General features: G+C 68.4%; 52 protein-coding genes and 1 riboswitch (2 of these 53 only partly in view). Of the genes, 23 read left to right on the top strand and 29 right to left on the bottom strand.

Annotated elements, in window-relative coordinates:
- Window positions 1-1,387, bottom strand: partial view of a methionine synthase gene (gene metH, locus ACYVKR_RS16705; RefSeq protein WP_460482068.1) — the 5' portion only. The gene continues 1,373 nt to the left of window position 1, outside the view; 1,387 of the gene's 2,760 nt are visible here — the first part of the coding sequence; it begins with the start codon at window positions 1,385-1,387; the stop codon falls past the left edge of the window.
- Between the two features lie 35 nt (window positions 1,388-1,422).
- A riboswitch (S-adenosyl-L-homocysteine riboswitch) is annotated at window positions 1,423-1,541 on the bottom strand.
- A 235-nt stretch (window positions 1,542-1,776) separates the two neighbouring features.
- Here metH and hydA point away from each other — a divergent pair.
- Genes hydA through ACYVKR_RS16690 form a run of 3 tightly spaced genes read left to right on the top strand, consistent with a single transcriptional unit; the run spans window position 1,777 to window position 5,409 of the window.
- Complete coding sequence (gene hydA, locus ACYVKR_RS16700; RefSeq protein WP_460482067.1) at window positions 1,777-3,270, top strand: dihydropyrimidinase; 1,494 nt, start codon at window positions 1,777-1,779, stop codon at window positions 3,268-3,270.
- Complete coding sequence (locus ACYVKR_RS16695; RefSeq protein WP_460482066.1) at window positions 3,263-4,645, top strand: amidase; 1,383 nt, start codon at window positions 3,263-3,265, stop codon at window positions 4,643-4,645. The genes hydA and ACYVKR_RS16695 overlap by 8 nt, the downstream gene beginning before the upstream one ends.
- A gap of 20 nt (window positions 4,646-4,665) precedes the next feature.
- On the top strand, window positions 4,666-5,409 hold the full coding sequence (locus ACYVKR_RS16690) for an aspartate/glutamate racemase family protein (RefSeq protein ID WP_460482065.1): 744 nt from the start codon (window positions 4,666-4,668) through the stop codon (window positions 5,407-5,409).
- A gap of 33 nt (window positions 5,410-5,442) precedes the next feature.
- On the opposite strand, the gene ACYVKR_RS16685 is transcribed toward ACYVKR_RS16690, so the two are convergent.
- Window positions 5,443-6,138, bottom strand: coding sequence for a GntR family transcriptional regulator (locus tag ACYVKR_RS16685; RefSeq protein ID WP_460482064.1), 696 nt, complete (start codon window positions 6,136-6,138; stop codon window positions 5,443-5,445).
- Between the two features lie 284 nt (window positions 6,139-6,422).
- On the opposite strand from ACYVKR_RS16685, the gene ACYVKR_RS16680 reads away from it, so the two are divergent.
- The gene (locus ACYVKR_RS16680) at window positions 6,423-7,751 is read left to right on the top strand and encodes an MFS transporter (protein WP_460482063.1); all 1,329 of its coding nucleotides are present in this window, start codon (window positions 6,423-6,425) and stop codon (window positions 7,749-7,751) included.
- 32 nt (window positions 7,752-7,783) lie between these two features.
- On the top strand, window positions 7,784-8,197 hold the full coding sequence (locus ACYVKR_RS16675) for a DUF3830 family protein (RefSeq protein WP_460482062.1): 414 nt from the start codon (window positions 7,784-7,786) through the stop codon (window positions 8,195-8,197).
- A 70-nt stretch (window positions 8,198-8,267) separates the two neighbouring features.
- Here the strand turns inward: ACYVKR_RS16675 and ACYVKR_RS16670 are convergent, their stop codons facing one another.
- Window positions 8,268-8,426, bottom strand: coding sequence for a hypothetical protein (locus ACYVKR_RS16670; protein ID WP_460482061.1), 159 nt, complete (start codon window positions 8,424-8,426; stop codon window positions 8,268-8,270).
- Window positions 8,427-8,521: 95 nt separating this feature from the next.
- Window positions 8,522-8,929, bottom strand: a complete 408-nt coding sequence (locus tag ACYVKR_RS16665; protein ID WP_460482060.1) for a PACE efflux transporter — start codon at window positions 8,927-8,929, stop codon at window positions 8,522-8,524.
- Between the two features lie 134 nt (window positions 8,930-9,063).
- On the opposite strand from ACYVKR_RS16665, the gene ACYVKR_RS16660 reads away from it, so the two are divergent.
- From ACYVKR_RS16660 to ACYVKR_RS16610, 11 genes are all read left to right on the top strand, one after another.
- Window positions 9,064-9,984, top strand: coding sequence for a LysR family transcriptional regulator (locus tag ACYVKR_RS16660; protein ID WP_460482059.1), 921 nt, complete (start codon window positions 9,064-9,066; stop codon window positions 9,982-9,984).
- Window positions 9,985-10,128: 144 nt separating this feature from the next.
- Complete coding sequence (locus ACYVKR_RS16655) at window positions 10,129-13,494, top strand: mechanosensitive ion channel domain-containing protein (protein ID WP_460482058.1); 3,366 nt, start codon at window positions 10,129-10,131, stop codon at window positions 13,492-13,494.
- A gap of 2 nt (window positions 13,495-13,496) precedes the next feature.
- On the top strand, window positions 13,497-14,477 hold the full coding sequence (locus ACYVKR_RS16650) for a Bug family tripartite tricarboxylate transporter substrate binding protein (RefSeq protein ID WP_460482057.1): 981 nt from the start codon (window positions 13,497-13,499) through the stop codon (window positions 14,475-14,477).
- Window positions 14,478-14,709: 232 nt separating this feature from the next.
- Entirely contained in the window at window positions 14,710-16,074 is a 1,365-nt protein-coding gene (locus ACYVKR_RS16645) for a glycosyltransferase family 2 protein (protein ID WP_460482056.1), read from the top strand.
- Window positions 16,071-17,024 (top strand): bactofilin family protein, encoded by a 954-nt coding sequence (locus ACYVKR_RS16640; protein ID WP_460482055.1) that lies wholly within the window; start codon window positions 16,071-16,073, stop codon window positions 17,022-17,024. Before ACYVKR_RS16645 ends, ACYVKR_RS16640 begins: the two co-directional genes overlap by 4 nt.
- Window positions 17,021-18,016 (top strand): hypothetical protein, encoded by a 996-nt coding sequence (locus ACYVKR_RS16635; RefSeq protein ID WP_460482054.1) that lies wholly within the window; start codon window positions 17,021-17,023, stop codon window positions 18,014-18,016. Before ACYVKR_RS16640 ends, ACYVKR_RS16635 begins: the two co-directional genes overlap by 4 nt.
- Window positions 18,013-19,902, top strand: coding sequence for a polysaccharide deacetylase family protein (locus tag ACYVKR_RS16630; protein ID WP_460482053.1), 1,890 nt, complete (start codon window positions 18,013-18,015; stop codon window positions 19,900-19,902). Before ACYVKR_RS16635 ends, ACYVKR_RS16630 begins: the two co-directional genes overlap by 4 nt.
- Window positions 19,899-21,077: a UDP-N-acetyl glucosamine 2-epimerase gene (wecB, locus tag ACYVKR_RS16625; protein ID WP_460482052.1), complete on the top strand. Its 1,179-nt coding sequence runs from the start codon at window positions 19,899-19,901 to the stop codon at window positions 21,075-21,077. The genes ACYVKR_RS16630 and wecB overlap by 4 nt, the downstream gene beginning before the upstream one ends.
- Window positions 21,074-21,883 carry a YaiO family outer membrane beta-barrel protein gene (locus ACYVKR_RS16620; RefSeq protein WP_460482051.1) on the top strand — a complete coding sequence of 270 codons (810 nt, stop codon included), beginning with the start codon at window positions 21,074-21,076 and terminating at the stop codon, window positions 21,881-21,883. The genes wecB and ACYVKR_RS16620 overlap by 4 nt, the downstream gene beginning before the upstream one ends.
- A gap of 12 nt (window positions 21,884-21,895) precedes the next feature.
- Window positions 21,896-22,669 (top strand): hypothetical protein, encoded by a 774-nt coding sequence (locus ACYVKR_RS16615; RefSeq protein ID WP_460482050.1) that lies wholly within the window; start codon window positions 21,896-21,898, stop codon window positions 22,667-22,669.
- A gap of 111 nt (window positions 22,670-22,780) precedes the next feature.
- On the top strand, window positions 22,781-24,091 hold the full coding sequence (locus ACYVKR_RS16610) for a Glu/Leu/Phe/Val family dehydrogenase (protein ID WP_460482049.1): 1,311 nt from the start codon (window positions 22,781-22,783) through the stop codon (window positions 24,089-24,091).
- 59 nt (window positions 24,092-24,150) lie between these two features.
- On the opposite strand, the gene uraD is transcribed toward ACYVKR_RS16610, so the two are convergent.
- A complete protein-coding gene (gene uraD, locus ACYVKR_RS16605; RefSeq protein ID WP_460482048.1) occupies window positions 24,151-24,684 on the bottom strand; it encodes a 2-oxo-4-hydroxy-4-carboxy-5-ureidoimidazoline decarboxylase in 534 nt (177 codons plus the stop codon).
- A gap of 117 nt (window positions 24,685-24,801) precedes the next feature.
- Window positions 24,802-25,731 carry a LysR family transcriptional regulator gene (locus ACYVKR_RS16600; protein ID WP_460482047.1) on the bottom strand — a complete coding sequence of 310 codons (930 nt, stop codon included), beginning with the start codon at window positions 25,729-25,731 and terminating at the stop codon, window positions 24,802-24,804.
- Between the two features lie 166 nt (window positions 25,732-25,897).
- On the opposite strand from ACYVKR_RS16600, the gene ACYVKR_RS16595 reads away from it, so the two are divergent.
- From ACYVKR_RS16595 to ACYVKR_RS16580, 4 genes are all read left to right on the top strand, one after another.
- Window positions 25,898-27,235 (top strand): MFS transporter, encoded by a 1,338-nt coding sequence (locus tag ACYVKR_RS16595; RefSeq protein ID WP_460482046.1) that lies wholly within the window; start codon window positions 25,898-25,900, stop codon window positions 27,233-27,235.
- Window positions 27,236-27,257: 22 nt separating this feature from the next.
- Entirely contained in the window at window positions 27,258-27,776 is a 519-nt protein-coding gene (locus ACYVKR_RS16590) for a hydroxyisourate hydrolase (RefSeq protein WP_460482045.1), read from the top strand.
- A 51-nt stretch (window positions 27,777-27,827) separates the two neighbouring features.
- Window positions 27,828-28,163 (top strand): hydroxyisourate hydrolase, encoded by a 336-nt coding sequence (gene uraH, locus ACYVKR_RS16585; protein WP_460482044.1) that lies wholly within the window; start codon window positions 27,828-27,830, stop codon window positions 28,161-28,163.
- Window positions 28,164-28,242: 79 nt separating this feature from the next.
- Entirely contained in the window at window positions 28,243-28,725 is a 483-nt protein-coding gene (locus ACYVKR_RS16580) for a nucleoside deaminase (protein ID WP_460482043.1), read from the top strand.
- Between the two features lie 60 nt (window positions 28,726-28,785).
- Here ACYVKR_RS16580 and ACYVKR_RS16575 read toward each other — a convergent pair whose 3' ends face one another.
- Window positions 28,786-31,854 carry an amidohydrolase family protein gene (locus tag ACYVKR_RS16575; RefSeq protein WP_460482042.1) on the bottom strand — a complete coding sequence of 1,023 codons (3,069 nt, stop codon included), beginning with the start codon at window positions 31,852-31,854 and terminating at the stop codon, window positions 28,786-28,788.
- A 286-nt stretch (window positions 31,855-32,140) separates the two neighbouring features.
- On the bottom strand, window positions 32,141-33,043 hold the full coding sequence (locus ACYVKR_RS16570; protein ID WP_460482041.1) for a hypothetical protein: 903 nt from the start codon (window positions 33,041-33,043) through the stop codon (window positions 32,141-32,143).
- Window positions 33,044-33,370: 327 nt separating this feature from the next.
- On the opposite strand from ACYVKR_RS16570, the gene ACYVKR_RS16565 reads away from it, so the two are divergent.
- Window positions 33,371-33,613, top strand: a complete 243-nt coding sequence (locus tag ACYVKR_RS16565) for a hypothetical protein (RefSeq protein WP_460482040.1) — start codon at window positions 33,371-33,373, stop codon at window positions 33,611-33,613.
- A gap of 4 nt (window positions 33,614-33,617) precedes the next feature.
- Here ACYVKR_RS16565 and ACYVKR_RS16560 read toward each other — a convergent pair whose 3' ends face one another.
- Entirely contained in the window at window positions 33,618-34,019 is a 402-nt protein-coding gene (locus ACYVKR_RS16560) for an OsmC family protein (RefSeq protein ID WP_460482039.1), read from the bottom strand.
- 138 nt (window positions 34,020-34,157) lie between these two features.
- Between ACYVKR_RS16560 and ACYVKR_RS16555 the strand changes: the two genes are divergently transcribed.
- Window positions 34,158-34,883 (top strand): DUF2076 family protein, encoded by a 726-nt coding sequence (locus tag ACYVKR_RS16555; RefSeq protein ID WP_460482038.1) that lies wholly within the window; start codon window positions 34,158-34,160, stop codon window positions 34,881-34,883.
- Between the two features lie 163 nt (window positions 34,884-35,046).
- Here ACYVKR_RS16555 and gap read toward each other — a convergent pair whose 3' ends face one another.
- From gap to ACYVKR_RS16485, 14 genes are all read right to left on the bottom strand, one after another.
- On the bottom strand, window positions 35,047-36,048 hold the full coding sequence (gene gap / locus ACYVKR_RS16550) for a type I glyceraldehyde-3-phosphate dehydrogenase (RefSeq protein ID WP_460482037.1): 1,002 nt from the start codon (window positions 36,046-36,048) through the stop codon (window positions 35,047-35,049).
- 33 nt (window positions 36,049-36,081) lie between these two features.
- The gene (gene tkt, locus ACYVKR_RS16545; protein WP_460482036.1) at window positions 36,082-38,121 is read right to left on the bottom strand and encodes a transketolase family protein; all 2,040 of its coding nucleotides are present in this window, start codon (window positions 38,119-38,121) and stop codon (window positions 36,082-36,084) included.
- A 114-nt stretch (window positions 38,122-38,235) separates the two neighbouring features.
- Window positions 38,236-38,724, bottom strand: a complete 489-nt coding sequence (locus tag ACYVKR_RS16540; RefSeq protein ID WP_460482035.1) for a GNAT family N-acetyltransferase — start codon at window positions 38,722-38,724, stop codon at window positions 38,236-38,238.
- Between the two features lie 17 nt (window positions 38,725-38,741).
- A complete protein-coding gene (locus ACYVKR_RS16535; protein WP_460482034.1) occupies window positions 38,742-39,926 on the bottom strand; it encodes an MFS transporter in 1,185 nt (394 codons plus the stop codon).
- An 83-nt stretch (window positions 39,927-40,009) separates the two neighbouring features.
- A complete protein-coding gene (locus tag ACYVKR_RS16530; protein ID WP_460482033.1) occupies window positions 40,010-40,765 on the bottom strand; it encodes an SDR family oxidoreductase in 756 nt (251 codons plus the stop codon).
- Window positions 40,766-40,779: 14 nt separating this feature from the next.
- The gene (locus ACYVKR_RS16525) at window positions 40,780-42,216 is read right to left on the bottom strand and encodes an aldehyde dehydrogenase family protein (protein WP_460482032.1); all 1,437 of its coding nucleotides are present in this window, start codon (window positions 42,214-42,216) and stop codon (window positions 40,780-40,782) included.
- Between the two features lie 80 nt (window positions 42,217-42,296).
- The gene (locus ACYVKR_RS16520) at window positions 42,297-43,388 is read right to left on the bottom strand and encodes an isopenicillin N synthase family dioxygenase (protein ID WP_460482031.1); all 1,092 of its coding nucleotides are present in this window, start codon (window positions 43,386-43,388) and stop codon (window positions 42,297-42,299) included.
- Between the two features lie 70 nt (window positions 43,389-43,458).
- Window positions 43,459-44,643 carry an ABC transporter substrate-binding protein gene (locus ACYVKR_RS16515; RefSeq protein ID WP_460482218.1) on the bottom strand — a complete coding sequence of 395 codons (1,185 nt, stop codon included), beginning with the start codon at window positions 44,641-44,643 and terminating at the stop codon, window positions 43,459-43,461.
- A gap of 114 nt (window positions 44,644-44,757) precedes the next feature.
- Entirely contained in the window at window positions 44,758-45,063 is a 306-nt protein-coding gene (locus tag ACYVKR_RS16510) for a hypothetical protein (protein WP_460482030.1), read from the bottom strand.
- A gap of 3 nt (window positions 45,064-45,066) precedes the next feature.
- A complete protein-coding gene (locus ACYVKR_RS16505; RefSeq protein ID WP_460482029.1) occupies window positions 45,067-45,963 on the bottom strand; it encodes an ArgK/MeaB family GTPase in 897 nt (298 codons plus the stop codon).
- Window positions 45,960-47,087, bottom strand: a complete 1,128-nt coding sequence (locus ACYVKR_RS16500) for a CaiB/BaiF CoA transferase family protein (protein ID WP_460482028.1) — start codon at window positions 47,085-47,087, stop codon at window positions 45,960-45,962. The genes ACYVKR_RS16505 and ACYVKR_RS16500 overlap by 4 nt, the downstream gene beginning before the upstream one ends.
- A complete protein-coding gene (locus ACYVKR_RS16495) occupies window positions 47,084-47,500 on the bottom strand; it encodes a cobalamin B12-binding domain-containing protein (RefSeq protein ID WP_460482027.1) in 417 nt (138 codons plus the stop codon). The genes ACYVKR_RS16500 and ACYVKR_RS16495 overlap by 4 nt, the downstream gene beginning before the upstream one ends.
- A complete protein-coding gene (locus ACYVKR_RS16490) occupies window positions 47,497-49,119 on the bottom strand; it encodes an acyl-CoA mutase large subunit family protein (RefSeq protein ID WP_460482026.1) in 1,623 nt (540 codons plus the stop codon). The genes ACYVKR_RS16495 and ACYVKR_RS16490 overlap by 4 nt, the downstream gene beginning before the upstream one ends.
- Entirely contained in the window at window positions 49,116-49,895 is a 780-nt protein-coding gene (locus tag ACYVKR_RS16485; RefSeq protein WP_460482025.1) for an enoyl-CoA hydratase/isomerase family protein, read from the bottom strand. Before ACYVKR_RS16485 ends, ACYVKR_RS16490 begins: the two co-directional genes overlap by 4 nt.
- Window positions 49,896-50,079: 184 nt before the next feature.
- Between ACYVKR_RS16485 and ACYVKR_RS16480 the strand changes: the two genes are divergently transcribed.
- A complete protein-coding gene (locus ACYVKR_RS16480) occupies window positions 50,080-50,832 on the top strand; it encodes an IclR family transcriptional regulator (protein ID WP_460482024.1) in 753 nt (250 codons plus the stop codon).
- A 4-nt stretch (window positions 50,833-50,836) separates the two neighbouring features.
- On the opposite strand, the gene hutG is transcribed toward ACYVKR_RS16480, so the two are convergent.
- The 6 genes in view from hutG to ACYVKR_RS16450 are tightly spaced (at most 35 nt apart) and all read right to left on the bottom strand, a layout consistent with a single transcriptional unit that may run on beyond the window.
- Window positions 50,837-51,670 carry an N-formylglutamate amidohydrolase gene (gene hutG / locus ACYVKR_RS16475; protein WP_460482023.1) on the bottom strand — a complete coding sequence of 278 codons (834 nt, stop codon included), beginning with the start codon at window positions 51,668-51,670 and terminating at the stop codon, window positions 50,837-50,839.
- Between the two features lie 3 nt (window positions 51,671-51,673).
- The gene (locus ACYVKR_RS16470) at window positions 51,674-53,077 is read right to left on the bottom strand and encodes a formimidoylglutamate deiminase (RefSeq protein ID WP_460482022.1); all 1,404 of its coding nucleotides are present in this window, start codon (window positions 53,075-53,077) and stop codon (window positions 51,674-51,676) included.
- Window positions 53,078-53,088: 11 nt separating this feature from the next.
- Entirely contained in the window at window positions 53,089-53,685 is a 597-nt protein-coding gene (locus ACYVKR_RS16465; protein WP_460482021.1) for a HutD/Ves family protein, read from the bottom strand.
- Between the two features lie 11 nt (window positions 53,686-53,696).
- Window positions 53,697-54,479 carry an amino acid ABC transporter ATP-binding protein gene (locus ACYVKR_RS16460; RefSeq protein WP_460482020.1) on the bottom strand — a complete coding sequence of 261 codons (783 nt, stop codon included), beginning with the start codon at window positions 54,477-54,479 and terminating at the stop codon, window positions 53,697-53,699.
- Window positions 54,476-55,144 carry an amino acid ABC transporter permease gene (locus tag ACYVKR_RS16455; protein WP_460482019.1) on the bottom strand — a complete coding sequence of 223 codons (669 nt, stop codon included), beginning with the start codon at window positions 55,142-55,144 and terminating at the stop codon, window positions 54,476-54,478. Before ACYVKR_RS16455 ends, ACYVKR_RS16460 begins: the two co-directional genes overlap by 4 nt.
- Before the next feature lie 35 nt (window positions 55,145-55,179).
- A protein-coding gene (locus ACYVKR_RS16450; RefSeq protein ID WP_460482018.1) for a type 2 periplasmic-binding domain-containing protein crosses the window boundary here: on the bottom strand, window positions 55,180-55,849 show its 3' portion. It continues 77 nt past the right edge of the window; 670 of the gene's 747 nt are visible here — the last part of the coding sequence; its start codon lies off the right edge, out of view; its stop codon occupies window positions 55,180-55,182.

The following is a 55,849-nucleotide window of genomic DNA, read 5'->3' as shown; positions in this document are numbered from 1 at the left end:
TGTTGCACTGCAGGACCACGGTGACGATGTTCTTGCCGATGTCGTGCACGTCGCCCTTGACGGTGGCGATGACGATCTTGCCCTTGCTCGATACGTCCAGGCCCGCGGCTTCCTGCTGGCGCTTTTCTTCCTCGATGTAGGGAATCAGGTGGGCCACGGCCTGCTTCATCACGCGCGCGGATTTCACCACCTGGGGCAGGAACATCTTGCCCGCGCCGAACAGGTCGCCGACGATGTTCATGCCGTCCATCAGCGGGCCTTCGATCACGTGCAGCGGGCGGCCGCCGCCCTGCACCACGATCTGCTGGTAGGCCTCTTCGGTGTCGGCGACGATGAAGTCGGTGATGCCGTGCACCAGCGCATGCGACAGGCGCTCGCCCACGGTCTTGGGGTGCTCGGGCGTGCCGCGCCATTCGAGCTTCTTGCTCTCGTCCTTGGCGCCGCTCTTGGCGGCCTCGGCGATCTCCAGCAGGCGCTCGGCGGCGTCGGGGCGGCGGTTGAGCACCACGTCCTCCACGCGCTCGCGCAGCTGCGGCTCCAGGTCGTCGTAGACGCCGACCATGCCGGCGTTGACGATGCCCATGTCCATGCCCGCCTGAATGGCGTGGTAGAGAAAGACGGTGTGGATGGCCTCGCGCACCGGGTCGTTGCCGCGGAAGGAGAAGCTCACGTTGGACACGCCGCCGCTGACCTTGGCGCCGGGCAGGTTCTGCTTGATCCAGCGCGTGGCCTCGATGAACTCGACCGCGTAGTTGTTGTGCTCCTCGATGCCGGTGGCCACGGCGAAGATGTTGGGGTCGAAGATGATGTCCTCGGGCGGGAAGCCCACCTCATCGACCAGCACGCGGTAGGCGCGCTCGCAGATCTCGATCTTGCGCTGGTAGGTGTCGGCCTGGCCCTTCTCGTCGAAGGCCATGACCACGGCGGCCGCGCCATAGCGGCGGATCAGCTTGGCCTCGTGCTTGAACTTGTCCACGCCCTCCTTCATGGAGATGGAGTTGACGATGCCCTTGCCCTGCAGGCAGCGCAGGCCGGCCTCGATGACCTCCCACTTGGACGAGTCCACCATCACCGGCACCTTGGCGATGTCGGGCTCGGAGGCGATGAGGTTCAGGAAGCGCACCATGGCGGCCTTGCTGTCGAGCATGGCCTCGTCCATGTTCACGTCGATGACCTGGGCGCCGTTCTCCACCTGCTGGCGCGCCACCGACAGCGCTTCCTCGTACTGCTCGTTGAGGATCATGCGCGCAAAGGCCTTGGAGCCGGTGACGTTGGTGCGCTCGCCCACGTTGACGAACAGCGTGCCCTCGCCGATGAAGACGGGCTCCAGGCCCGACAGGCGCATGGGAGGGACGGCAATGGAGGACGGGGACGCGGCAGCGGACATCAAGCTCACCTGTGAAAACCAGAAACAGAGGACAGAACAGGTGAGCGCCGTTGCCAAGAACGGGTTCAAAGCGCAGCGCGGGCACGCCCGGCCGCCTGCCCAAGCCTGACAGGTTCGCGGCTATCACCGGCCTGCTGCAGCGCTCCTTGGGACAAGGCTGGGTATTTTAAGCCAGGCGCCGCGCTCTGGTGCGGGCATGGGCTTGGCGGCCGGCGCAGGCACCGCCTCGGCGTGCGCTTCCCGCGAAGCGCACGTTTTTTATGGCCGTGCGGCCGATATCCGAAATACAAAACCAAAACATCCGACAAACAAACTACCGATTGATTGCATAACAGATGTCATTTACATTACCACCATCAGACCCTCCCCCCAGAAGAACAGGAAGACACATGCAACCCACCTATGACCTGGTGATCCGCCATGGCCTGGTCGCCACCGCCTGCGAAACCATGGAGACGGACATCGGCATCCAGGGCGGCCAGATCGTGGCGCTCGGCAAGGGGCTGGCGCCCGGCGCGGACGAAATCGACGCCCGCGGCAAGCTGGTGCTGCCGGGCGGCGTGGACGCCCACTGCCACTTCGACCAGCCCATGGGCGACGGGCTGAAGATGGCGGACGACTTCCTGTCCGGCACGCGCTCGGCGGCCTGCGGCGGCACCACCACCGTCATCCCCTTCGCCGCCCAGATCCAGGGCGAGTCGCTGCGCGCCGCCGTGGCCGACTACCACCGCCGCGCCGACGGCAAGGCGCTGGTGGACTATGCCTTCCACATGATCGTCACCGACCCCACGGCCGCGGTGCTGAACGAGGAGCTGCCCGGCCTGATCGCCCAGGGCTACACCTCGTTCAAGATCTACATGACCTACGACGACATGAAGCTCGACGACCGCCAGATCCTGCAGTGCCTGGCGGTCGCGCGCCGGCATGGCGCGCTGGCGATGGTGCATGCCGAGAACACCGACTGCATCGCCTGGCTGACCGAGGCGCTGGAGGCCGCCGGCCACACCGCGCCCAAGTACCACGCCGAGGCGCGCCCCATGGTGGTCGAGCGCGAGGCGACGCACCGGGCGATCGCGCTGTCCGAGCTGGTGGACGTGCCCATCCTGATCGTCCACGTCTCGGGGCGCGAGGCCATCGACCAGATCCGCTGGGCCCACGGCCACGGGCTGCGCATCTATGCCGAGACCTGCCCCCAGTACCTGTTCCTCACCGCCTCGCACCTGGACAACGGCTACGAGGGCGCCAAGTGCATCTGCAGCCCGCCGCCGCGCGACAAGGCCAACCAGCGCGTCGTCTGGAACGGCCTGTCGGACGGGCTGTTCACCATCGTCTCGTCGGACCACGCACCCTTCCGCTACGAGGGCAGCGACGGCAAGAAGCCGGGCGGCAAGGAAGTGGAGTTCCAGTATGTGCCCAACGGCATCCCCGGCGTGGAGACGCGCCTGCCCCTGCTCTTCTCGGAGGGCGTGCGCACCGGGCGCATCTCGCTGAACCAGTTCGTCGCGCTGACGGCCACCAACCCGGCCAAGCTCTACGGACTGAACCCGCGCAAGGGCACGATCGCCATCGGCTCGGACGCCGACATCGCGATCTGGGACCCGGAAAAGCAGGTCACCATCACCAACAGCATGCTGCACCACAACGTGGACTACACGCCCTACGAGGGTATGCAGGTCACCGGCTGGCCGGTCACCACACTGGTGCGCGGCCAGCGCGTGTGGGACGGCGGCGAGGTCGTGGGCAGCGCCGGCTACGGCCAGTTCCTGCCCTGCGGCCGGCCCGACATGGCACGGCCGAAGGTGTCCGACGAGGCCGCCGCCGGCCACTATGTGGGCCATGTGCCCGATGCGCTGCGCCAGCTGGCGAGGTCCACCCATGCATGAACTGTCCGCCACCGAGATCGCCGCCGGCTGCAACAGCGGCACGCTGGACCCCGGCGCGGTCGTCGCCGCCTTCCTGCAGCGCATCGCGGCGCTCAACCCCGGGCTGAACGCCGTCGTCGGCGCCGTGCCCGCGCGCCTGGCCGCCGACGTCGAGGCGCTGCGCCAGCGCCTGCGCCAGGGCGAGCACCTGCCGCTGGCCGGCGTGCCCGTGCTGGTCAAGGACGTGATCTGGGTCGAGGGGCAGAACGTCACCCAGGGCTCGAAGCTGTTCCAGGACTTCGTCGCGCCCGAGGATGCGCCGGCCGTCGCCCGGCTGCGCCAGGCCGGCGCGCTGATCCTGGGCATGGCCAACACCTCGGAGTTCGCCTGCAAGGGCCTGACCACCAACCGGGTCTACGGCCTGACCCGGCACCCGGCCGATCCCTCGCTCACGCCCGGCGGCTCCTCGGGCGGCTGCGCCGCCGCCGTGGCGGCGCGGCTCGCGCCGCTGGCCCTGGGCACCGACGGCGGCGGCTCCAGCCGGCGCCCGCCGGCCCATGTGGGCGTGGTCGGCTTCAAGCCCTCGCAGGGCGCCATCGCCGATCCGGTCGGCTTCCCGCATGCCTTCAACGGCCTGCAGGTGCTGGCCCCCATCGCCCGCGACGTGGCGGACACGCAGCTGATGTTCGGGGTGCTGGCGGGCGCCGAGCTGCGCGATCCGCAGTCCATCCCGCTGTCCGCCGAGCCGCTGCGGGGCGCGGCGGAGCTGCGCATCGCCTTCAGCCCGCGCTTCGGGCTCGACGTGCCGGTGGATGCCGATGTCGAGGCCTGCATCGCCCGCGCCATCGAGGCGCTGCGCCGCGCCGGGCTCGGCATCGCCGACGCCGATCCGGCCTGGCCGGCCGGCGCGGACGAAGACGCGCTCATGCCGCTGCAGCACGTGGGCCTGGCCAACCTCTTCGGGGACGCGTGGAAGCGTGATCCCACGCAGTTCGATCCCGACGTCGAGAAGCAGATCGCACGCGGCCTGCAATGGAGCGGCGCCGATGTGGCCCGCGCCCGCGAGGCCGGCTGGCGCATCGCCCTCACGCTGGGCGAGTTCCTGTCGCGCCACGACCTGCTGATCTGCCCGACGACACCCTGCGTCGCCTGGAGCGCCGACCGCCTGGGTCCCGAGACCATCGGCGGCGTGCCGGTGCAGCCCCGAGGGCATGCGGTCTTCACCCCCTTCGTGAACCACGCCATGGCGCCCGCGATCTCCATCCCCTGCGGAACGGGCCGGGCCGGCCTGCCGGTGGGCATGCAGGTGATCGCCGCCCGGGGCCGCGACCGGCAGCTGCTGGCCGCCGCCCGCGAGATCGAAGCCATCCTCGCCGCCGCGGCGGCGTCCGCATAACCCATCGGAAGGCAGCAGCCATGCGCATCCTCGTTCTGAATCCCAACACCAGCCAGGGCATCACCGACCGGCTGATGGCCGCCGCGCTGCCCGCGGCCGCGCCCGGCACCGAGCTGGCCAGCCTCACGGCGCCGCGCGGGTTTCCGTACATCTCCACCCGAGCCGAGGCCCAGATCGGCGGCGCCGTCGCATTGGAGATGCTGGCCGAGCACCACCAGGATTACGACGCGGCCATCATCGCCGCCTTCGGCGACCCCGGCCTCTTCGGCGCGCGGGAGCTGTTCGACATTCCGGTCGTCGGCATGGCCGAGGCCGCGATGCTGACCGCCTGCATGCTCGGCAAGCGCTTCGCCATCGTGACATTTGCCCGGTCGCTGGGCCTGTGGTACCAGGAGTGCGTGGAGGCGCACGGGCTCACCAGCCGCCTGGCCGGCATCCGCATGCTCGATGAGCAATTCGGCTCCGTCTCCGATGTGCAGGAAGAGAAGATGCAGTTGCTGGTGGACCTGGCCAACCAGGCCGTGGTGCAGGACGATGCCGATGTCGTCATCCTCGCCGGCGCACCGCTGGCGGGCCTGGCCGACAAAGTCCGCGACCAGGTGCCCGTGCCGCTGGTCGACCAGATGGCCGCCGCCGTCAAGCAGGCCGAGACGCTGGCCAGCCTGCGGCCGCGCAAGGCCACGGCTGGCAGCTTCCGCCGCCCGGCGGCCAAGCCCACGAGCGGGCTGCCGCCCGCGCTGCAGGCGCGCTTCGAGCACCGTTGAGGGATTCGGCCCCGTCGGAGCCGTCAGAAACGCTCAGGCGAAGATGGCCGCGAAGTCCACCTCGGGCTCCTCGGGCATCTCCAGCCGCAGGGCGTTCTCCACATGCGTCAGGTGCTCGACCATCAGGGCACAGGCGCGGTCCACCTCGCCCGCCTCCAGCGCGTCCAGGATTGCATCGTGCTCATGCTCGGGGCAGGAGGGCACGCCCGGCGCGTCGTACAGCGCAATCACCAGGCAGGTCAGCGAGCACAGCTCGCGCATGTACTTGGTGAGGTAGGTGTTCTCGGACATCTCCGCGATGAGGATGTGGAACTCGCCGGCATGGCGGATCGTCGCCCGGCGCTCGTTCTGCGAGCGGGCCTGCTTTTCCAGCGCGACATTCCTGCGCAGGCCCTCCAGGTGCTCGGGCCGCAGCCGGCTCGCCAGCTCGCGCAGCAGGCAGGGCTCGATCAGGCGCCGCGTGGCCAGTACCTGCCTGGCCTCTTCCACCGTCGGGCTGGAGACGAAGGTGCCGCGGTTGGGCTCCACGGTCAGGATGCCATCATGGGCGAGCCGCGCCAGCGCCAGCCTCACCTTGGTGCGGCTGACATGGAACACTGCCGCGAGCCTCTCCTCCACCAGCTTGGTGCCGGGCGGAAGCTGGTTCTCCCAGATGGCGCCCAGCACCCGCTCGGTGATCTCCTCCACGGACGCGGGCTCGCGCGACTTCGCACCCTTGGCGGAGGACAAGGCGGGTGATTCCTGGCCGGCAGTCGCTTTCTTCATCTCGTCGCAATTTTTGTATGGAACATGTGCAGAAATTGTACGCCAATCCACAAAACGACGCTTTTCCCCATATGGTTACAGCGTGTGGGCCTGCAGGCGCTGAGCACCAGGCACCTTCTGATGATATCCAGCATCCAAATTCAATAAAACCGACATACAAAATACGAATTGATTGAATTTCGGTATTGGTATATCTTGGCGACGGACTGTATGCTGCAGTCCGTAGACTAAAAAACAGGAGACATACCATGCAGGCAACCATCAGTGGCTCGGCGGCCACGCCGGCCGTACCCGCCAACTCCGTCAGAAAGGTGGCAGCGGCGAGCTTGGCGGGCACCACGCTCGAGTTCTATGACCACTTCATCTACGGCACGGCGGCCGCGCTGGTCTTTCCCAGGCTGTTCTTCCCGCAGAGCGACCCGCTGGTCTCGACCCTGCTCTCCTTCGCCAGCTATGGCGTGGCCTTCGTGGCCCGGCCCATGGGGGCTGCAATCTTCGGCCACTTCGGCGACAAGATCGGGCGCAAGTCCATCCTCTTCATCACGCTGATGATGATGGGCCTGGCCACCTTCGCCATCGGCCTGCTGCCCGGCTATGGCACGCTCGGCATCCTGGCGCCCATCCTGCTGGTGCTGCTGCGCATCATCCAGGGCACCGCGCTCGGCGGCGAATGGGGCGGCGCCACCATCATGGTCAACGAGCTCGACCCCAGCGGCAAGCGCCGCGGCCTGCTCGGCTCCGTGGTGCAGATGGCCGCGCCCATAGGGCTGCTGCTGGCCAACGGGGTGTTCGCGGTGGTGACCAAGCAGCTCAGCGACGAGCAGTTCCTCAGCTGGGGCTGGCGCATCCCGTTCCTGCTGAGTTCGGTGCTGGTCATCATCGGCCTGTACATCCGCGCCCAGGTCCATGAATCGGCCCTGTTCGAGAAGCTCGAATCCCAGGGCGAGGAGTCGCCCGCCCCGATCAAGGAGCTGCTGAGCCACTACAAGCGCAAGCTGATGATCGGCTTCGGCGCCCGGCTGGGCGGCGACATCTCGTTCTACGTGTTCACGCTGTTCCTGCTGTACTACGTGCCCACCAAGCTCGGCCTGCCCAAGGACATCGCGCTGTACGCCGTGCTCGCCGGCGCCGTGGCGCAGATCATGTTCATCCCCGTGGCCGGATGGCTGTGCGACAAGCTCGGGCGCCGCCCGGTGCTGATGTTCGGCGGCCTCGGCGGCGCAGCCTGGACCTTCGCGTTCTTCGCGCTGATCGAAACCCGCATTCCCGGCCTGATCGTGCTGGCCGCCTTCGTCGGCATGGGCTTCGTGTCCTTCATGTTCTCGCCGTTGGCGTCCTTCCTGCCGGAGCTGTTCGCCACGCGGGTCCGCGTCACCGGCGCGTCACTGGGCTTCCAGTTCGCCGGCGTCTTCGGCGGCGCACTCGCGCCCATCATCTGCACCAGCCTGCTGGCCGCCTATTCCACGACCCTGCCGGTCGCGCTGTACTGCGCCATCGCCTGCGCGCTGATCGCCGTCGCAGCCTGGTGCGCCCGCGAAACGGCGCGCGCCCACCTGAACGACATCGACTCCCGCTGAGCCGCCACGCTTTCTACCACCACGCAACCACCATGAACAAGATCCGCATCACCGCCGCCGAACACCAGTTCATCGCCGAGTTCCACCCCGACGCCCCGCTCACAGCAGCCGCCTTCCGCAAGCTGCTGCCCTACCAGGAGCGCATCATCCACGTGCGCTGGAGCGGCGAAGGCTGCTGGATTCCGCTGGGCGATTTCGACCTGGGCGTGGGCTACGAGAACGCCACCAGCCACCCCGCACCGGGGGAGATCATCTTCCACCCCGGCAGCGGCGCCAGCGAAACCGAGGTGCTGCTGGCCTACGGCGGCGTCGACTTCTCCAGCAAGGTGGGCCAGCTGGCGGGCAACCACTTCCTGACCATCGTCGAAGGCAAGGAGCATCTGCGCGCCCTGGGCACCAAGGTGCTGTGGGAAGGGGCGCAGGAGATTCTTTTCGAGGAGCTCTGATGGACTGCGCGGGCCACCAGGGCCCGCGCGCTTCATGCCAATCCGGACGGCATGCGCCCTGCCCGTCAGGCTACTTGCTGCCCAGCAGCATGATGGCTGCGATGGTGCCCGCGCCGAACACGACGGCCCACAGGGCCTGGGCAATCATCTCGGCGCGAAACAGCTGGTCCCAGGCCATGCCGCCGGACTCGCTGCCGGCGCCCGCCTGGTGGCTGTCTTTCTGGTCCATGAACACTCCTGTCTCGGTTTGACCGGAGCGCGAGTCTAAACACTGGGCGCCGCGCTGGGCGTGACAGAGGGTAACAAGCGTCGCAGCCGGGGCGGTCACTGCGCCGCCGCCGGCAGGCCGAAGACGCGGTCGAAGCTCCAGTTGAAGACGAAGGTGTAGACCAGGAAGAACAGCAGCAGGCCGATGTCCATCACCAACGCCTCCCACAGCGACACCTGGAACCACCACGCGAACAGCGGCACCAGCATGAAGACCAGGCCGCCCTCCATGCCGATGGCATGCGCAATGCGGCGGGCGATGCTGCGGCCGCGCACGCTCTGGCGCGCCTCCCAGCGCTCGAACAGCGAGTTCCACACCAGGTTCCAGACCACGGCGATGGCCGACGACACGGCCGAGATCACGCCCGAATGCATGGCCCCCTGGCCGGTGGCCGCCGCCAGGCCCGCCGTGGCGACCATGATGGCGAACACCTCGTACAGCCCCACGTAGGCCACGCGGCGCATGGGGCCCTGCAGGGGCCGGAGAATCGGTTTGGATAGTGCTTGCGTTGACATAGGGCGCATGGTATATCCGCAATACTGAAAGATAAAGTCAGAATCTTTCAGATATTTTGATAAATCAGGCGAAAACCGCTGCCATGGCATTTACTTCCGACAACATCCATGTCTTCCTCGCGGTGCTCGACCGGGGCTCGTTCTCGGCCGCGGCCCGGTCCCTGGGCCGCGTGCCCTCGGCGGTGAGCATGTGCATCGCCCAGCTCGAGGCCGAGCTGAACCTGCCGCTGTTCGAGCGCCGCGGCCGCGAGCCGGTGCCGCTGCCCGCGGCGCTCGCGCTGGAGCCCCAGGCCCGGCTGCTGGCCACGCAGTTGCAGCAGCTCAACACCCATGCGCTGGCGCTGGAGCAGGGCCTGGAGAGCCGGCTGACGCTGGCCATCGCGCCCGAGCTGCTGTCCGCGCCGTGGACGGTGCCGCTCGCCGCGCTCACCGGCGAGTTTCCCCAGCTCAACGTGGAGGTGCTGACCGCGCCGCAGGCCGATGCGCTGGCCATGCTGCACAGCGGCCGCGCGCAGCTGGCCATCGTCTTCGAGCGCCCCAGCATCGACGGGCGCGAGGGCTTCCAGGAGGTGGGCGAGGACACGCTGCTCGCCGTCATCGCCCCCGGCCACCCGGTGATGCAGGCGGCCCGCGCGGGCTTGGCCGACGGCGCCCCGGTGCTGCTGCGCGAGCACCACCTCACCAACACGCGCCAGATCGTAGTGGCCAGCCGCGACTGGAGCGTCACCGACGGCCGCCTCGCCTATGCCCGCGACATCTGGCGCACCGACAACCACTGGGCGGCGCTGAGCATGATCAGCGCCGCCATGGGCTGGGGCTGGCTGCCGCGCCAGCTGGTCCAGCCCTCGGTGCAGGCCGGTACGCTGGCGGCGATGGAGTTCGACAACCTGAGCAACGGCGTGACCCTGTATGTGGACGTGGTCTGGTCCAAGGAGCACCCGCAGGGCCTGGCCGCACGCCGCTACGTGCAGCTGGCGCGGCAGCTGATGGCCGGCAGCCCCTGACATTTCAAGCCAAATTGGCATCCAGCGCTTATGCAGTAAGCGCGAACAGCTATTCTTTTTAATATTGAACACCGGCAGCCCTGCTAGCGGTACAGTTGCACCGGTGTCTACCTTGCCCTGCTGCCGATGCACGCCTTCCGGACTTTGATTGCCGCCCTTGCGCGCCGCCTCGGGCCCGCGGCGCTGTGCCTGCTGTTGCCGCTGCTGGCAGCCGCGGCCGAGGCGCCCGCCGTGCCGACCTCGCCCGCGGGCGCCCTGGGCGTGCTGCGCGCCAACCTGGGCAGCAGCAAGCTCGACGACGACCGGCGCAACGCCGTCCAGGCCCAGGTGGACGCGGCCGAGACCGCCACCAAGGAGGCCGACGCGCTGGCGCAGGAGCTGGACCGCCTGCGCGCCCGGGCGCAATCGCCCGCCCCCGCGCTGCCCGCGCCGCTGAACGACGAAGAGGCCGGCAGCCTGCTGCAGCGCTGGCAGGAGCGCATCCCCGCCAGCGCCGGCATGGACGTGCTCGAACGCCTGCTGGCCGACGAGCGCGAGGCCATCGCGGCGCTGAAGACCAGCATCGAGAAGACCGCGGCCGACCAGGCCAACCTGGTGTCGCAACCCGGCCCGGGCCGCACCGACCTGGCCACGCTGCGCCTGCGCGTGCAGGAGAGCGCCGAGGCCGTGACCGCCGAGCCCGGCGAGCCCGCCGCGCTCACCCAGGCCCGCCAGCTGCGGCGCCGCGCCGAGCACCGCCGCGCCCAGCTCGAACTGGCCGTGCGCCAGGAAGAGCAATCCACCACCGAGGCCCGCCAGCGCCTGCTCGATGCCCAGCTGCAGGCGCAGCGCCGCGAGCTGCTGGAGCGCACGCCGCGCGTGGCCTGGCTGAACCAGCGCATCGCCGCGCGCAGCCGCCAGCAGCTGGAGCTGCAGGCGCGGCAGGCGGTTGACGCCGCCGCCCAGGCCGACCCGGCCAACCGTGACCTGGCGCAGCAGAACGCCCGCATCGCCGCCCAGATCCTGGACTACACCAACCGCCTGGCCCAGGAGCGCCAGAGCCTGGCCAGCGACGAGTACCGCCGCGACCAGCTCGCCTCGGCGCTGCGCGACACCCAGGCCCGCCTGCGCCTGGGCGGCACCGGCGCCACCGTCGGCCAGTGGCTGTGGAAGCAGCGCGTGGCCCTGCCCACGGACAACGCCGTCAAGGCCCGGCGCAAGGAGTTGCAGCGCCACCTGGCCGAGCTGCGCCTGGCGGTGTTCAACTCCAGCGAATCGCGCTTCGGCCTCAACGGCACGGCCGCGGCCGCTACAGATGGCGCCGTGCCGGTCCCCGCGGAGGCGGACAGCGCCGGCATCGCCGCCCAGCGGGCCGGGCTGATGAACCGGCAGCTCGCGCTGATCGACCAGCTGCAGCCGGTGCTGCTGCGCCGCATCGCGGTGCTGGAGCAGACCGACGACATGCTGCAGTCGGCGCTGCGCAGCAGCAGCGCGCTGCTGCAGGTGATGGACAAGGAGTTGCTGTGGTTCCCCAGCCACCGGGCCATGGACGGCACCTGGCTGCGCGAATGGCGCACCACGCTGCCAGGCGGGTCGGCCGCGACAGGCGCCTCGCCCTGGGCGACGGCCCGCGCGCTCGGCGCCAGCATGCAGCAGGACCCCTGGGCCTACAGCGCCATCGGCGCGGTCGTGGCCCTGCTGCTCGGCCTGCGCCGCTATGCCTCGCGCCAGCTGCACGCCATCGCGCTGCGCGTGGGCAATTTCGCGCAGGACCATTTCGGCCTGAGCCTGATCGCGCTAGGCTGGAGCCTGCTGTATGCCCTGCCCTGGAGCTTTGCCACGGCCGGCCTCGGCGGGCTGATGCAGGCCTCGGAAACCCACGGCGTGGCGCTGGAGCCACTGGGCCGCACGCTGGAGCAGCTGAGCGACTTCATCTTCGTCGCGACGCTGCTCAACGCGCTGTTCCGCCCCGGCGGGCTGGCGCTGGCCCACTTCGGCTGGGCGCCCGAGCGCGTGCAGGCGCTGCGCCAGCTGGTGCGCCGCGCCACCTTGCTGATCGTGCCCACCGAGCTGCTGGGCGGCCTGGCCTTCTTCAGCCATGACGACATCGCCATCAGCACCTGGGGTCGATTGTCCATCCTGGTGCTGTCGCTGGGCCTGGGCTGGATGGCCTGGAGCCATTTCCGGCGCAGCGCGGCGCAACGCCAGGGCTTCCACTGGGCCCATTTGCTGAACGGGCTGCTGGTGCTGCTGCTGGCCGGCGTGGCGGCCGGCATCGTGCTGGGCTATGTGTATACCGCCACCGAAGTCATCCAGGCGCTGCTGGGCAGCTTCGTGTTCCTCGCGGCCTCCGAGGTGGTGGTCAGCCTGCTGCGGCGCTGGCTGCTGCTGGGCGAGCGGCGCCTGGCGCTGAACCGGCTGCGCGAGGCGGCCACGCAGGCCCAGAGCATCGGCGCGGCGGACACGGGCAAGCCGCCGCCGGACGAGGCCAGCCAGATGGCCCTGGTCACGGTGAGCACGCAGGCGCACCGGCTGCTGGGCCTGCTCCAGCGGGTGCTGGTGGTGCTGAGCCTGGCCTATGCCTGGTCGCGGGTGCTGCCCGCGCTGCTGCGCTTCGAGGGCGTGGTGCTCTGGTACACGACCAATACCGGCGCCGACGGCGTGGGCCACACCGCGCCGGTGAGCCTGATGGACGTGCTGCTGGGCGTGCTGATCCTGCTGCTCACCTTCAGCCTGGCGCGCAACCTGCCCGGGCTGATGGAGGTGGCGCTGTCCGCGTCGCTGCGCTTCAGCCACTCCGCACGCTACACCGCCGCCACGCTGGCGCGCTACGTCATCACCATCGCCGGCACGATCAGCGCCTTTGCGCTGCTGGGCCTGCGCTGGGGCCAACTGCAGTGGATGGCCGCGGCGCTGACCGTGGGCCTGGGCTTCGGCCTGCAGGAGATCTTCGCCAACTTCGTCTCGGGGCTGATCCTGCTGGTGGAGCGGCCCTTCCGCGTGGGCGACGTCATCACCATCAACACGCTGGACGGCACGGTCACCCGCATCCGCACCCGCGCCACCACGGTGCTGGACTTCGACAACAAGGAAATCGTCATCCCCAACAAGACCTTCATCACCGGCCAGGTGACGAACTGGACGCTGAGCGACGACGTCACCCGCCTGGTGATCGAGGTGGGCGTAGCCCACGGCAGCGATTCGGAACAGGTGCGCGACCTGCTGCTGGCCGTGGCCCGCGAGCACCCGCGGGTGCTGCGCGAGCCCGAGGCGAACTGCTGGTTCATGGCGTTGGAAGGCAGCGGCCAGCGCTTCGAGCTGCGCGCCTACGTGGGCTCGGTGGCCGACCGGCTGCAGGTGCGCCATGACCTCAACCGCCGCATCAACGACAGGCTGGCGGCCGCCGGCATCGCCATCGCCTTCCCGCAGCTGGACCTGCATGTGCGCGACCTGCCGCCGGACGCGGCGCACCCCTCCACCCCATCCGACGCGGCGCCCAGGCACCGCGCCCTTCCCCCGAAAGCATCCTGACCATGCAACGACGCCACTTCCTCTCCCTCGGCGGCAGCGCCGCGCTCGCCGCCGCGCCCTGGCCGGCGCTGGCCCAGTCCGGCGGCCACTGGCCGGCCAAGCCGGTCCGCATCGTCATCCCGTATGTGGCGGGCGGCGTCACCGACAGCGTGGGCCGCCGGCTGTGCGACCAGCTGGCCAAGGCCCTGGGCCAGCCGCTGGTGGTGGACAACAAGGCCGGCGCCGGCGGCACGCTGGGCATGGCCGAGGTGGCGCGCGCCCAGCCCGACGGCTACACGCTGGCGCTCAGCGCCATCAGTCCGGTCACGCTGTCGCCGCACCTGATGAAGCTGCCCTACGACCCGCTCAAGGACATCGCCGCCGTCGCGCCGATGATGTACTCGCCGGTCTATGTGCTGGCCACGCCGGCCTTCACCGGCAAGAGCTGGGACGACCTGATCGCCCAGGCACGGGCCAAGCCGGACAGCATCCGCTTCGCCACCTCGGGCATAGGCTCGGTGGGGCACATCATGCTGGAGCAGATCCAGGCCAGGCTGGGGGTGCGGATGATCCACGTGCCCTACAAGGGCGTGGGCCAGACGGTGAACGACGCCGCGGGCGGGCATTTCGAGATCATGCTCGGCAACCCATTCGGCACCATCAACGGCCTGCTGCAGCAGGGTACGCTGCGCCTGCTGGCCACCACCGGGCCGCAGCGCGCGCCCAACCAGCCGCAGGCCGCCACGCTGGCCGAGCTGGGCGTGCCCGAGGCCAACCTGACCTCGCTGTTCGGCTTCATGGCGCCGGGCAAGACGCCGCCAGCCATCATCGGCCAGCTGGTCCAGGCCATCCATGCCCAGCTGCAGCAGGACGATATCCGGCAGCTGATGCGCAGCACCGACAACGTACCCCTGCAGCTGGGCGCGCAGGAATTCGCCCAGCTGCTGCGCGACGAAAGCCGCAACAACGCCGCCATCATCGAGAAGGCGAATATCCGACTCTGAGCCGCTGCAGGCGTCGCCCGGGAAAGCCCTGCGAGCGACGGGTTCACACTTTCAATATCTGTCAAACAATGTCTTGAGACTATCAAATTCACTGCATAGATTGATAAAATAAGTCTATCGATTACGCTTTTACGATTGCATTCGCCATCGGCAGCCTATCGATGCTCTCTGTCCTGCCGTGAATGCGATCCTGACCTCTGTCGCCCTGCGACACCGTGCCCTGGCTGCAGCCTTGTTCGCAGCTCCCGCCCTGGCCCAGGCTGCCGACGGGTCCAGCTCCAGGCTCTGGTCCTGGCTGCTGAGCGGCTGCATGGCCGGCCTGCTGCTCATCGTGGCGCTGGAAGCGCTGTACACGCTACGCCACTATGTCTTCACCTTCCACCGGCTGTTTGCCAGGCAGCGCCCCCTCTACGCCGGCATCGAGCAGGCCCATTGGCCCCACGTCACCGTCTTCATCGCCGCGCACAACGAAGAGGCCGTGATCGCCGGCTGCATCGAGGCCCTGCTGCAGGTGGACTACCCGCGGGACCGCCTGGTCATCATGCCGGTCAACGACCGCTCCAGCGACGGCACGCGCCAGATCATCGACCGCTACGCCAGCGCCCATCCCGGCCGGCTGCACCCGTTCCACCGCCAAGATGGCCCGCCCGGCAAGGCGGCGGCGCTGGCCGATGCCACCGCGCTGGCCCAGCGCCAGGGCCAGTCCGAGCTGATCATCATCTTCGATGCGGATTACCTGCCCGGAAAGCAACTCATCAAGCAGCTGGCGGCCCCGTTCCTGGACCCCGAGATCGGCGCCGTCATGGGCCGCGTGGTACCGCAGAACGCCGGCGTCAACCTGCTGACGCGGCTGCTGGACCTGGAGCGCGCCGGCGGCTACCAGGTGGACCAGCAGGCGCGCTACAACATGGGTGCGGTGGCCCAGTACGGCGGCACGGTGGGCGGCATACGGCTGAGCGCCCTGCAGGACGTGGGCGGCTGGACCCCCGAGGTGCTGGCCGAAGACACCGACCTGACCTACCGCCTGCTGCTGCAGGGCTGGCAGATGGCCTACCTGGGCTATGCCGAATGCTACGAAGAGGTGCCCGAGAGCTGGGCCGTGCGCTTTCGGCAGATCGGCCGCTGGGCCAAGGGCCACAACCAGGTGCTCACCAAGCTGGGGCACCGCATGGTGACCCGCCCGGGCCTGCGCTGGACGGCGCGCATCGATGGCATCGCGCTGCTGGGCGTGTTCCTGATGTCGCCGCTGCTGCTGCTGGGCTGGCTGCTGGCGCTGGTGCTGACCACCACCGGCTATGGCCTCAGCACCGATGTCAACATCGCGCTGCTGATGCTGCTGGTCACCGCCGGCTTTGCCTGCGTCGGCAATTTCGCGGCCTTCTTCGAGGTGGCGGCCGCCGTGCACCTGGACGGCCACCGGCGCAGGCTGCGCCTGCTGCCGCTGCTGCTGACCGGCTTCGTGGTCAGCATGATCGCCGTCTCCAAGGCCACCGTCGATGGCCTGGTGCTGGACCGGCTGCTGCGCCGCCAGTTCAAGTGGGACAAGACCGTGCGCTACCGCCAGGGCGCGCTCCCCGCCCTCCGCCCTGCGCCATGAACGCCTCCACCGATTCGCCGCTGTTCGGCGCCCTCTGGCTGCTGGCCACGGCCCTGGTCTTCCTGGCGCCGCTCATCCCCTCGCTGCGCGAGCTGTTCTCGCGCAGCGATGCGGGCGCGCTGGACATCGACCACCTGGACAATGGCCGCACCGACTATGCCGCGCAGTCCGTGCGGGAGCAGCTGCCGTCGCTGGAGGACCTGCCCCAGGCCGCCGGCTGGCCGCGCACGGCCACCGGCCTGCCCATCGTGCCGCCCGGGCACGAGCGCCTGATGGCCCAGGCCTCGCAGCCACTGGTGCTCGCACCCCATGCGGGCGCCCACACCCTGGTTTCCAGCGCCACGGTCTACCTGCGGGCCCACAGCCGGGTCGAACGCATCCTCCATGCCCGCAGCATCCGCAGCCGCGGCCCCGTGGACCTGGCCTCCCGGACCAGCGCCGACGGCCATGTCACGCTCTCGCCCGGCACGCGCTTCGAGCGCCTCTCCGCCGCCTGCATCTGCAGCCTACCGCTGCGGCGCGAAGGCCGCATGCGGGCCGCCGGCCCGGCCAGCGGCATCCCCCTCACGGTGGCGCACCGCCGCCACGACGGCGACCTGCGCATTCCCGCAGGGGCCACGGTGCAGGGCGGCCTGGTGGTGACTGGGGACCTGTACCTGGAAGACGGCGTCGTCGTCATCGGCCATGTCAAGGTGCATGGCAGCGCCACCCTGGGCCGGGAGGCCAGCGTGCGCGGCGCCCTGTTTGCGCTGCAGGCCATTCACACCGAGGGCGACAACCATATCGACGGGCCGCTGTGCGCCGGGCAGGCCCTGCGCCTGGGCACCGGCAGCCGCGTGGGCAGCCCGGCCATTCCCTGCAGCGTGTCCTCGTGGTCCATGGAGATGGGCGCCTCGGTACGCATCTACGGAAGCCTGTCGACAGTGCGTGGCGGCGAGGTGCTGCCATGAAGCTGCGCGCCCCCCGCCTCCGCGCCGTCGGCGCCGGTGTCGCCGCCATGGCCCTGCATGCCGCGGGCCAGGCCGCATCGCCGCCGCCCCTGCAGGATTTCGGCACCGGCGACGGCGCGTACTACACCACCGTCGGCGGCCAGCAGGTGGACCCGTACTTCGTCAACAAGGGCTTCATCATCGCGATGCAGGCCGGCGCCCCTTTGCAGGCGGAATTCCTGCTGTGGCTGCGCTGGCTGCTACCGCGCCAGCGCAGTGACGGCGGTTTCGACCGGTACTGCCGACGCGAAGGCCAGGGCTGGAACAGCTGCATGAAGGCCGATGCCGATGACTCCATGGCCGCGACCACGATGCAGATGCTGACGCTGGCGCTGCAAAAGCGCTGGGTGCCCGACGAGCAGCGCGCCGCCACGCGCCGGGCCATCGACAGGGCCTCTGGATTGCTGGCATCGCTGCTCAATACCCGCACCCAGATCTACCGGGTGTTTGCCGATGCCGAGGTGTACTACCTCATGGACAACGCCGAAGTCTATGAAGGCCTGCGCGCGGTCGGCGCCGCCGCCAGCGCCAACCAGCTGGCTGCCGCCATCCGCCGGCAGTTCCTGAATGGAACGCAGTGGAAGCCGGCCATCCCCGAATACACCGCGCCGCAGTTCTACCCCCACACGCTGGCCAGCACCTACCTGTGGAGCACCAGCGTGCTGCCGCGGGAGGAATCCGCTGCGATGGCGGCCCAGTGGCTGGCGCAGCACGGCAACACCTGGCTGAGCCGCAGCGGCGACCGGTTTGCCTGGGGCCTGGTGGCCTGGCAGATCCACCGCGACGCGCCCCTGCAGGCCGCCTGCTGGCGGGCATCGCTGCGCCCCTTCGACCCCGCCATCGGCTGGACCGTGCTCGATGCCCTGGTCGACCAGTCGCTGGCCTCCCGCCATATCAGCCGCCAGTGCGCACTGGCGGCCATGCCGGCGCCGCGGCCCACTGCCGCGCCATGAAAGCTTCCGCTGTGTTCCGGCCCTGGACCGTGGCCCTGGTCCTGGTGGCAACGGTGCTGGGGGCCACGGCATGGCACCAGGCGGCAAGCGTGCGGGCCAGCCAGGTCTATGCCGCAGTCACCCTGCTCATCCCCGACACCATGCGCGCCGATGCGCCGGAGGTACGCATCTGGACCGACGCGGCCAGCGAGCGCGGCGTGCGGCTGCATCCGCTGCGCGCCAGCGAGTGGATGCGGGGCGTCAACTATGGTGCCCCCGCCGCGCGACAGTCCGTCATCGTGCCGGACACCTTCCACCGGGAAATGCCCGACGCCCTGGTGCAGACCATCTACCGCGTCGTCGAATCGGGCGGCAACGCCATGGTGGTGCACGATGCGGGCCTGCTGACCGAGCGCGGCTTCTACCATGCCGGGTCGTCGCGCTTCTCGGACCTGCTGGGCGTGCGCTACGGCGACTTCGACCGCTGGAAGGAGCAGCTGTCGCACTACAGCGAGATCCGCGGCGCACCCGCCACGCTGGAACAACTGGGTATCCCGCCAGGGCGCTACCTCGACGCCGCTGCCGCGACCCGGCTCACCTCCATCGCCCGCACGGTCCTGCAGCAGCCGGACCCCTTGTTTCCCGCCTTCGTGGCCGGCTACAGCCACGACTCCCAGCGCTTCGCCGTGCTGCGGGCCGAGCCGGCCGGTGCACCCACGGTGCTGCTGTCGTCGGGCAGCGGCGACGTGGTGGCCAGCCTGCAGGTCCGCGGCCGGGGCAAGGCGGTGTTCGTGAACCTGCCGCTGACCTACTTGGTGGAGCGCACCGACGGCATCTTCCTGCATGGGTTCCTGCGCTATTTCGCCAGCGAGATCGCGGGCCAGCCCCTGCTGCTGGCGGCACCGAACGGGATCGGCGCACTGGCCCTGAACTGGCACAACGACGACGGGCAGGCCATACGCTTCCTGCACACGCTGCAGCAGGCAGGCATCTTCGACCACGGCCACCAGTCCATGCACTTCACCGCCGGCCCCGACGTGAACCGCCAGGGCGACGGCATGGGCATGGACCTGGATCGCAACCCCGATGCCCAGGCCATGATCGCCCGCCTGCGCGAGCAGGGCCACACCATCGGCAACCATGGCGGCTGGATGCACAACTACTTCGGCCATTCCGCCCATGACGGCAATGGCGAGGCATTCGCGCCGCTGCTGGACCTGAACAATGCCGCGGTCACCCGCGCCAACGGCGGCCAGCAGCCGCGGGAATATTCCGCGCCCATGGGCAACCAGCCGCTCTGGGTGTACGACTGGTTCTCGCGCAACGGCATCGAGGTCTACTACACCTCGGCCAACGTGGGCATGCCGCCCACCCGGCTGTGGATGGGCAAGCGCCGCATGGGCAGTGCCTGGTCCTTCCCGGTGCTGACCTACGGGCAGGTGGCCTCTGCGGAAGAAGCCTCGTTCCAGGACATGCCCATCGCCGAGTTCGATGCCTGGCTGCAGCAGATCGCCCGCTTCATCGAGCAGCAGCGCGCCGTGCGCCTGAGCTACTTCCACCCGATCGGCGCGGTGATGTACCTGCCCGCCATCAAGCACTACATCGACACGGTGCAGCGCTGCGCGGATCGCCGCCAGTGCCAGTTCATCTCCATGACCGAGGCGGCCGAATTCCTGAGCCGCCGCGAACAGGCGCAATGGTCCCTGCGTGCCGTCGGCGACAGCGATGAACTGTCGGCACACCACCCCACCTCGCTCGAGACCCTGACCTGGAGCATCCCCCGATCCCGCTATGCCGCCGTGCACGTGATCAGCGGCCAGGCCACCATCGAAGAAAGCCCCACATCCTGGCTGGTCCGCGTTCAGCGCGGCCGGGAACTCTCCCTGCAACTCCGTCGACCATCATGACTTCGTTTTCCTCACCCCTGGTGGTGGCCATCATGGGCACCCGCCCGGAAATCATCAAGATGGCGCCCGTCGTCCTGGCGCTGCGCGCTCAGGGCCTGAACACCCTGGTGCTGCACACCGGCCAGCACGAGGAGATGGCCTGGCCGCTGTATGCGTTCTTCGGCATCCCGCCGCAGGAAGTCATCCAGCTCCAGCGGGCCGTCAACACCCTGTCCGCGCTGGCCGGCGAACTGGTCTCCGAGATCGGCGCCGTGCTGTCGCGCCTGCAACCGTCGACCGTGCTGGTGCATGGCGACACCAGCAGCGCCGCGATGGGTGCGCTGGCGGCGGCGTTCCTGCGCATTCCCGTGGGCCATGTCGAGGCGGGGCTGCGCTCGGGCCGCATCGACGAGCCCTTCCCCGAGGAGATCAACCGCTCGCTGATCGGGCGGGTCGCGCAGTGGCATTTCGCCCCCACGGACCAGGCCAGGAACAACCTGCGCTGGGAAAACGTGCCCGGCAATATCTCGGTGGTGGGCAATACCGTGGTCGATGCGGTGCAGCATGCCTCTCGCCATGTGCGCCAGCAACGCCAGCAGGGCACCCCGATTGCCAACCCCGACTATCAGTGGTTCCTGGGCAGCGGCGCGGCCAGGCTGGTCCTGGTCACCGCGCACCGGCGCGAGAACTGGGGCCAGCCCATGGAACAGATCGCCGCCGCGGTGCGCGAGCTGCTGGCGCAATGCCCCGATGCCGCCGTGGTGTGGCCGGTGCATCTGAACCCTCTGGTTCAGCAGGCCGTGCGCGGCGCGCATGCCGCCAGCCCGCCGGACATCCAGCGCCGCTGGCGCCTGACCGCGCCGCTGGACTACCCGCCCATGGTGGAGCTGATGGATGCATGCCAGTTGCTGCTCACCGACTCGGGCGGCATCCAGGAAGAAGCGCTGTCGCTGGGCAAGCTCCTGCTGGTGATGCGGGATGTCACCGAGCGCCCGGAAGTCATCCACTGCGGCGGCGGCATGCTTGTGGGCGCCGATCCCCAGCGCATCGTGGCTGCGGCGAAGGCCGCCCTGGACACCGGCCGGCTGCCGCAGGCCAAGCCGCCCGCCGCCGAGAACCCGTTTGGCGACGGCACCAGCGGCACGCAGATCGCCATGGCCATCGCACGCCATGTGCAGGCCCCGCCCAACCCATGATCCATCGCCTCCTCCACCTTCCCGCCGTGGCCATGCTGCTCAGCGCCACGGCCGCAGCGGTAGCCGATCCGGCCGCCCCCGACAGCGCGGTGCATGGCCGCGTCGAGGCCGGCCTGGGCTACGCGGCGCTCAACGGCGGCAACCGCAACTGGAACGACGAGTATGTGCGCGGCCATGTCGGGCTGAAGCCCGGCACCACGCTGAACTGGGACCTGGCCAGCCAGAGCCACTTCGGGCAACGCGGCACCGTGGGCGCGCTGTCGCTCACCCAGGACCTTTCGCCCGTCTGGTACATGGGGGTGGGCGCGAGCAGCGGCAGCGCCGGCTTCCACAACAAGTACCGCGCGGACCTGTCCCTCTACCGCAAGTGGACCGATACGCAGCAGTGGGTCACCGGCCTGGCGCTGATGAAGTCCGCCAGCCGCGATGGCATCCACCGCGACACCGGACTCACCGCCTCGCTGGCGTATTACTCCACCCGGGCCTGGGTCGCCGAGGGCGGCGTGGTCTACAACCGCTCCAGCCCGGGATCGGTCGACGGCTTCCGCGGCTATGGCGCCATCACGCTGGGAACCGAGAAGCAGCACTACTTCGTCGCCCGCATCGACCACGGCAAGGAGGCCTATCTGCCGCTGGGTGCGATGGCCGGTGGCGGCAACCATGTCGGCTTCCAATCCACCGAGCTCACGCTGCAGTGGCGCCAGTGGCTCGCGCGGGACTGGGGCTACACCATCGGCGGCCAGCTGTATCGCAATCCGTACTACCGCCGCGTGGGTGTCACTGCCGCGGTCTTTCTCGACTTCTGAGCAGGCCGAGCCATGCATCCATTGCCCCTCACCCGCCAGCACCGCGGCCTGCGAAGCTACCAGTGGACCTGGCAGCATGCGATGCGCCTGGCATTGCTGCTGTGCCTCTTCTGGCTGCTGCTCTGGTGGGGCCTGCCCCACATCGTCCGGGGCTGGGCCGAACTGCTGGGCTGGGCCTGGCCCCGCCTCGGCCTGGGGCCAGCGGACGCGGTGCAACTCAAGACGCTGGTCTCGCTGGGCATTCCGGTCGAGGTGGTGCGCACCCGATTTTTCACGCCCGCGCCCAACCTGCTGCAATGGTGGCTGGGCGCCAGTGTCTCGGTGGCGCTGCTCGCGGCGTCGTGGCAACTCTCGCGCGAACGGCTGCCCTTGATCTACGGGCTGCGCATCGTCGGCTTTCTGGGCCTGTTCAGCCTGCTGGCCTATGAGTACCTGTCCGCCCAGGCCGTCAGCGATGCCAACCGGCTGCTGGCCGACAACATGCTGGACATCGGGCTGGCGATGCTGTGGCTGCTGCCTGCGGTGCACGCGTTCGTGCTCTATATCTTTCCCATGCCCATGCTCACCAAGGCCCTGGCTACCCTGAGCGGGCTGGTCTTCATCGCCGTCAGCATCCCGCTGCAGGCGGCTTCGCTGGCCTGGCTGGCCAGCGAGTGCAGCGTGGTGGTGGCCGTGCCGCTGTACATGCTGTGCACCTTCCTGCCCCAGGTGGTGAGCCAACTGGGCATCTACGGGTTCTTCATGAGCCTGGCCCCCGCTCCCCGCGGGAGCACATCCGTTATGTGAATATTGTATACACAACTATGCATTAAATGCATTACATGCAGATCATCCGGCCTTGGACAAGCGCAGGCGGCAGATTTAAGCTGTGCGTACCTCTTCAAACATGTGGATACCATGACGTCCTCTGCCACCCCCGGCGCCGCCGGCGCCCAGCATTCCCTGCCCTCGTACCTGCAGGCTGACCACCTCGGCCCCTGGGGCATCTACCTGCAGCAGGTGGATCGCGTGACGCCCTACCTGGGCCACCTGGCGCGCTGGGTCGAAACGCTCAAGCGCCCCAAGCGCATCCTGATCGTGGACGTGCCGATCGAAATGGACAACGGCACCATCGCCCACTATGAAGGCTACCGTGTGCAGCACAACCTGAGCCGCGGCCCCGGCAAGGGCGGCGTGCGCTTCCACCAGGACGTGACGCTGTCCGAAGTGATGGCCCTGTCGGCCTGGATGTCGGTGAAGAACGCCGCGGTCAACGTCCCCTACGGCGGCGCCAAGGGCGGTATCCGCGTCGACCCCAAGACCCTGTCGCGCAGCGAACTCGAGCGCCTGACGCGCCGCTACACCAGCGAGATCGGCCTGCTGATCGGCCCCTCCAAGGACATTCCCGCCCCCGACGTGAACACCAACGGCCAGATCATGGCCTGGATGATGGACACCTACTCGATGAACGTGGGCGCCACCGCCACCGGCGTCGTCACCGGCAAGCCGGTGGACCTGGGCGGCTCGCTGGGCCGCGTCGAGGCGACCGGCCGCGGCGTGTTCACCGTGGGCGTGGAAGCTGCCAAGCTCACCGGCCTGCCGGTGGAGGGCGCGCGAGTGGCCGTCCAGGGCTTTGGCAACGTGGGCGGTATCGCCGGCAAGCTGTTTGCCGAGGCCGGCGCCAAGGTGGTGGCCGTGCAGGACCACACCGGCACCATCTACAACGCCAAGGGCTTCGACGTGCCTGCCCTGCTGGCACATGTGGCGGCCAAGGGCGGCGTGGGCGGCTTTGCCGGCGGCGAGGCCATGGACGCCAAGGATTTCTGGGGCGTGGACTGCGAGATCCTGATCCCGGCCGCACTCGAAGGCCAGATCACCAAGGACAATGCCGGCCAGATCAAGGCCAAGCTGGTGATCGAGGGCGCCAACGGCCCCACGACCCCCGAGGCCGACGACATCCTCAGCGACAAGGGTGTGCTGGTGCTGCCCGACGTGATCGCCAACGCCGGCGGCGTGACGGTGAGCTACTTCGAATGGGTGCAGGACTTCTCCAGCTTCTTCTGGAGCGAGGACGAGATCAACGCCCGCCTGGTACGCATCATGCAAGAGGCCTTCGCGTCCATCTGGCAGGTGGCCCAGCAGCACGGCGTGACGCTGCGCACCGCGACCTTCATCGTGGCCTGCCAGCGCATGCTGCACGCCCGCGAGATGCGCGGCCTGTACCCATAAAGCGCAGCCTTCTTGCCTGCCCACAAAAAAAGCCGCGGATCGCGGCTTTTTTATTGGGTTCAGGCGGCTTGCACGCGTTGCTGCAGGCGCAGTCCGGTGATGAAGCCGATCTGGCGCAGCGCCTCGCCCAACTCGTTGTCGGTGTCGCGCTCCGAGCGCGAGGTCAGTTCAGCGAACAGGCCAATCCGCGTGTAGTGGCGCACGCAGGCGATGAACGGGAAGCCGTGCTTGCTGCGGTAGGCTTGGTTCAGCGTGGTCAGGCGGTCGGCCTGGTCGGCCGGGAGGTCGCCCAGGCCAGCGCCCTGCTGCTCCTGCTGCGAATCGCTCGTCAGGGTGCCTGCATGCACCGCATGCGCCGACAGCTCCGGGTGGCCGCACAGGAAGCGCACCACCTGCTCGCGCGGGCTGGCGTGCACCACGGCCATCATGCGGCGGTGCATGTCCTGCACGCTGGCGAAGGGACGCTGCTCCCAGGCGGCTTCGGCCACCCAGGGGGCGTACTCGAATACTTCGCCCAGGGCGGCGACAAAGTCCTCACGCTCCATGGCGTTGAGGGCGGTGAGGGTCAGGGGAGTGGTTGCAGTGGTCGTCATGCAGCCAGTGTAGGGAGCGGTCTCGCGCCTTTCCCAGTGGCGAATTGTTATAGCCCGTATAACAGGTCTGCAGGGCGCACCGGCCCTGCGGGTTAACCATGAATGCCCGGCACCCTCTCAGGCCGCGACGAGCGTCTGCGCCGCCGCCGTCAGCACGCTGCGCAGCCAGGTGTGCGATGCGGCCCGGTGCTGCGACGCATGCCACAGCAGGTAGAAGCGCATGGAGCGGGGGCCCATCGGCAGCGGCACGATGCGCAGCGGCAGCCGCCTCGCGTGGTAGGCCGCGAAATGGCGGCCCGTGGTCATCAGCAGGTCGGTGCCCATCAGCAGGTCGGGAGCCAGCCCAAAATACGAGCACTGCACCCGTCGGTCGCGGCTGACGCGCATGGTGCCCAGGCTGGACTCGACCACGCCACGCTGGGCGATGGAGTAGGGCGTGGGCACGATGTGCGCGCCCTGCAGGTAGCGCTCCGGCGTCAGCTCGCCGGGCTCGGCCCAGGGGTGGCTGGCGTCCATCAGGCAGACGATCTCGTCCTCCAGCAGCGTGGACATGTGCAGGTGCTCGGGCGGGTTGGGCCAGTTGCCGATCACGACGTCGATCTCGCCGCTTTGCAGCGCCTGCTCGTAGTCGAAGTGCGGCCCCAGCGGCAGCACCACCAGGCGGGCACCCGGGGCCTCGGTCCGCAAGGTCTGCGTCACCCGAGCCAGGAACGGCGGCGCCAGGTAGTCGGGCGTGGCAATGGTGAAGCGCAGCTGGGTGGTCTGCGGCGCAAACGACTTGCCGGCGTTGACCATGCCGTCGATCAGGTCCAGCGCCGCCCGGGCCTGGTCGGCCGCCAGCAGCGCGCGCGCGGTGGGCACCATGCGGTTCTTTTCGCGCACCAGCAGCGGGTCGCCAAACAGCAGCCGCAGGCGCCGGAGCGCCGCACTGATCGCCGGTTGCGACTGGTCCAATCGGATCGCCGCCCGCGATACGCTTTGCTCGCTGATCAGCGTGCACAGCACCCGCAGCAGGTAGGTATCGAACGCATCTTCGTTTCGTGACAAACGTATTCCTCCGCCGCCTTGCACGCCCACCCCGCAGCCTGCCTTCGGCGGGGTATATGCGCTTTGCTATTCAGTCTATAGATATTGCGCAGTTTCTTTCCGGGGGGCAAGCCGCGACCATGCCGGAGTGAAAACGCAGATAACCGTTGGAGACAAGGATCACATTATGAGTGCTCAAACCATGCAGACCGTCGGCACACCGGCGGCCGACGACCAGGTGAATGCCACCTATTCCAAGATTTCGTGGCGCCTGCTGCCATTCCTCGGCGTGCTGTGGGTGCTGGCCTGGCTGGACCGGGTGAACATCGGCTTCGCCAAGCTGCAGATGCTGGACGACCTGAAGTTCAGCGAGGCCGTCTACGGCCTGGGCGCCGGCATCTTCTTCCTGGGCTACTTCTTCTTCGAAGTGCCGTCGAACATGCTGCTGCAGAAAATCGGCGCCAAGAAGACGGTGATGCGCATCACCATCGGCTGGGGCCTCATCTGCATCCTGCAGGCCTGGGTCAGCACACCGACCCAGTTCTACATCCTGCGATTCCTGCTGGGTGCATTCGAAGCCGGCTTCTACCCCGGCATCATCCTGTACCTGACCTACTGGTACCCCTCCAAGCGCCGCGCCAAGGCCTTCGGCACCTTCATGTCGGCCTCGGCGATCGCCGGCGTTCTCGGCGGCCCGCTGGCCGGCGGCATCATGACCTGGACGGCAGGCCTGCATGGCATGCACGGCTGGCAGTGGCTGTTCATCATTGAGGGCATTCCCTCGGTGCTGGCCGGCATCTTCGCCTACTACTACATGACGGACCGCCCCGAGCAGGCCCACTGGCTCACCGATGCGGACCGCGCCATCGTGCGCCAGCAACTCGAGATCGACCAGAAGGCCCAGGGCGACCGCGACAGCGACTGGCGCACCCTGTTCAGCAACCCGATGGTGTGGCTGCTGATCGCCGTCTTCTTCTGCCTGCTGTGCGCCAACTCCACCCTGACCTTCTGGATCCCCACCGTGATCCGTGAAGCCGGCTTCACCTCCCCCATGCAAGTGGGCTGGATCGCCGGTGCTGCCTACCTGCTCGGCGCGGCCGGCATGATCATCAACGGCCGCCATTCGGACCACCGCGGCGAGGTGCGCTGGCACTTTGCGGGCTCGGCCTTGCTGGGTGCCGTGGGTATGCTGGCGCTGGCCATCACCATGGGCATGAGCAGCATTCCCGTGCTGTTCGCCCTGAGCGCCATGGTCCTGGCCCTGGTCGGCACGATGAGCGCCATTCCCGTGTTCTGGCAGATGCCCAACATGCTGCTGAGCGGCGGCGCTGCCGCGGTGGGCGTGGCGCTGATCAACTCGGTGGCCAACCTGGCAGGCTTCGGTGCCCCCTACCTGATGGGCGTGATCAAGGCCTCGACCGGCAAGGTCGCCCCGGGCCTGTACATGGTGGCGGTCGTGGAAGCGCTGGCGGCCGTCCTGGCCATCGCCTTCATCGCCCGCATCCAGCGCCGCAAGAGCAACTAAGAAGCAAGCAGGAGACATGAGCATGCAACCCACCAAACCGCTGGCGCCCTCGCGCAGGCAATTCGCCCTCTCCGGCATGGCGCTCGGCGCCTCGGCCCTGGCCGCCGCGCGCGGCGCGATGGCCGCTGACGCCCCGGCGCCGGCCGCACCGGCCCAGAGCAGCGGCCCCATCTCGCTGCATGGCGTGAGCCCGCGCCTGACGGTGCACACCATCGACACCTTCCACGGCATGGCCGCCACCGGCCTGCGCATCGACTTCTCCCGTTTCGACGGCGAGGCCTATGCACTGGTGCGCTCCTTCACCATCAACGCCAACGGCCGTGCCGACGAGCCGCTGCTGATCGACGACAGCTACCGCGCCGGCCGCTACGAGCTGCTGCTGCACGTGGACGACTATTTCGCCGCCAAGGGTGCCAAGCTGCCGCGCCCGCCGTTCCTCTCGAAGCTGCCGGTGCGCTTCCTGATCTCCAACGTCTCGGAGCGCATCCACCTGCCGATCCAGTTCGGCCCCTGGAGCTACACCTACTCGCGTGGCAGCTGATAGCAGCCCCGACCTAGACAGCTCTATCGCAACCCCATCGAAAGGCACGCCATGGCAGGCATCAGCACCCATGTACTCAACCTCACCAACGGCCGCCCCATCAGCGGCATGCGGGTGGAACTCTACGACGTCGCGCAGAAGCCCCCCGTGCGCATCAACGCCACGCGCACCAACGCCGATGGCCGCACCGACGCACCCATGATGGCCGCGGCTGCGGCCCGCACCGGCGACTTCGAACTGCGCTTCTATGTGGGCGAGCATTTCAAGGAGCCCACCGCGCTGTCGGACGAAGTGCTGGTGCGCTTCTCCATCTTCGACGCAGCCCAGCACTACCACGTGCCCATGCTGTGCTCGCCGTGGTTCTTCAACACCTACCGCGGCAGTTGATTCCACCTCGCGACTTGCGCCCGGCAGGCCTCGGCCTGCCGGGCGCAAGCCTTGTTTCTTTACCTAGGAGAATGACCCGATGAGCAACGACAACGACGCCGGCAAGTACCTGCTCGAATCCATCCGCCTGGCCATGGGCAACGTCAAGGACCGCCAGCAGGCCACCTGGCCGTTTGGCGCCGTGCTGGTCAAGGATGGCCAGGTGCTGGCCCGTGCCGTCAACCAGGTGGACGACCTCTGCGACCCCTCGGCCCACGCCGAGATGCAGGCCGTGCGCGCCGCCGCCAAGGCCCAGGGCCACACCGACCTGAGCGGCGCGGTGGTCTACGCCAGCGGCTATCCCTGCACCATGTGCTACACGGCCATGCTGCTGGCCGGCGTGAAAACGGTGTACTACGCCTACTCCAACGAAGACGGCGAACCCTTCGACCTGTCGGCCGCCCGCGGCTACAACGAACTCGCCAAGGCACCCGAGGCACGCGAGATGCAACTGGTCTCGCTGCCCGTGCGCGACGAGGGCGAAGACCTCTACGAAGCCTGGCAGAAGAAGGTAGCGCAGTAAGCGCCACGGCTTACTGCCTCCCGAAAGCGGCCCGCACTGGGCCGCTTTTGCTTTCTGCGCTCAATGCGCGTGGGCCAACGCGCCGCAAGCGTGCGCATCCTTGCTGCACATGCGCTGGTAAGCCAGGATGGCCCGCTTGCGCTGCGCCACCGCTGCCGGCTTGCGGAACGGCGTGAGGATCTCGTCGAGCGAGTAGCTCACGCCATTCTTCACCACGTAGCGCACATCGGCCGCCGCCTTCAGGTCCTGCAGCGGATTGCCGTTGACGATCGTCAGATCGGCCAGCTTGCCCACTTCCACCGTGCCCAGGTCCTTGTCAAGCATGCTCATCCTGGCGGCATTGATGGTCACGTTCTGCAGCGCCTGCACGTTGGAGCTGGCCAGCGCCGCGGCACGCAGGTTGGTGTGCAGCGCAATGCCTGGCGCCACCAGCGGCGTGTCGGTGCCGATCGCCAGCAGGCCGCCGGCGCGCTGCACCTTGGCCGACTGCTCGGCATCGCGGCGGATGCCGGCCATGGTGGCGGCATCGGGCGCCTTGGTGCTTTCCAGGCCGGCGATGAAGTTCGGCGGCGTCAGCAGCTTGTGGCGGTCATCGCCGATCAGCGCCGGGTCCGCGCCCACCAGCGCGAGCGAGGAGAACAGCGTGTCCACCACATGGAAGTCGGCCTTGGCGTGCAGGTCGTAGGCGTCCTGGTAGGTGATCAGCCCGGTGAAGGACTTGGCCCAGCCGTAGCCCATGCGCTGCGTCGCCGACAGGTGCGTGGTGCCGCCGATGCCCGCCGCCGCGCCCGGCGACAGCATGTGCGTGCCGGTGGGAATGCCGGTGTCCAGCGCGGCCTGCGCGATCTTGGTCATGATCGGGATCGGCGCGCGCACATAGGACTTCAGGTAGTCCACGCCCATCGCCGTGGCCTTGGCGATCTCCAGGTCGGCCACCTCCGGCGTGCGCAGCGTGCGCGCGAAGCTGTAGAAGAGGCGGTTGCCTTCCCACAGCGGCGGCGACGCGAACACCCGTGGCCCCAGCAGGTTGCCCGCGTCCAGCGCCTCGCGCATCTCGATGCTCTGGTGCAGTGGCCCGGCCACCGATTGCGTGGAGGTGATGCCGTAGGCCAGCATGGCCGCCGACACCTGGCCGTACTGGCCGCCCTGGTACAGCGTGAGTGGGTGGAAGTGCGGGTCCCACAGGCCGGGGATCACCGTCAGCTTCGAGGCGTCGACGAACTTCACGTTCGGGTCGGTGGCCGAGGCCGGGTCGTGCGCGCGGACCGCCTTGATGCGGTTGGCCTCGATCACGATGTCGACGTTGCTCTGCAGCTCGGCGTCCTTGCCGCTCCAGAGCTGGCCGGCGTGCACCACCGTGGTCTTGGGCGCCACCGCTTGCTTCCACGCCAGGGTGATCGGCACCTCGGCCGCGCCCGAGCCATCGGCGCGGATGGTCTTCAGCTTCTCGGTGGCCTTGTACAGGATGGTGTTGGAATCGCCGGCCCATGAGGGCAGGTCGGCCGCCTCCTGCGTGATGGCCACCGCCTTGCCATCGGGCGAGCCGTTGGGCTTGAGCCGCATCACGTGCAGCAGCGAGTCCATGATGAAGGCGACCTTGGTGCCGTCGGGCGACACCGCGGCCGCGCCTTCCTCGCGGTCGGAGATCTGCTGCGGCGCCTCGGCCACCGGGTAGAAGGTGCCGGTCTTGCTGGCCACGTCGATCACGCGCAGCTTGTTGTAGCCCTCGCGGAAGCGGTTGTTCATGCGCTCGTTGTCGACCACGATGATCTGTTTGCCGTCGGGCGTCCACGAGGGCGTGCTGACCTGCCAGGCGATGGCGTCCACCACCTTCTCGCCGCTGCCTCCGCCGCCGGCATTCACCACTTCGATGGTGCCCGACCCGGTGCTGTAGGCGATGCGCGAGCCGTCGGGCGACATCTTCGGCGTCACCATCGACTTGGCATCGGCTGCGGCCAGCCGCGTGCGCGCCTTGCTCGCGATGTCGACCTTGTCGATGGCCAGCGCGCCGCCGTTGTTCTTCTCGGTCGAGAAGTAAACCGCCGTGCCGTCGGGCGTGAACTGCGGACTGCCATCGCGGTCCTTGTCGTTCGTGAGGCGCACCGGCGCCTCGCCGATCTTCATCACCCACACGTCGTTGAGCGCGACGAAGGCCACGGACTTGCCGTCGGGCGAGATCACCGGACCGCTGATACCGCGCACCGGCTGATCGCCCAACTGGTCGAAGCCGCGGTCGCGGCTCTTGGTGAAGACCGGGCGGCGCATCTCCAGCGTGGCACTGAAGGGCACTTCGGCCAGGCCGTCGCCGCTGGCGTTGCGGATCTTGATCTTGCCGTCCGCGGTGTACATGAAGCGGCCATCGGCCATCCAGCGCACCGGGAACGGAAAGAAATCCTCGTTCGGCGCCACGTCCTTGCCCCGCACGCTCAGCGCCCGGGTCGCGGTCTGGAAGGCCACCGCGCTGCTGTCGGGCAGCCAGGACGGCATGGTGCCGGGGCCGACCAGCTTGGCCGCATCGGCGCTGCCCAGGGCCTTGGTGAAGACGCGGTTGGTGTCGACGAAGGCCAGTTGCTTGCCGTCGGGCGAGACCACCGGGTTGCTCTCGGCTCCCGGGCCCTGCGTCAACACGGTGTACTGGCCCGAGGCGATGTCCACGCGCCAGGTCTTGTACTGCCCGTCCTGGCTGCGGTCGGAGGCAAAGACCAGCGACCTGCCATCAGGTGCCCAGGCCGGCTCGCGGTCGTCGAAGGGGCCCTTGGTGATGCGCGTGAGGTCGGCGCCATTGGGCCTGATGGTCCAGAGGTGGTAGTTGCCCTCCACATCGTAGTTCTGGAAAGCGATGGTGCTGCCGTCGGGCGCCCACACCGGTGCGGTCGGCTCCATCTGCCAGCCCGTCAGGCGCGTCGCCTTGCCGCCGGCGATGGGGATGATCCACAGCGCGCCCTGCGCGGTGAACGCCACGCGCTTGCCGTCGGGCGAAGGCGCGGCCGCCATGTTGGTGCCTTCGTGGAACTCGAGGCTCACGTCCTTCGTCGAGCCGCGCAGCGTGTTCATCGTCTGCACCGGCATCACGGGCGGATCGTCGCTGCCGCCTCCGCCACCGCAGGCCGTGGCCAGCAGCGAGGCCATGGCCGCCGCGAACCAGGTGGTGCGCGGCGGCCTTAACGATTTATTACCAAAAACCCAGGGGAAAGATGCTGCCTGATGCGAACCGCAGGGGCGTGGCGAAGCCTGCCCGGCCTGGCGCTTGTGCATGGGGTTGTCTCCTGTTGAATGTTGTTGCTTCGCTGCCGTAAGAGGCTGCGGCGGCGTCCTTGGGTCGACGCCCGATTCACTCTCAACAGGATTGCTTACAAACTGCTTACTGCCTGCGCCGTGGTGTAACGGCAGTAGCAGACACCGCCAACCGCCAGCCTCAGCGCCCGGCCTGCTTGCGCTCCCGGGCCGCGGTCAGCGCGGCGCGCAGGGCGTCGTCGCCGCTGGCCTGCCCCGTGGCATCCACCGGCTGCTGGCGCAGCAGGCCCGTGATCTTGCCGTTGCCCGTCATCAGCCGCTGCGCATAGAGCGCGCCGATGCTGCGGTCGTTGACATTGCTCCAGTCGCCCTCGCCCTGGTTCACGCTGTAGCTCATCCAGTAGTCGCGCACCGCTTCGCCCGAGGTGCCGCTGCGCATCTTCACGCACAGCACCCGGCCCGCATCGCCGCCCACCACCTGCTGCTCGCAGGTGTACTGGCCGGTGGCCGACACCACGATGCCGTTGCCCGACGGCGTGCCCGGCGCCACGCGCACCAGCTCCACCGTGTCGTACTCCACCGTGCCGTTCTCCCAGGCCGAGACGAAGCTCCACAGGCCCAGCAGGCTCTCCGCCGCGGCCGGGTAGCCGAACTGGTAGCGCTTGATCGGCTTTTCCGGCTCGCCCGGCAGCGTGATGAAGCCGTCGGTGCCGCTGGTGAAGCGCAGCCGCACATTGCCCGGGCTGCCGCTCTCGGTGCCCGACAGGTCGCCGCTGCCCAGGTAGCGGCCACCCACATAGCGGCCCAGCCGGGCATCGACGATGATCTGCTCGTCCACCGTGCCCGGGCCCGCCGGCACATAGGCCACCGGCGCCGAGGCCATGTAGAACGTGGGCTGGCCGTTCTGCTCGTAGGCGTACATCTGCATCACCAGGGTGTCGTTCTGCATGTCGATGGCCAGGCCGCGCCCCGGCTTGCCGTTGAGTTCCGACGACACCACCCAGGTCCCGGCCTGCGGCACGAAGGCCTGGGCCGCGCCGCTGAGGGCCAGGCAGGCCATCCAGATCATCCATTGCTTGCGCATGTTCAGCACTCCTGTGGTTGCAGCTGCATGCCGCCATGATGCGCCGATCGGGCGCAAAAATGACAACAGCATGTGAGGTGTGCGGTTTTTTGCAGCCGGACGGGAACGGCGGCGAAAGGGCAACCGGTTGCAATGTCCTACACGGAACTGCCATGCGGCCATGGTAAAAAAGGGAACCCCGGGCCCTGCGCCTGCGGGCACCCCACTCCAGCGCCCCACCCATGCAGTGGAGCGCGCAGCGCCCTCCGGCGCACTATGCCTGCCGTGACGGCAGGCCCCTCCCCCATGTTTTCGCCCATTCCGGGCCCCTCAGCAGGAGCAATCGATATGACGACATCCCAACAACCCGCGTACAGCGGCGAGTTTCAGGCCCGCGTGGTCGGCCCGGTGCAGCACCGCATCGGCGACGGCCAACTGGAAGAGATTCCCCGCGACCTGGACGTCCAGGTCTCCACCGCCATCGCCAGCTACGTGCTGTCGTGGGAGGAGGACGGTCAGCCGGTCACGGTGAGCCTGTCCACGCCCGACTTCGACTACCACGTCGAGCAGGGCAACATCCTCGTCAAGTAAACCCTCAATCCAGCTGCGTGGCGATGCGGATCTCGCCGCTCAGCAGCTTGTGCACCGGGCAGGCCTCGGCCACCTGCTGCAATCGGCTGCGCTGCTCGTCCGTCAGCGCGCCTTCGAGGTGGATGGTGCGCACGATGGCATTGCCCTGCGCGGGCTTGCCATCGGGGTTGAGCGCCAGCTCGACCCGCACCGCCTCCAGCGGCCAGGCCTTGCGCTGGGCGTACATCTGCAGCGTGATCGTGGTGCATGCGCCCAGCGCCGACAGCAGCAGCTGCGACGGATCGGGCCCCGCATCGCCGCCGCCCTTGTCGGCGGGCTCGTCGGCCAGCCACTGGTGGCCGGCCGGGTCGGACAGCTTCACCTGGTAGGGCGTCGTGGTGCTGCGGGCGGTGGCTTGTTCGCTCATCCCTGTCTCCTGGGCCAAAGGGGGCATCTTAGACCAGGCTTAGGCGCTGCACCTGGATACAGAAGGCCCCCTTTTGCCACGCCAGACCGGCCCCATCTTCGTGCTGCACGCCCCATCAGGGGAGCAAGGACGAATGCAATGACTTCCCAGGAACAGCAATGGCTCGATGAATTCCTGCAGCGGCTGGCCGCCGCGCAGGCCGGGCCCAAGGACCCGCAGGCCGACGCGATGATCCGCGAGCGGCTGGCGGGGCAGCCCGATGCCACCTACCTGCTGGTGCAGCGCGCACTGCTGCTGGAGCGGGCGCTGAACGATGCGCGCCAGCAGATCGCGCAGCTGCAGCAGCAGGTGCCGGCCCCCGGCAGCGGCAGTTTTCTGGGCCAGGGGCTGGACACCCAGTTCGGCCGCAACCCGGTGCCGCTCGCCTACGCAGCGCCATCCGTGCCGGCCTATTCGGCACCGGCCTATGCCGCGCCCGCCGCCCAGCCCGGCTGGCGCGAGCGCATGTTCGGCGGCGCTCCAGCTCAAGCTGCCCCGGCGCAGCCCGCGCCGGCCTCGGCCGGCAGCAGCTTCCTGGGCCAGGCCGCGGCCTCGGCGGCGGGCGTGGCCGGCGGCATGTTCCTGTTCAACGGCATCGAGAACCTGCTCGGCCACCGCAACGCAGCCCAGGCGGGCCAGCAGCAGCCGTCCACCGGCAACGCCACGCAGAACCTCCAGGGCGACGCGCAGAACCAGGCCGGCATCGACCGGCTGGCCCACGACGCGGGCGGCGACGCGGACATCCTGGGCGGCAACGGCAACAACGATGGCTATGGCGGGGACGGCGGCGGCTTCTTCGACGATGGCGACGACGGCCTGGCCTGATAAAAATGTGAGCTGCCAGCGCTTACTGTGCAATGAATTCAATGCGAAATACCTTTGAATTCCTTGTATATCAAGCGCTAATAGCTCCTTTTTTTGATATTCCACCCAGCAAAAAGGCGCGTCCGTGGACGCGCCTTTTTTCGTGGCAGGTGGAAGGCGGCGATTACTTGCCGGCCACCACGCGCACCATTTCCAGGCACTTGTTCGAGTAGCCCCACTCGTTGTCGTACCAGCTCACCAGCTTGACGAAGGTGCCGTCCAGCGCGATGCCGGCTTCGGCGTCGAAGATGGAGGTGCGGGTGTCGCCACGGAAGTCGGTGGCCACCACCTTGTCCTCGGTGTAGCCCAGGATGCCCTTGAGCGCGCCCTGCGACTGTGCCTTCATCTCGGCGCAGATCTCGGCGTAGGTCGCGTCCTTGGACAGTTCCACCGTCAGGTCCACCACCGACACGTCGGAGGTGGGCACGCGGAAGGACATGCCGGTCAGCTTGCCTTTCAGTTCGGGCAGCACCACGCCCACGGCCTTGGCAGCGCCAGTGCTGGAGGGGATGATGTTCTCGAGGATGCCGCGGCCGCCGCGCCAGTCCTTGTTGCTCGGGCCGTCCACGGTCTTCTGGGTGGCGGTGGCGGCGTGCACGGTGGTCATCAGGCCGCGCTTGATGCCCCACTTGTCGTTCAGCACCTTGGCCAGCGGGGCCAGGCAGTTGGTGGTGCACGAGGCGTTGGAGACGATGGCCTGGCCGGCGTAGGTCTTGCAGTTCACGCCGAAGACGAACATCGGGGTGTCGTCCTTGGACGGGGCCGACATGATGACCTTCTTGGCGCCGGCATCGATGTGCTTCTGCGCGGTTTCCTTGGTCAGGAACAGGCCGGTGGACTCGATCACCACGTCGGCGCCGACCTCGTTCCACTTCAGGTTCGCGGGGTCGCGCTCCTGCGTCAGGCGGATCTTCTTGCCGTTCACGATCAGGGTGTTGCCCTCGACGGCGATCTCGCCCTGGAAGCGGCCGTGCACGCTGTCGTACTGCAGCATGTAGGCCAGGTAGTCGGGCTCCAGCAGATCGTTGATGCCCACGATCTCGATGTCCGAGAAGTTCTGCACCGCGGAGCGCAGCACGTTGCGGCCGATGCGGCCGAAGCCGTTGATACCTACTTTGATCGCCATGAAAGCTCTCCCAAAAGTGAAAAAAGAAACTGCTTACTTGCGCTGGAGCACGGCCTGCACCGTGGCCGCGACGTTCGCGGGCGTGAAGCCGAAGTGCTCGAACAGCACCGGCGCCGGGGCCGATTCGCCGTAGACGTCGATGCCCACCACGGCGGCGCAGCCGTACTTCCACCAGAAGTCGGTCACGCCCATCTCCACCGCCACGCGCGGCACGCCGGCGGGCAGCACGCCGGCCTTGTACTTGGCGTCCTGCTTGTCGAAGGTGGTCGTGCTGGGCATGGAAACCACGCGCACCGCGATCTTCTTCTCGGCCAGCTCGCGCTGGGCCTTGAGCGCCAGCTGCACTTCGGAGCCGGTGGCGATGATCACGGCCTGCGCGGCCTTCTTCAGGCCCACGTCGGCGGGCTCGGACAGCACGTAGGCGCCGCGGCTGATGTTGCCCACGGCTTCGCCGTTCTTGGGCGCATAGGGCAGGTTCTGGCGCGACAGCAGCAGCGCGGTCGGCAGCTGGCGGTTGGTCAGCGCCACGCTCCAGGCCACGGCCGTCTCGGTGGTGTCGGCCGGACGCCAGACGTCGAGGTTGGGGATCAGGCGCAGGCTGGCCGCGTGCTCGATCGACTGGTGCGTGGGGCCGTCCTCGCCCAGGCCGATGGAGTCGTGCGTGAAGACGTGGATCACGCGCTGCTTCATCAGCGCCGCCATGCGAATGGCATTGCGGCTGTAGTCGCTGAACGTGAGGAAGGTGCCGCCGTAGGGGATGTAGCCGCCGTGCAGCGCCACGCCGTTCATGATGGCGGCCATGCCGAACTCGCGCACGCCGTAGTTGATGTGGCGGCCGATCTGGCCGTCTTCGGTCTTGACCACGGCACCCTGGTCATCCATGCGCAGGGCGGGAGTGGACTTGGTGTTGGTCAGGTTGGAGCCGGTCAGGTCGGCCGAGCCGCCCAGCAGCTCGGGCAGCGCGGCGGTGAAGGCTTCCAGCGCCAGCTGGCTGGCCTTGCGGCTGGCCACGGTCTCGCCCTTGGCATGGGCATTGGCCACGGTCTCGACGGCCACCTGCGCGAAGTTCTTCGGCAGGTCGCCGGCCATGCGGCGGGTGAAGGCCTCGGCCAGCTCGGGGTAGGCCTTGGCGTAGGCGGCAAAGCGCTCGTTCCAGGCGGCTTCGGCCTTGGCGCCGGCGGCCTTGGCGTCCCAGTCGCCATAGACCTCGGCCGGGATCTCGAACGGGCCGTGGTTCCAGCCCAGCGCGGCGCGGGTCAGCGCGATCTCGTCGGCGCCCAGCGGCTCGCCGTGGGCCTTGGCCGTGTCCTGGCGGTTGGGGCTGCCCTTGCCGATGTGCGTCTTGCAGATGATGAACGAGGGCTTGTCGCTGCTGGTCTTGGCCTGGGCGATGGCGGTGTTCAGCGCCTGCACGTCGTGGCCGTCGATGGGGCCGATCACGTTCCAGCCATAGGCTTCGAAGCGCTGCGCCGTGTTGTCGATGAACCAGGGCGCGACCTTGCCGTCGATGGAGATGCCGTTGTCGTCGTACAGCGCGATCAGCTTGTTCAGCTTCCAGGCGCCGGCCAGCGCGCTGGCCTCGTGGCTGATGCCTTCCATCAGGCAGCCATCGCCCAGGAACACATAGGTGTGGTGGTCGACGATGGCGTGCTTGTCACGGTTGAACTCGGCGGCCAGCAGCTTCTCGGCCAGCGCAAAGCCCACGGCATTGGTGATGCCCTGGCCCAGCGGGCCGGTGGTGGTTTCCACGCCGGGGGTGATGCCCACCTCGGGGTGGCCGGCGGTCTTGCTGTGCAGCTGGCGGAAGTTCTTCAGCTCCTGCAGCGGCAGGTTATAGCCCGTCAGGTGCAGCAGCGCGTAGATCAGCATCGAGCCGTGGCCGTTGCTCAGGATGAAACGGTCGCGGTTGGCCCAGTGCGGGTTCGTGGGGTTGTGCTGCAGGTGCTGCCCCCACAGTGCCACGGCCATGTCTGCCATGCCCATCGGGGCGCCGGGGTGACCGGAGTTGGCTTGTTGGACGGCATCCATTGCGAGTGCGCGGATCGCATTCGCCATATTCTGAGTGTTGGCCATGGAGGGGTTTCCGACGGGGGAAGGGGTTCAAATTATCAACAAACCCCGCATTTTAACGGGCTGGCCCGGCAGCCCTCTGTCGCGCCCGGCAATGCCGCAGCCTGCAGCGCGTGTTTAGGGCTGGCAGGCCTGCACCATGTAGACCGCATCGGCGCCATAGCTGCGCAGGCGCCGCAGTTGCTCCGACGGCAACTGCTGGCACAGCTCGTAGCCGTGCCGCGCCCAGTAGGCCTGCGCGCCCTGCACGGCCACCAGCGCGCTGTAGCGTGGCTGCCAGGCTGCCGCCGCGGCCCAGGCAGCCCGAAGCAGCGCGCCGGCCAGGCCCTGGCCGGCATGGGCCGAGCCCACCGCCATGTCGTGCAGGTACAGGGTGTCGGGCGCCTCGATCACGCCAAAGTCGCCATCCAGCGGCGTGATGGCATGCAGCCGCGACCGGTAGGCCGCCAGGTAGGCCAGCACCGCGCCTTCCCCATCCACCGCCACCAGCGAGCATTGCGCGCCGCTGGCGATGCGCCGGCCATAGACCTCGGCCGACTCGACGAAGCCCGCGCCATAGCAGGCCAGCTGCACGCGCAGCACGCCGCCCAGGTCGGCAGCCCGCATGGGCCGGATCCGCCAGCTCACGGCTGCTGCAGCGTGCGCGCACGCCAGCGCCAAGCCACCGTGAGCAGAGCCAGTGCCGTCAGCAGCAGCGGCGGCAGCGAGCCCCAGTTCAACATGGTCCAGCCCTGGCTGGTCACCAGCGCGCCCGAGGCGAACGAGGTCACCGCCATGGTGGCGAAGACGCAGAAATTGATCGTGGCCTGGGCGCGGTCCTTTTCCTCGGGGCGGTAGTGGTCCATCGCCAGGCTGGTGCTGCCGGTGAAGAGGAAGTTCCAGCCCACGCCCAGCAGGGCCAGCGCCCAGGTGAAGTGCATCACCGACTGCCCCGACAGCGCCACCCCCACGCAGACCAGATTCAGCAGCACGCCCAGGCCCATGATGCGCATCACGCCAAAGCGCTTGATGAGGTGGCCGGTGACGAAGCCCGGCGCGAACATGCCCACCACATGCCACTGCAGCACGCCGGCGGCCTCGGAGAAGTCGTAGCCGCACACGTCCATGGCGATCGGCGTCGCGGCCATCAGCAGGTTCATCACGCCATAGCTGGCCGCGGCGCAGAAGGTGGCCACGGCAAAGCCGGGCTGGGCCAGCAGCTGCCAGGCAGTGCGCGGGGGTGCCGCAGCGGCGGCGGCCGATGGGGCCGCAGGCGCCGGAAACCGCACCCGGCCCATGCACACCATGCCGATGGCCGCAACCACCATCAGTGCTAGGTAAGCGCCCAAAAAAGGCGTGGGCAGCCAGTTCTTGGCGTGGCTGGCCAGCGCCGGCCCCAGCGCCGCGCCCAGCAGGCCGCCAGCCAGCACCAGCGAGATCGCCCGCTCGCGCTGCGGGGCCTCGACCAGCTCGGCCCCCGCAAAGCGGTAGAGCTGGCCGTTGGCGCTGTAGTAGCCCGCCACCACGGTGGCCAGGCACAGCAGCGCGAACTGCTGGAAATAGGCCGCCACCGCGCACAGCGCCGCCGACAGCAACGCCACCAGCAGGCCGAGCTGGAACGAGCCGCGCCGCCCCCAGCGCCGCTGGCTCGCAGCCACCAGCGGCGTGGAGAGCGCGCCGCCCACCACATAGCCCATCACCGGCAGCGTCGCCATCCAGGGGCGCGGCGCCAGGTGCAGGCCCACCAGCCCGTTGACGGCGATGAACACCACGTTGTTGGTGAGCAGCAGGCCCTGGCAGAGCGTGAGCCAGGCGATGGAGCGGTTCATGGGTGCCTTCTGTTTCGTCTTGGTGACCTGGCCGGCAGCGTATGCCACGTCGGCCCGCCCTTCCGGCACCTGCGCGACAGCCGTTAAATGGACCGCCCCCCATCGACCGGCATCTCCACACCGGTGAGAAAGCGGGCCTCGGGGCTGGCCAGGAAAACCGCGGCATGCGCCACGTCGGTGGGGTCGCACATGCGCCCCAGAGGGATTGTAGAGATGAAGCGCGCCCGGTTCTCGTCCGTATCGGCCACGCCCATGAAGTCCTGCAGCAGCCCCGTCGGCGCCATCACCGGCGAGATCAGGTTCACGCGGATGCCGTCCGGCGCCAGCTCGACGGCCATCGACTTGGACATGACCTTGACCGCGCCCTTGGAGCTGTTGTACCAGGTCAGGCCGGGCCGCGGCCGGATGCCGCCGACCGAGCCGATGTTGAGTATCACGCCATCCTTGCGCGGCCGCATCAGCGGCACCACGGCGCGGGCCATGTGGTAGATGGACTTGACATTGACGTTGAACACGCGGTCGAACGTCTCCTCGTCCACCTCCAGCATCGACTGGTTGCGGTGGGTGGTGCCGGCATTGTTGACGACGATGTCCGGCGTGCCGAAGTGCTCCACGCACTGCCGCACCATGGCCCGCACCTGGTCGAAGCTGGCCACGTCGCAGGCGACCGCCAGCGCGTTCTCGCCCAGCGGGGCGGCCACGGCCTGCGCGGCCTCCAGCCGCAGGTCAGCCAGCACCACCTTGGCCTGCGCCGCCACGTAGGCCCGCGCAATGGCGGCCCCGAACCCGCTGCCCGCCCCCGTCACGATCGCCACCTTCTGGCTCAATGTGTTGCTCATCGCATGTCTCCTGTCTAGTCGTAATGTTGAACAATGGTCTTGGTGGTGCTCATTTCCTCGAGCGCCAGCAGCCCCTTCTCGCGGCCATAGCCGCTTTTTTTGACGCCGCCGAAGGGCAGCTCCACGCCGCCGCCGGCGCCGTAGCAGTTGATGAAGACCTGGCCGCTGGCCACGCGCCGCGCCATGCGCGACTGGCGGCCGCCATTCTCGGTCCACACCCCGGCCACCAGACCGTATTCCGTGGCGTTGGCAAGCTGGACCGCGTCCTCCTCGTCGCTGAACGGCATGACCGAGAGCACGGGGCCGAAGATCTCCTGGCAGGCCAGGCGGTGCGTGCGCGGCACCGGGCCGAACAGCGCGGGCGGCACGAAGTACCCGTGCGGCGACAGGCCTTGCGCCAGCCGGCCCTGCGCCAGCAGCGGCACGCCCTGATCGATGGCCGAGGCGACGAAGGCACGCACGCGGGCCTGCTGCTTGGCATTGATCATCGGGCCGCAGTCGAGGTCCATTTCCGGCGTGCCCACCTGCAAGGCCGAGAAATTACCGGCGATGGTGTCCACGAAGCGGTCGTAGATGCCCTGCTGCACCAGCAGGCGGCTGCCCGCGGAGCAGGTCTGGCCGGCGTTCTGCACGATGGCCTTCACGATGATGGGAGCGGCCTTCGCGAGGTCGGCATCGTCGAAGACGATCTGCGGCGACTTGCCGCCCAGCTCCAGCACGCAGGGCACGTGGTGGCGCGCCGTCGCCTGCTGCACCTGCATGCCTACCTCGGGCGAACCGGTGAAAGTGGCGAAGTGGATGCCGGGGTGCCCGGTCAGAGCCGCACCCGCCTCGGTGCCATAGCCGGTCACGATGTTCAGCGCGCCCGGCGGCAGTCCGGCCTCCAGCGCCAGCTCGGCCAGCTTCAGCGTGGTCAGGCAGGCGTCTTCCGAGGGCTTGACCACGGCGGCGTTGCCCATGGCCAGGGCAGGCGCCAGCGTCCGGCCCATCATCTGCGCCGGGTAGTTCCACGGAATGATGTGGGCGGTGACGCCATGCGGAATGCGCACCACGCTGACGTTGTAGCCATTGAGGTACGGGATGGTCTGCCCGTGGACCTTGTCGGCGGCGCCGCCGTAGAACTCGAAGTAGCGGGCGACGGCAGCGGCATCGGCGCGCGCCACGGCCATGGGCTTGCCGGTGTCCTTCGCCTCGAGCTGCGCCAGCTCATCGCCATGGGCGAGGATGAGCTGCGCCCAGCGCTGCAGGATGCGCCCGCGCTCGGTCGCCGTCATGCGGCCCCAGGCCCCTTCGAGCGCGCGCTGCGCCGCCTGCACCGCCCGGTCCACATCCTCAGCCCGGCCGCGGGCGATGGTGCCGAAGGGCTGCCCGGTACAGGGATCGAGCACGGCGATGGTTTCGCCCGCGGCCGCATCCACCCCGCGGCCCTCTATCAACAACTGCCTATGCATATTGGTTCCTTGGAGATCGGACAGGCACCCGCGCCGCGCCTTCCTTCGACCGGCTGGGCCGCAGCGCGCGACGCCGTGCTTCAGCCAGCCGCCGCTACCCGCTCCGGCTCGACTTCCTTCATGAAGTTGGGGTCGTTGTAGTGGTACAGGTCGTCCAGGTAGGGCACGAAGAAGTCGTAGAAGGAACGCGAGTCGTACTTGGCCTTCTCGCCGGGCGCGATGCATTCCGGGATCGGCCCCACGTTGGCATCGTCGTCGGGGTAGAAGAAGAAGGTGAGCGCATAGCGCTCCATCGGCGGGTTGACGACCCGGTGGGGGGTGGCGATGAAATGGTCGTTGGACAGGCGGTTCAGCACCTGGCCGGTGTTGACGATCAGCGCATCCTTCACATAGCGCACCTTCAGCCACTGCTTGTCGGGCGTCATCACCTCGAGGCCAGGCACCGGCGTCATGGGCAGCAGCGTCAGGAAGCTGCCGTCCGAATGCGGCGCCAGCGCGTACTGGCCCTCCTCCATCTTCTCCTCGGGGTGGTAGTAGGCACAGCGCTGGTAGTACTCGGGCGCCTTGAACATGCTGTCGAAATAATCGCCCCGCAGATGCAGCGCACGGGCATAGATGGGCAGCAGCCGCTGGCCCAGCTTTTCCATGGAGGTCTGGTATGCGTGCAGCGCCTGCTTGAACTCCGGCAGGCTCTCGGGCCACTGGTTCAGCCCGCGGTGGCGCACATTGGCGCGCACCTTGGGGTCGTCGGCCGTGCGGTTGCGCATGAACAGCCAGGCGGCATTCGTGTCCTTCTTGGTGTTGAGCGCGATCTTCTCCTGGATCGCCTTGGACTGCAGGATCGACGACTTCGGCGGCAGATAGCCCTGGTGGTTGTATCCCACGCGGTGCTTCATCTTTTCTTCCATAGTGATCTTGAACAGGCGCGCGGTCTGCTTGAACGACTCGTCGATCAGCGCCTGCGGAATGCCGTGGTTGACGATGGCGAAGAAGCCCAGGTTTTCCTGGATGAGGCGCACGTCTGCGCCCAGCTGCTCCAGGGCCCCGGGCACGCCCGCCAGGTAGGGCCCCACATCGAGGATGGGCAATTCCTTGGCCTCGGCGATGGCCTTGCGCACGGCCTCGGACGGCTGCGCCGTGTTGGGAACGGTGTTGTTGGTCGATGCGGTCATGGTTGTTGTCTCCTGCTGAAAAACGCTTTTTGCAATAACGGTTGCGGGGTGGATGTCGTCTTGTCTATGGCTACCCTCCCACCCAACTCTTGCACTTGGACTCCGCCTTCGAGGCAAAGGCCTGGCTGCCAGGGATCACCTGGACTTCCTTGTAGTAGTCCCAGGGGCGCGTCGACTCGGAAGTGCTCTTGATCTCCATCAGCTTCAGGTCGTGGACCATCCGTCCGTCTTCGCGGATATGGCCGTTGGCCGTGTACATGTCGTCGATCTTCTGCTTCCTGAGCTGCGCCATGACGGCCTCGGCCTTGTCCGTGCCGGCAGCCTTCACGGCGATCAGGTACTGCAGTGCCGCCGAGTAGCTGGCCGCCTGCATGCTAGTCGGCATCTTCTTCATCTTGTCCTGGAAACGCCGGGCCCATTGCCTGGATCGCTCGTCCGAATCCCAGTACCAGGCCTCGGTCAGGTTGATGCCCTGGGTGAGCTTGAGCCCCAGCGCGTGCACGTCGGTGATGAAGAGCATGAGGCCGGCGACCTTCATCGACTTGCTGATGCCGAATTCGCTAGCAGCCTTGATGGAGTTGATGGTGTCGCCACCACCATTGGCCAGGCCCAGCACCTGCGCCCCCGACGCCTTGGCCTGCACCAGGAACGAGGAAAAGTCGGACGCCGACAGCGGATGCCGCACGCTGCCCAGCACCTGGCCGCCGCCGGCCTTGACGACCTGCGAGGTCTCGCGCTCCAGCGAGTCGCCGAAGGCGTAGTCCACCGTCAGGAAATACCAGGTCTTGCCGCCCCGCTTGGTCATCGCGGCACCGGTGCCTCGCGCCAGGGCGACAGTGTCGTAGAGGTAGTGCACGGTGTAGGGCGAGCATTCCTCGTTGGTCAGCTGCGCCGCCACCCCGCCGGTGACCATGACGATCTTCTTCTTTTCGGCCGCGATCTTCGCGATGGCGAGGCTGGTGCCCGAGCTCGGGCCGCTGATGACCATGTCCACCCCCTGGGTGTCGAACCATTCGCGCGCCCGGGTCGCAGCGATATCGGCCTTGGCCGAGTGGTTCGCCGCGACGATCTCGATCTTCCTGCCCAGCACTTCGCCGCCGGCATCGGCGATCGCCATCTTCACCGCCTCGGTGATGCCGTTGCCGCCCATGTCCGAATAGATGCCGGACATGTCCGCCAGCACGCCGATCTTGACCGCATCGCCATCGGCCTGCGCAAACGCGCTGCCGCTGGCTGCCAGAGCTACCGCGGCCATGGCGGCCTCGGCGATGTGCCTGCGACGTGAAATACCCCTCGCAGACGAGGGCTGCATACCCAATGCCATTCCTGTCTCCTTCGTTGTTGAACTCAAACGGTGAGTGAACAATGCCTAACGGCTCTGCAATGCGGTGGCGGTGTTGCGGCGCATGGTCTTCAGCATCCGCAACTGGTCGGGATCGGCCTGCGAACTGGCCACGGCCTGGCAGTGGTCCCAGAGCGCATCGTCGATGCGGGCGCGCAGCCGCACGGCATCGACCAGGCGCAGGATGGCCAGGCGGTCATGCTTCATCGCCACGCTGCGGCGCAGCAGATGCAGCGCTGCAGCACGCGCCTCCAGCGCCTGCGCCGGAGAGGCCAGGGCTGCACCACCTTGCTGGACGGTGTTCTTGAGCGATCGGATCTGCCTGCGCGACATGGTTCACTCCTGCGGCATGTGCAGCATGCCGAACAGCTGCGCCAGTTGCTCCACCAGGGGAGCCTCGAAGAAATCTGCGTCCTGGCGCGCCAGTGCCTCGCCAATGCGCAGCTCCGCGAGGCGCCGAAGCCGGTAGCGGGCACGCTGCACGCGCTGCGCCTGCCGCTGCTGCGTGGCGGCCAGCCATTCCTGGTGCTGGTCGATGGCCTGCGACAGGGCCTGGATGGATTCGGGCTGGCTGGAGGACGCCAGCAGGATGGGCGCGACCCAGGACCGCGGTGAGTGCTGCGCCACGGCCGCGATGCGGCGCAGATCCGTCACCATGCGCTGCGCACCCGGCAGGTCTGCCTTGTTCACCACATAGATGTCGGCCAGCTCCATGATGCCGGCCTTCATGGCCTGCACCACGTCGCCGCTGTCGGGCAGCAGCACCAGCACCAGCGTGTCCACCTGGCTGCGCACGGCGTATTCCGCCTGGCCCACGCCCACGGTTTCGAGCACCACCTCGTCGAACCCGAACTGGTCCATCAGGTCCAGCATCTCCGGCAGGTTGTCGGCCAGGCCATCGCTGGTCCTGCGCGAACCCAGCGAGCGGATGTACAACTGCTCGCTGCCCGCCAGATCGTCCATGCGCACACGGTCGCCCAGGATGGCGCCGCCGCTCCTGGGGCTGCTCGGGTCGACGGCCAGCACGCCGAGGCGCCCCCGGGGCAGCCGCTCCAACGCCAGGTGCCCCACCAGCGTGCTCTTGCCGGCGCCGGGCGCGCCGGTGATGCCGATGCGGCGCGCGAGCTGTGGCGAGGGCTCCGGCAGCGGCCGCTGGGCCAGTTCCAGCGGGCTGGCATTCGCCAGCCGGGTGAGCGCCCGGCTCAGGGCCCAGCGGTCCAGCGGCGCGCTCATGCCAGCTCCTTTCCCAGGACCGCGTCCGCGTGCTCGTTCAGCAGCGGCGGCATGCCGTAGGCCGGGCTGAAGTCGTCGAACCGGACCGGGCAGGCCACGGCCTGCAGCGGCAGCGTTCCGTCGCCCAGCGGCACGACCAGCGACCGCGCGGCCGCGATGTCTCCGCGCAAGGCCTGGTTCAGCGTGCCGACCTCGGCCGCGACCACGCCCAGCGGCGCCAGCCGGCGCACCCACTCGGCGGCCGAAGCCTGGCCCAGCACCTGGGTGATGGCGGCCACCACCTCGACGCGATGCGTGCGCCGGGCGGCCATCGTCAAGAACTTCGGGTGCTCGGTCCACTCGGGGCGGCCGATTTCGCCGCAGAAGATCCGCCAGAACCGGTCGTGGGTGATGAAGAGCGTGAGCCAGCCTTCGGCCGTGGGAAAGATCTGCGCCGGCACCACGTAGGGATGCGAGGAGTCGGCCTGGCGCTCGATGGTCTCGCCGGCGTTCAGGGCCGCGCCCGCCAGGTAGTTGAGCTGGGACAGCATCACGTCGTACATGGCCACATCGACCTGGCCGCCCCGGCCCTGCACGATCTTGGCCAGCAGCCCCATCGCCGCCACCAGCCCCGCCGAGTTGTCGACCGCCGAATAGCCGGCCTTGGTCGGCGGCGCCGAGGGGTCGCCCGTCAGCGCCATCACCCCGGTGAGCGCCTGGATGACATAGTCGTAGGCGGGGTTGTCGGCATGCGGTCCGTCCAGGCCGTAGCCGGTCAGCGCCACGCAGACCAGGCGCTCGTTCCGGTGCCGCAGTGCCTCGTAGGTAAGGCCCAGCTTGCGGATGGCCGAAGGCCGCAGGTTGGTGACGAGCGCATGCGCGGTGTCGGCGATGCGGCCCAGGGCTTCGCGGCCCTCCTCGCTGGCCAGATTGAGCACCACGCTCTTCTTGTTGCGGTTGAGGCTGGCGAAGTAGGCGTTGTGGGGCCCGATGAAATGCGGGCTCACCGTGCGGCCGATGTCGCCTTCCGGGGTCTCGATCTTGATGACCTCGGCGCCCATGTCGGCCAGCATCAGCCCGCAGTACGGACCTGCCAGCATGTGGCCGACCTCGATGATGCGGATGCCCGCCAGCGGCGCACTCATGCCAGACTTTCCGCGAGCGAGGCGACGACCTGCTCCAGCGGCATGTCGGCGGTGAAGACCGCGCTGACACCCAGGCGGCGCAGATAGTCATGGTCCTCGGCGGGAATGGTGCCGCCCACGAAGACCTTGACGTCCAGCGCCCGCAGCGCGCGCAGCTGCTCCAGGACGTCGGCCACCAGCTCCTTGTGGCTGCCCGACAGGATGCTCAGGCCCACGGCGTCGACGCCTTCGTCCACCGCGACCTGCGCGATCTGCAGCGGGCTGCGCCGCAGGCCCGTGTAGATCACCTCGGCGCCTGCGTTGCGCAGGGTCAGCGCGATGATCTTGGCGCCGATGTCGTGCCCGTCCAGGCCGGGCTTGCCGATCAGGATGCGCTTGGACGCCAGCATGGCGGAGTGTTGTTGCGTGCTCATAGATTCACCGGCTCCTTGAATTCGCCCCACTGCGCCTTGAGGCAGCCCACCATCTCGCCCACGGTGGCGTAGGCATGGCAGCACTCCACCAGGTAGGGCATGACGTTCTCGCGGTCCTGGGCGGCGGCGGCCGACAGGCGCTCCAGCGAGCGCTGTACCGCGGCGTTGTCGCGCGTGTCCATGACCCGCTGGAACTTCTCGAGCGCCCGCTGGGCCACCGTGGGGTCCAGCGTGAAGACCTCGCCGACCTTGATGTCCTCGTTCTCTTTCTTGAAGTGGTTCTGGCCCACGACCACGTTGACGCCCGAGTCCGTGTTCAGCTTGCGCTCCAGCCCGCGCTCGGCCAGCCGCATCTGGATCCAGCCATCCTCGATGGCCCGCACCACGCCGCCGTAGGCGTCGATCTCGTCCATGACGCGGGCGATCTGCTCCTCCATGCGATCGGTGTGCTGCTCGAGAAAATAGCTGCCGCCCAGCGGATCGACGGTGCGGCCGATCCCGCTCTCGTAGGCCAGGATCTGCTGCGTGCGCACCGCCAGCTCGGCCGAGAACTCGGTCGGGATCTGGAAGGCCTCGTCGAAGGCGCAGGTGAAGATGGACTGCGCGCCGCCGAACACCGCCGCCATGGTCTCCACCGCCACCCGCACCACGTTGTTGTAGGGCTGCGGCGCAACCAGCGAGGAGCCGCCGCACACCACGCCGAAGCGGAAGTGCTGCGCCTTGGGGTCCTGCGCGCCATAGCGCTCCTTCATCAGCCGCGCCCACAGGCGGCGGCCGGCGCGGAACTTCGCGATCTCGTCGAAGAAATCCATGTGCACGTAGAAGAAGAAGGACAGCCGCTTGGCGAACTTCTCCACGTCGCCACCGCGCGAGCGCAGCTCATCGACATAGGCCAGGCCATTGGCCAGCGTGTAGGCCATCTCCTCCGCCGCGGTCGCGCCCGCATCGCGCACATGGGCGCCGGCGATGCTGATGGGGTTGAAGCGCGGCGACACCTCGTTCGAATAGAGGATGGTGTCGGCGATCAGGCGCATGGAGGGGCGCACCGGAAAGATCCAGGTGCCGCGCGCCACGTACTCCTTGAGGATGTCGTTCTGGATCGTGCCGGTGAGCAGCTTGCGTGGCACGCCCTGCTTGTCGGCCACCGCCAGGTACATCGCATAGATGATGGCTGCGGTGCCGTTGATCGTGAACGAGGTGGAGATCTTCGACAGATCCAGGCCCTGGAACAGGATCTCGGCCTCGCTGAGGTTGGACAGCGACACCCCGACCTTGCCGATCTCCGGCCGGGCCATCGGATGGGTCGGGTCCAGCCCGCATTGCGTGGGCAGGTCCAGGGCCACCGACAGGCCCGTCTGACCCTTGGCGAGCAGGAACTTGTAGCGCTCGTTCGATTCCTCGGCGGTGCCGAAGCCCGAGTACTGCCGGATGGTCCACAGCCGGCCCTGGTAGCCATCGGGAAAGATGCCGCGGGTGAACGGATACTCGCCGGGCTGGCCGATGCGCGCCGCATCCACCGCGGATGCGTCCACGGAGGTAGGCACGTCGATGCCGCTGGGGCTGGTGGGCCGCAACTGGGGCTCGATGCCCGCGGTTGCGAGGTGGTCGTCTCGGTTCATCGGCTGCCCTTCGCAAGAAATCGGTCGGAGGCGCGCCAGTGGTCGTCGTGCAGCCAGGTGTTCACCACCTGCTGCCGCTCCACCTGGCGCCGCTGTTCATAGGATTGGCCGCTGCGCCATGCCATGGCCTGGGCCTTGATGCCGCGCAGCACCTGCGGCGGGCATGCCAGCATCGGCGCCAGGAAGGACGCCATGTCCTTGCCGCCGGGGCCGTCCTCGATGACGGCATCCGCCAGACCCCATGCCTGCGCCTGCGCCGCATCGACCATTTCGCAGCGCGCCATCAAGCGCATCGCACGGGCGCCGCCAACCAGTTGGCACAGATCGGGGCCCCCGCCCCAGGCCGAGCTGATGGCCAGGCGCGCCTGGATGAAACCTATGCGCGCATGGCTGGCCTGCAGGCGCATGTCGCAGGCCACGGCCAACTCCGCGCCGCCACCGATGGCATCGCCGTTGAGGTAGGCCAGCACCGGCACCGGGCATTGCCGCACGGCATCGAGCGCCGCACGCGCGCCGTCGGCCATCGCATGGGTGGCTTCCTCGTCGCGCACCCGGGACAGTTCCACCAGGTCGCCACCGGCGGCAAAGAAACGCTCGCCTGCGCCACGGACCACCAGCAGGCGCGTGGTTGGCCGGGCACCCGCGTCGGCCACGGCCCGGGCCAGCGATGCCAGCACGCTGCCTGCCAGGGCGTTGTGCTTGTGCGCACGATCAATGGTGATCCATACGACGCCGTCCGCGCGCTCGTCGATGCTGATGTCTGGGCTGGCTTGCACTCTGCGTGGTCTCCGTCAAATGTCGTGAGGCCATCGTAGAAAGCAAAATATTCGAGGACAAGAATGCTTGTTCGGCATTACGAACAAATTGCATAATGACTCTCGGAATCGAATGCATCGCGCCCCATTTGTTCAGCAGGCTGAATTTCCGTTCTCAGCCGGCGTTGCAGCCAGGAGGAAAAGCATGACCGGAATCACCGTCACCGCCATCGATCGCGTGATCGACATCTTCGAAGCGTTCCAGAACAGCCAGCAGCCGCTGTCGCTGACCGAATTGGCGGAAGCCGTCGAAGTACCCAAGAGCACCTGCCACGCCATCGTTTCCACGCTGACGGCGCGCGGCTACCTGTACACGCTCAGCAGGCCCCGGGCGCTGTACCCGACGCGGCGCATGTACGACGTGATGCACGACATCTCGGCCAACGACCCCTTCATCAAGCGCGCCATGCCGGTGCTGGAGCGGCTGCGCGATGCGACGCGCGAAACCATCATCCTCGGCAAGCGCCAGGGCGACTCGGTGATCTACCTGCAGGTGGTCGAGGGCCTGAACTCCATCCGCTACTCCGCCAAGCCCGGGGAGTTCAAGCCGCTGCACTCCAGCTCCATCGGCAAGGCCCTGCTGGGCAGCCTGAAGGAGGCCGAGCTGCGCACCTGGCTGAAAGAGCGCAAGCTCCAGGCCATCACGAACGCCACCAAGGTCGAGCACGAGGCGCTGGTGCAGGATGTGCTGGCCAGCCGCAAGCTCGGCTATTTCGTGACGCGCGGCGAAAACGTCAGCGACGTGTGGGCCGTGGCCGCCTTCATCCATGTGCATGGCGAAACGCTGGCCGTGGCCGTCGCCGGGCCGCAGCACCGCATCGAGGCCAATATCGACGAAATGGCCCGGCTGCTGGTCGCCAGCTGCAGCTTTCTTTCGCGGCAGCTGGTGCACGACTGAGGCGCTACGCCCGCAAGGCCCCCGCCTGCACGAACTGCAGCAGCGTCTCGACCATGCGGCGCACATGGGGCTGGATGCGTGCGGCGACCGCAGGCAGGTAGTCGAACGGCAGGGCTTCCTGCATGTAGGAGCACTGCGTCATCTCCAGCTGCACCGCATGCACGTTCTGCCCGGGCTGGCCGTAGTGGCGCGTGATGTAGCCGCCGGTGTAGCGGCCGTTGAGCACGGCGGTGAAACCGTCGGCCGCGGCCTGGCCGGCCTGGGCCAGCAGTTGCTCGCCCAGGCCGGGGGCGCAGCTCGCGCCGCGGTTCGTGCCGAGGTTCAGGTCGGGCAGCTTGCCCTCGAAGAAGCGCGGCAGCACCGAGCGGATCGAATGCGCGTCCCACAGGCCCGCCGCGCCGAACTGCTGGCGCAGGCGGGCCAGCTCGGCGCCGAGCTGGTCATGGTAGGGCTGCCACACCAGTTCGCGGCGCCGCTCGATCTCGGCATCATCGGGTGCCAGCGCCGCGTCCCGGTACACCGGCGTGTCGTCGAAGGTGTCCACCGGGCACAGGCCGGTCACGCTCTGCCCGGGGTAGAGGCTGGCGCCGTCCGGCGGCCGGTTCAGGTCCACCACGTAGCGCGAATGCGTGGCCACCAGCGTCGAGGCGCCGATCTCGCGCGCAAACGCATAAAGGATGGGCAGGTGCCAGTCGGTGTCGGGCACCTGGCGCGCTTCATCGGTCAGGCGCTCGGCCACCACGGGCGGCACGTAGGTGCCCGCGTGGGGAAAGGAAATCAGCAGGGGCGCGGTGCCCTGGTGGAATTCGAACGCGGCGCGGTCGGTTTCGAAGTGCATGGTTCAGTCCTCCTGGATCAACGCGGCACGGGTCTTGACGAAAGTATCCTGGGCAGGGCAATGCCCGGCGTGGCGCCCCTGTTCCACCACGCGCCGCCCGCCCACCCATACGCCCTCCACCGCGCTGCTGCGGCTGCTGGCGAAGACGTGCGAGTCGAGCTGCGCGGCGGCATCGAGGCCGGCCAGCGCCACATGCCCGGCGTCGAGCATGACCATATCGGCCTGCTGCCCCACGGCCAGGCCGGCCACGGCACGGCCCGAGGCCTGGGCGCCGCCGGCCACCGCCTGCAGCAGCAGGTGGCTGGCCACATGCGGCTGCCGGGCGCTGGCCGCGACATTGCGCTGCATGAGACGCAGGCGCTGGCCGTATTCCAGCACCATCAATTCCTCGGCCGCGTTCGTGCCGATATGGCTGTCCGAGCCCAGGGCCCAGCGGCCCGCGGCCTGCTCCCAGCGCGGCAGGTCGAAGAGGCCGTCGCCCAGGTTGGCTTCGGTCAGCGGGCACAGCCCCGCCACGGCCTGCGAAGCCGCGGCGCGCGCATATTCGGCCTCGTCCATGTGCGTGGCATGCACCAGGCACCAGCGCGCATCTACGGGCATATGGTCGAGCAGCCAGGCCACCGGGCGCTGGCCGCTCCACTGCAGACAGGCGTCCACTTCCGCCATCTGCTCGGCGATGTGGATATGCACCGGCGCTCGCGGCTGCATCGCATGCAGGCCTTGCACTGCTTCCTGCAGCGCCTGGGGCGCCACGGCGCGCAGCGAGTGCGGCGCCAGGCCCAGCACAGCGCCCTGCGCGGCGCAGGGCGCCGCCAGTGCCTGCAGCAGCGCCAGCATGTTGTCAGTACTGCGGATGAAGCGCTTCTGCCCCTCAGCCGGCGGCAAAGCGCCAAAGCCGCTGTGCTGGTAGAGCACGGGCAGCAGCGTGATGCCGATGCCGACGTTCGCGGCGGCACGCAGCAAGGCCAGGCTCAGCTCGGCGTCCGTCGCATAAGGGGTGCCGTCAGGCTGGTGGTGCAGGTAATGAAATTCGCACACGCTGGTGTAGCCGGACTCCAGCATCTCGATGTACAGCCAGGTGGCGATGGCCTCCAGCTGCTCGGGGCCGAGCCGGGCGGCAAAGCGGTACATCAGCGTGCGCCAGCTCCAGAAGCTGTCCTGCGCCTGACCGCGAAACTCGCTCAGCCCCGCAAAGCCGCGCTGGAAGGCGTGCGAATGCACATTGGGCATGCCGGGCAGCACCGGGCCGGTCGCGCGCGGCGTGCCAGGCGAAGGCGCCGCGTCGGGCTGCACCTGCGTCAATTGGCCGCTGGCGTCCCAGCGCAGCTCCACGTTGCGGGCCCAGCCGCCGGGCAGCAGTGCATCGGCAGCGAACAGGCTCTGGGTGGATGGCTCCATGGTCGTCATGCGTTTCCCGCTCAGCGGGTCACGTCGTGCAGTTCCACCAGCAGCAGCTGCGCATCCGGTGCCAGTGGCGTGGCGGCCACGGCGGCGCCGTCGCCATCCGCCCAGTACACGCCGTCCTGCGCGCCAGCCGCCAGCGTGGCCGTCCCCGCGGCGCCGCTCAGGCTCCAGGCGCCGCGCAGCGCCAGCAGCAGGCCATGCGGCGCGACCACCTGGCCGGCCTGGCCTTCGGCGACCCGTACGCTGGCCCGCAACGCGCCGCGGCGCACCATCACATTGAAGTCGCGCGAGACGCCGCCCAGCATCCGGCAGTCGAGCGCCACGTCGCCCGAAAAGGCGAACGGTACCAGCGGCCGGTTCAGCGCATGGTCGATGCGACCGTCCGCCGAGGTCAGCTGCACGCCATCGCCTTGTAGCAGGCAGATGCTGCGGTCCACGCCCGGAAAGGCCGAGAACGGCCCACTGCTGGCGATCTGCGCGATGCTGATGCGCCAGGCAAAGCTGGAGAGGTCCGCGCCCGGGGGCCAGCACACCACTTCCTGCGTGGTGCCGCCGCCGTTCTTCCAGGGCATCGCGGGTAGCTGCGCGCTGCTGAAAAATGCAACCGTCATTCCATGTCCGCCTATTGCCGGGTGAGCACCGCCTGCAGGAAGTTGCGCGTGCGCTCCTTGCTGGGGTTCGAGAAGATGGTCGCCGGGTCGCCAGCCTCGACGATGACGCCGCCATCCATCACCACCACGACGTCGGCCACCTCGCGGGCGAAGCCCATCTCGTGGGTCACGACCATCATGGTCATGCCTTCGCTGGCGAGCAGCTTCATCACCTGCAGCACCTCGCCGACCAGTTCGGGGTCGAGCGCCGAGGTGGGCTCGTCGAACAGCATCACCTTGGGCCGCATCGCCAGCGCCCGGGCAATCGCCACGCGCTGCTTCTGCCCGCCCGAGAGGCTGGCCGGCATGGCATCGGCCTTGTGGCCCAGGCCCACCTTCTTCAGCAGGTCGCGGGCCTGCGACTCGGCCTCCGCCCGGCTCATGCCGTGCAGCTTGCGCGGCCCCAGCGTCACGTTGTCGATGACCGACAGGTGCGGGAACAGGTTGAACGACTGGAACACCATGCCCACTTCTTCGCGCAGCGCGTTCAGCTCCTTGTCGGGCAACATGCGGCCGTCATCGGCCAGGGTGCGGCCGCAGATGTCGACGCGCCCGCCCTGGGGCTGCTCCAGGCCGTTGCAGCAGCGCAGGAAGGTGCTCTTGCCCGAGCCGCTGGGGCCGATCACCACCACGACCTGCTGGGGCTGCACGTCGAAATCGATGCCGTCGAGCACCACATGCTCGCCATAGGCCTTGCGCAGGCCGCGGATGCGCACCATGGGTTCGCTTCCGGAAGGGATTGCAGCAGCCTTCATTGCACCATGCCTCCTGCGCGCATGCGCTTCTCGAAATGGCGCAGCAGCAAGGTCGTCGCGCCGGTCAACACGAAATAGATCACGGCGATCGCCAGGTACACCTCGAGCGAGCGGTACGACACGCTGATGATCTTCTGGCCCTCGTGCATCACGTCATGGATGGTCAGCAGCGACACCAGCGCCGAGTTCTTGATCAGCGCGATGAATTCGTTGCCCAGCGGCGGGATCATGCGCACCACGGCCTGCGGCAGGATGACCGAGGCCATGGCCTGCGCCGACGACATGCCGATGGAACGCGCCGCCTCCATCTGCCCGCGGTCGATGGACTGGATCGCGCCGCGCACCACCTCCGACACATAGGCGCCCGAGTAGATGCCCAGGCCCAGCACGCCGCAGGCGAAGGCCGGCAGCATGATGCCGAACTGCGGCAGACCGAAGAACAGGATGAACAGCTGCACCAGCAGCGGCGTGCCCCGGATCGCCGCCACGTAGGCGGTGCAGATGCCGTAGACGAGGCGGCGCTGCGGGTTGAGCCGCCCTATGCCCACCAGCAGGCCCATCACGCAGCCCAGCAGCAGCGATGCCGCGGTGATCTCCACCGTCACCGCCGCGCCGCGCAGCAGCTCGGCCCACCCCGCCCAGACGGGGGAAAAATCCAGATCCATGTCGCTACCCTGCCATTTCCGTCACGCCGCGCGCATCACTTGGAGGGGAACCACTTGTTCACCAAGGCCTGGTAGCCGCCATCGGCCTTGAGCTGCGCCAGCGCCTTGTTCACCGCCTGGGTCAGCTCGGGCAGGTCCTTGCGCACGGCCATGCCGTATTCCTCGGTGGTCAGCTGCTCGCCCAGCACCGTCATGCCGCCGCGCGTGCGCACGTACTGGAAGGCCGCGGGCTTGCCGGTCACCGCGGCATCGGCGCGGCCGATGGCCACCAGGTTGAACATCTCCTGGTTCTTCTCGACCTCCACGCGCTGCACCTTGGGGTAGTGCTCGGTCAGGAAGCCGACCGACTTGGTGCCCACCTGCACCGATACCTTCTTGCCCTCCAGGTCGGCCAGCTTGGCGATGGGGCTGCCGTCCTTCACCATGGCCACCAGGCCGCCCGCGTAGTAGGGCTGGCTGAAATCGACCACCTTCTTGCGCTCGTCGGTGATGTAGATCGCCGAGACCGCCATGTCGAAGCGCTTGGCGATCAGGCCCGGCACCAGGCCCTTGAAGTCGATGTCCACCCACTGCACCTTCTTGCCCATCTTCTGCACCACGGCCTCGACCAGCTCCACGTCGAAGCCGGTGCGCTTGCCGTTCTCCACGAACTCCATGGGCGGGAAGGTGGCATCGGTGGCGACGCGGACCACATCGGATTGGGCG

The sequence above is a fragment of the Comamonas humi genome (genome assembly GCF_054782535.1).
Note: the sequence above shows the minus strand (reverse complement) of the source record. Positions and strands in the feature narration are given on the sequence as shown.

Bases quoted from the DNA above. Each gene is read 5' to 3' on its own strand.
- hydA (WP_460482067.1), top strand. From the start codon at position 1,777: ATGCAACCCACCTATGACCTGGTGATCCGCCATGGCCTGGTCGCCACC.
- ACYVKR_RS16495 (WP_460482027.1), bottom strand. From the start codon at position 47,500: ATGAGCACGCAACAACACTCCGCCATGCTGGCGTCCAAGCGCATCCTG.
- ACYVKR_RS16590 (WP_460482045.1), top strand. From the start codon at position 27,258: ATGCAACCCACCAAACCGCTGGCGCCCTCGCGCAGGCAATTCGCCCTC.
- hutG (WP_460482023.1), bottom strand. From the start codon at position 51,670: ATGCACTTCGAAACCGACCGCGCCGCGTTCGAATTCCACCAGGGCACC.
- ACYVKR_RS16580 (WP_460482043.1), top strand. From the start codon at position 28,243: ATGAGCAACGACAACGACGCCGGCAAGTACCTGCTCGAATCCATCCGC.
- ACYVKR_RS16515 (WP_460482218.1), bottom strand. From the start codon at position 44,643: ATGGCCGCGGTAGCTCTGGCAGCCAGCGGCAGCGCGTTTGCGCAGGCC.
- ACYVKR_RS16660 (WP_460482059.1), top strand. From the start codon at position 9,064: ATGGCATTTACTTCCGACAACATCCATGTCTTCCTCGCGGTGCTCGAC.
- ACYVKR_RS16505 (WP_460482029.1), bottom strand. From the start codon at position 45,963: ATGAGCGCGCCGCTGGACCGCTGGGCCCTGAGCCGGGCGCTCACCCGG.
- ACYVKR_RS16490 (WP_460482026.1), bottom strand. From the start codon at position 49,119: ATGAACCGAGACGACCACCTCGCAACCGCGGGCATCGAGCCCCAGTTG.
- ACYVKR_RS16500 (WP_460482028.1), bottom strand. From the start codon at position 47,087: ATGAGTGCGCCGCTGGCGGGCATCCGCATCATCGAGGTCGGCCACATG.
- ACYVKR_RS16460 (WP_460482020.1), bottom strand. From the start codon at position 54,479: ATGAAGGCTGCTGCAATCCCTTCCGGAAGCGAACCCATGGTGCGCATC.
- ACYVKR_RS16630 (WP_460482053.1), top strand. From the start codon at position 18,013: ATGAAAGCTTCCGCTGTGTTCCGGCCCTGGACCGTGGCCCTGGTCCTG.
- uraD (WP_460482048.1), bottom strand. From the start codon at position 24,684: ATGACGACCACTGCAACCACTCCCCTGACCCTCACCGCCCTCAACGCC.
- ACYVKR_RS16675 (WP_460482062.1), top strand. From the start codon at position 7,784: ATGAACAAGATCCGCATCACCGCCGCCGAACACCAGTTCATCGCCGAG.
- ACYVKR_RS16615 (WP_460482050.1), top strand. From the start codon at position 21,896: ATGCATCCATTGCCCCTCACCCGCCAGCACCGCGGCCTGCGAAGCTAC.
- ACYVKR_RS16610 (WP_460482049.1), top strand. From the start codon at position 22,781: ATGACGTCCTCTGCCACCCCCGGCGCCGCCGGCGCCCAGCATTCCCTG.
- ACYVKR_RS16680 (WP_460482063.1), top strand. From the start codon at position 6,423: ATGCAGGCAACCATCAGTGGCTCGGCGGCCACGCCGGCCGTACCCGCC.
- ACYVKR_RS16480 (WP_460482024.1), top strand. From the start codon at position 50,080: ATGACCGGAATCACCGTCACCGCCATCGATCGCGTGATCGACATCTTC.
- ACYVKR_RS16665 (WP_460482060.1), bottom strand. From the start codon at position 8,929: ATGCGCCGCGTGGCCTACGTGGGGCTGTACGAGGTGTTCGCCATCATG.
- ACYVKR_RS16565 (WP_460482040.1), top strand. From the start codon at position 33,371: ATGACGACATCCCAACAACCCGCGTACAGCGGCGAGTTTCAGGCCCGC.
- ACYVKR_RS16455 (WP_460482019.1), bottom strand. From the start codon at position 55,144: ATGGATCTGGATTTTTCCCCCGTCTGGGCGGGGTGGGCCGAGCTGCTG.
- tkt (WP_460482036.1), bottom strand. From the start codon at position 38,121: ATGGCCAACACTCAGAATATGGCGAATGCGATCCGCGCACTCGCAATG.
- ACYVKR_RS16670 (WP_460482061.1), bottom strand. From the start codon at position 8,426: ATGGACCAGAAAGACAGCCACCAGGCGGGCGCCGGCAGCGAGTCCGGC.
- ACYVKR_RS16620 (WP_460482051.1), top strand. From the start codon at position 21,074: ATGATCCATCGCCTCCTCCACCTTCCCGCCGTGGCCATGCTGCTCAGC.
- uraH (WP_460482044.1), top strand. From the start codon at position 27,828: ATGGCAGGCATCAGCACCCATGTACTCAACCTCACCAACGGCCGCCCC.
- ACYVKR_RS16560 (WP_460482039.1), bottom strand. From the start codon at position 34,019: ATGAGCGAACAAGCCACCGCCCGCAGCACCACGACGCCCTACCAGGTG.
- ACYVKR_RS16520 (WP_460482031.1), bottom strand. From the start codon at position 43,388: ATGACCGCATCGACCAACAACACCGTTCCCAACACGGCGCAGCCGTCC.
- ACYVKR_RS16635 (WP_460482054.1), top strand. From the start codon at position 17,021: ATGAAGCTGCGCGCCCCCCGCCTCCGCGCCGTCGGCGCCGGTGTCGCC.
- ACYVKR_RS16640 (WP_460482055.1), top strand. From the start codon at position 16,071: ATGAACGCCTCCACCGATTCGCCGCTGTTCGGCGCCCTCTGGCTGCTG.
- ACYVKR_RS16530 (WP_460482033.1), bottom strand. From the start codon at position 40,765: ATGAGCAACACATTGAGCCAGAAGGTGGCGATCGTGACGGGGGCGGGC.
- ACYVKR_RS16570 (WP_460482041.1), bottom strand. From the start codon at position 33,043: ATGCGCAAGCAATGGATGATCTGGATGGCCTGCCTGGCCCTCAGCGGC.
- ACYVKR_RS16695 (WP_460482066.1), top strand. From the start codon at position 3,263: ATGCATGAACTGTCCGCCACCGAGATCGCCGCCGGCTGCAACAGCGGC.
- ACYVKR_RS16575 (WP_460482042.1), bottom strand. From the start codon at position 31,854: ATGGCCTCGCTGCTGGCCACGGCCTGCGGTGGCGGAGGCGGCAGCGAC.
- ACYVKR_RS16525 (WP_460482032.1), bottom strand. From the start codon at position 42,216: ATGCATAGGCAGTTGTTGATAGAGGGCCGCGGGGTGGATGCGGCCGCG.
- ACYVKR_RS16540 (WP_460482035.1), bottom strand. From the start codon at position 38,724: ATGCGGGCTGCCGACCTGGGCGGCGTGCTGCGCGTGCAGCTGGCCTGC.
- ACYVKR_RS16535 (WP_460482034.1), bottom strand. From the start codon at position 39,926: ATGAACCGCTCCATCGCCTGGCTCACGCTCTGCCAGGGCCTGCTGCTC.
- ACYVKR_RS16465 (WP_460482021.1), bottom strand. From the start codon at position 53,685: ATGACGGTTGCATTTTTCAGCAGCGCGCAGCTACCCGCGATGCCCTGG.
- ACYVKR_RS16595 (WP_460482046.1), top strand. From the start codon at position 25,898: ATGAGTGCTCAAACCATGCAGACCGTCGGCACACCGGCGGCCGACGAC.
- ACYVKR_RS16470 (WP_460482022.1), bottom strand. From the start codon at position 53,077: ATGACGACCATGGAGCCATCCACCCAGAGCCTGTTCGCTGCCGATGCA.
- ACYVKR_RS16650 (WP_460482057.1), top strand. From the start codon at position 13,497: ATGCAACGACGCCACTTCCTCTCCCTCGGCGGCAGCGCCGCGCTCGCC.
- ACYVKR_RS16690 (WP_460482065.1), top strand. From the start codon at position 4,666: ATGCGCATCCTCGTTCTGAATCCCAACACCAGCCAGGGCATCACCGAC.
- wecB (WP_460482052.1), top strand. From the start codon at position 19,899: ATGACTTCGTTTTCCTCACCCCTGGTGGTGGCCATCATGGGCACCCGC.
- ACYVKR_RS16510 (WP_460482030.1), bottom strand. From the start codon at position 45,063: ATGTCGCGCAGGCAGATCCGATCGCTCAAGAACACCGTCCAGCAAGGT.
- ACYVKR_RS16555 (WP_460482038.1), top strand. From the start codon at position 34,158: ATGACTTCCCAGGAACAGCAATGGCTCGATGAATTCCTGCAGCGGCTG.
- gap (WP_460482037.1), bottom strand. From the start codon at position 36,048: ATGGCGATCAAAGTAGGTATCAACGGCTTCGGCCGCATCGGCCGCAAC.